The organism is Paenibacillus xinjiangensis (assembly GCF_059686975.1).
Map to the genome: position 1 here is coordinate 56176 of NZ_JCAALS010000019.1, position 57671 is coordinate 113846.

General features: G+C 42.4%; 52 protein-coding genes and 5 pseudogenes (1 of these 57 running past the window's edge). 15 read left to right on the top strand and 42 right to left on the bottom strand.

The annotated features are described in order from the left end of the window. Positions 1 to 145: 145 nt before the first annotated feature. The 11 genes and pseudogenes from AC6ESP_RS18875 to AC6ESP_RS18925 all read right to left on the bottom strand — a co-directional run bounded on the left by AC6ESP_RS18875 (position 146) and on the right by AC6ESP_RS18925 (position 14392). Positions 146 to 1243, bottom strand: coding sequence for a CapA family protein (locus AC6ESP_RS18875; RefSeq protein ID WP_497098285.1), 1098 nt, complete (start codon positions 1241 to 1243; stop codon positions 146 to 148). 185 nt (positions 1244 to 1428) lie between these two features. Further along, positions 1429 to 1641 carry a hypothetical protein gene (locus AC6ESP_RS18880; RefSeq protein WP_497098286.1) on the bottom strand — a complete coding sequence of 71 codons (213 nt, stop codon included), beginning with the start codon at positions 1639 to 1641 and terminating at the stop codon, positions 1429 to 1431. Between the two features lie 341 nt (positions 1642 to 1982). Next, entirely contained in the window at positions 1983 to 2714 is a 732-nt protein-coding gene (locus AC6ESP_RS18885; RefSeq protein ID WP_497098287.1) for a phosphotransferase family protein, read from the bottom strand. A gap of 659 nt (positions 2715 to 3373) precedes the next feature. Beyond that, entirely contained in the window at positions 3374 to 6124 is a 2751-nt protein-coding gene (locus AC6ESP_RS18890; protein ID WP_497098288.1) for a family 78 glycoside hydrolase catalytic domain, read from the bottom strand. Positions 6125 to 6152: 28 nt separating this feature from the next. Then, entirely contained in the window at positions 6153 to 6389 is a 237-nt protein-coding gene (locus tag AC6ESP_RS18895; RefSeq protein WP_497098289.1) for a hypothetical protein, read from the bottom strand. A 188-nt stretch (positions 6390 to 6577) separates the two neighbouring features. Beyond that, a pseudogene (locus tag AC6ESP_RS18900) lies at positions 6578 to 6673 on the bottom strand (DUF4982 domain-containing protein); the annotation flags it as partial. A 175-nt stretch (positions 6674 to 6848) separates the two neighbouring features. Further along, complete coding sequence (locus AC6ESP_RS18905) at positions 6849 to 9125, bottom strand: glycoside hydrolase family 3 C-terminal domain-containing protein (RefSeq protein WP_497098290.1); 2277 nt, start codon at positions 9123 to 9125, stop codon at positions 6849 to 6851. Between the two features lie 31 nt (positions 9126 to 9156). Beyond that, on the bottom strand, positions 9157 to 10515 hold the full coding sequence (locus AC6ESP_RS18910) for an MFS transporter (RefSeq protein WP_497098291.1): 1359 nt from the start codon (positions 10513 to 10515) through the stop codon (positions 9157 to 9159). 240 nt (positions 10516 to 10755) lie between these two features. After that, positions 10756 to 12462, bottom strand: coding sequence for an extracellular solute-binding protein (locus tag AC6ESP_RS18915; protein ID WP_497098292.1), 1707 nt, complete (start codon positions 12460 to 12462; stop codon positions 10756 to 10758). A 113-nt stretch (positions 12463 to 12575) separates the two neighbouring features. After that, positions 12576 to 13451, bottom strand: a complete 876-nt coding sequence (locus AC6ESP_RS18920) for a carbohydrate ABC transporter permease (protein WP_497098293.1) — start codon at positions 13449 to 13451, stop codon at positions 12576 to 12578. Positions 13452 to 13462: 11 nt separating this feature from the next. Continuing rightward, positions 13463 to 14392, bottom strand: a complete 930-nt coding sequence (locus AC6ESP_RS18925; RefSeq protein WP_497098294.1) for an ABC transporter permease — start codon at positions 14390 to 14392, stop codon at positions 13463 to 13465. 336 nt (positions 14393 to 14728) lie between these two features. On the opposite strand from AC6ESP_RS18925, the gene AC6ESP_RS18930 reads away from it, so the two are divergent. Together AC6ESP_RS18930 and AC6ESP_RS18935 are read left to right on the top strand one after the other, a co-directional pair. Then, positions 14729 to 16372 carry a sensor histidine kinase gene (locus AC6ESP_RS18930; protein WP_497098295.1) on the top strand — a complete coding sequence of 548 codons (1644 nt, stop codon included), beginning with the start codon at positions 14729 to 14731 and terminating at the stop codon, positions 16370 to 16372. Next, positions 16350 to 17951, top strand: coding sequence for a response regulator (locus AC6ESP_RS18935; protein WP_497098296.1), 1602 nt, complete (start codon positions 16350 to 16352; stop codon positions 17949 to 17951). Before AC6ESP_RS18930 ends, AC6ESP_RS18935 begins: the two co-directional genes overlap by 23 nt. Before the next feature lie 67 nt (positions 17952 to 18018). On the opposite strand, the gene AC6ESP_RS18940 is transcribed toward AC6ESP_RS18935, so the two are convergent. Then, positions 18019 to 20856, bottom strand: coding sequence for an alpha-L-rhamnosidase (locus AC6ESP_RS18940; RefSeq protein WP_497098297.1), 2838 nt, complete (start codon positions 20854 to 20856; stop codon positions 18019 to 18021). Positions 20857 to 21037: 181 nt separating this feature from the next. Beyond that, entirely contained in the window at positions 21038 to 21796 is a 759-nt protein-coding gene (locus AC6ESP_RS18945; protein WP_497098358.1) for an SDR family NAD(P)-dependent oxidoreductase, read from the bottom strand. A 431-nt stretch (positions 21797 to 22227) separates the two neighbouring features. Here AC6ESP_RS18945 and AC6ESP_RS18950 point away from each other — a divergent pair, with 431 nt between their 5' ends. Beyond that, positions 22228 to 22920 carry a TetR/AcrR family transcriptional regulator gene (locus AC6ESP_RS18950; RefSeq protein ID WP_497098298.1) on the top strand — a complete coding sequence of 231 codons (693 nt, stop codon included), beginning with the start codon at positions 22228 to 22230 and terminating at the stop codon, positions 22918 to 22920. 88 nt (positions 22921 to 23008) lie between these two features. Here the strand turns inward: AC6ESP_RS18950 and AC6ESP_RS18955 are convergent, their stop codons facing one another. After that, a complete protein-coding gene (locus tag AC6ESP_RS18955) occupies positions 23009 to 24223 on the bottom strand; it encodes a cytochrome P450 family protein (RefSeq protein WP_497098299.1) in 1215 nt (404 codons plus the stop codon). Between the two features lie 271 nt (positions 24224 to 24494). Between AC6ESP_RS18955 and AC6ESP_RS18960 the strand changes: the two genes are divergently transcribed. Together AC6ESP_RS18960 and AC6ESP_RS18965 are read left to right on the top strand one after the other, a co-directional pair. Then, positions 24495 to 25415, top strand: coding sequence for a helix-turn-helix domain-containing protein (locus tag AC6ESP_RS18960; RefSeq protein ID WP_497098300.1), 921 nt, complete (start codon positions 24495 to 24497; stop codon positions 25413 to 25415). 71 nt (positions 25416 to 25486) lie between these two features. After that, entirely contained in the window at positions 25487 to 26275 is a 789-nt protein-coding gene (locus AC6ESP_RS18965; RefSeq protein ID WP_497098301.1) for a nucleotidyltransferase domain-containing protein, read from the top strand. 113 nt (positions 26276 to 26388) lie between these two features. On the opposite strand, the gene AC6ESP_RS18970 is transcribed toward AC6ESP_RS18965, so the two are convergent. The 12 genes from AC6ESP_RS18970 to trxB form a co-directional block, all read right to left on the bottom strand. After that, the gene (locus AC6ESP_RS18970) at positions 26389 to 28614 is read right to left on the bottom strand and encodes an MMPL family transporter (protein WP_497098302.1); all 2226 of its coding nucleotides are present in this window, start codon (positions 28612 to 28614) and stop codon (positions 26389 to 26391) included. 185 nt (positions 28615 to 28799) lie between these two features. Further along, a complete protein-coding gene (locus AC6ESP_RS18975) occupies positions 28800 to 29438 on the bottom strand; it encodes a response regulator (RefSeq protein ID WP_497098303.1) in 639 nt (212 codons plus the stop codon). A 2-nt stretch (positions 29439 to 29440) separates the two neighbouring features. After that, positions 29441 to 30619, bottom strand: a complete 1179-nt coding sequence (locus AC6ESP_RS18980; RefSeq protein ID WP_497098304.1) for a sensor histidine kinase — start codon at positions 30617 to 30619, stop codon at positions 29441 to 29443. Positions 30620 to 30718: 99 nt separating this feature from the next. Further along, the gene (locus tag AC6ESP_RS18985; protein ID WP_497098359.1) at positions 30719 to 30934 is read right to left on the bottom strand and encodes an Asp23/Gls24 family envelope stress response protein; all 216 of its coding nucleotides are present in this window, start codon (positions 30932 to 30934) and stop codon (positions 30719 to 30721) included. 1037 nt (positions 30935 to 31971) lie between these two features. Next, a complete protein-coding gene (locus AC6ESP_RS18990) occupies positions 31972 to 32487 on the bottom strand; it encodes an OsmC family protein (RefSeq protein WP_497098305.1) in 516 nt (171 codons plus the stop codon). 45 nt (positions 32488 to 32532) lie between these two features. Next, the gene (locus tag AC6ESP_RS18995; protein ID WP_497098306.1) at positions 32533 to 33261 is read right to left on the bottom strand and encodes a DsbA family oxidoreductase; all 729 of its coding nucleotides are present in this window, start codon (positions 33259 to 33261) and stop codon (positions 32533 to 32535) included. A gap of 23 nt (positions 33262 to 33284) precedes the next feature. Next, complete coding sequence (locus AC6ESP_RS19000; RefSeq protein ID WP_497098307.1) at positions 33285 to 33941, bottom strand: carboxymuconolactone decarboxylase family protein; 657 nt, start codon at positions 33939 to 33941, stop codon at positions 33285 to 33287. 266 nt (positions 33942 to 34207) lie between these two features. Beyond that, positions 34208 to 35269, bottom strand: coding sequence for an NADH:flavin oxidoreductase (locus AC6ESP_RS19005; protein WP_497098308.1), 1062 nt, complete (start codon positions 35267 to 35269; stop codon positions 34208 to 34210). A gap of 123 nt (positions 35270 to 35392) precedes the next feature. Further along, positions 35393 to 36136, bottom strand: coding sequence for an NADPH-dependent oxidoreductase (locus AC6ESP_RS19010; RefSeq protein ID WP_497098309.1), 744 nt, complete (start codon positions 36134 to 36136; stop codon positions 35393 to 35395). 63 nt (positions 36137 to 36199) lie between these two features. Further along, entirely contained in the window at positions 36200 to 36541 is a 342-nt protein-coding gene (locus AC6ESP_RS19015; RefSeq protein ID WP_497098310.1) for a thioredoxin family protein, read from the bottom strand. Between the two features lie 29 nt (positions 36542 to 36570). After that, complete coding sequence (locus AC6ESP_RS19020) at positions 36571 to 37059, bottom strand: OsmC family protein (protein WP_497098311.1); 489 nt, start codon at positions 37057 to 37059, stop codon at positions 36571 to 36573. Between the two features lie 26 nt (positions 37060 to 37085). Then, positions 37086 to 38015 (bottom strand): thioredoxin-disulfide reductase, encoded by a 930-nt coding sequence (trxB, locus tag AC6ESP_RS19025; protein WP_497098312.1) that lies wholly within the window; start codon positions 38013 to 38015, stop codon positions 37086 to 37088. Positions 38016 to 38779: 764 nt separating this feature from the next. Here trxB and AC6ESP_RS19030 point away from each other — a divergent pair. Beyond that, positions 38780 to 39448, top strand: coding sequence for an ArsR/SmtB family transcription factor (locus AC6ESP_RS19030; RefSeq protein ID WP_497098313.1), 669 nt, complete (start codon positions 38780 to 38782; stop codon positions 39446 to 39448). A 134-nt stretch (positions 39449 to 39582) separates the two neighbouring features. Here AC6ESP_RS19030 and AC6ESP_RS19035 read toward each other — a convergent pair whose 3' ends face one another. Then, complete coding sequence (locus AC6ESP_RS19035) at positions 39583 to 39849, bottom strand: transposase (protein WP_497098314.1); 267 nt, start codon at positions 39847 to 39849, stop codon at positions 39583 to 39585. A 344-nt stretch (positions 39850 to 40193) separates the two neighbouring features. On the opposite strand from AC6ESP_RS19035, the pseudogene AC6ESP_RS19040 reads away from it, so the two are divergent. Further along, positions 40194 to 40405, top strand: a pseudogene (locus AC6ESP_RS19040) (LacI family DNA-binding transcriptional regulator); the annotation flags it as partial. On the opposite strand, the gene AC6ESP_RS19045 reads toward AC6ESP_RS19040, so the two are convergent. From AC6ESP_RS19045 to trxA, 6 genes are all read right to left on the bottom strand, one after another. Continuing rightward, positions 40338 to 41264 (bottom strand): zinc-binding dehydrogenase, encoded by a 927-nt coding sequence (locus AC6ESP_RS19045; protein WP_497098315.1) that lies wholly within the window; start codon positions 41262 to 41264, stop codon positions 40338 to 40340. The pseudogene AC6ESP_RS19040 and the gene AC6ESP_RS19045 sit on opposite strands and share 68 nt — an antisense overlap. Positions 41265 to 41423: 159 nt before the next feature. Next, positions 41424 to 42533 carry a flavin monoamine oxidase family protein gene (locus AC6ESP_RS19050; protein ID WP_497098360.1) on the bottom strand — a complete coding sequence of 370 codons (1110 nt, stop codon included), beginning with the start codon at positions 42531 to 42533 and terminating at the stop codon, positions 41424 to 41426. 55 nt (positions 42534 to 42588) lie between these two features. Continuing rightward, positions 42589 to 42891 (bottom strand): thioredoxin family protein, encoded by a 303-nt coding sequence (locus AC6ESP_RS19055; RefSeq protein ID WP_497098316.1) that lies wholly within the window; start codon positions 42889 to 42891, stop codon positions 42589 to 42591. Positions 42892 to 42961: 70 nt separating this feature from the next. Continuing rightward, positions 42962 to 43360 (bottom strand): rhodanese-like domain-containing protein, encoded by a 399-nt coding sequence (locus tag AC6ESP_RS19060; protein WP_497098317.1) that lies wholly within the window; start codon positions 43358 to 43360, stop codon positions 42962 to 42964. Between the two features lie 203 nt (positions 43361 to 43563). Further along, entirely contained in the window at positions 43564 to 44229 is a 666-nt protein-coding gene (locus AC6ESP_RS19065) for an ArsR/SmtB family transcription factor (RefSeq protein ID WP_497098318.1), read from the bottom strand. 232 nt (positions 44230 to 44461) lie between these two features. Further along, a complete protein-coding gene (trxA, locus tag AC6ESP_RS19070; protein WP_497098319.1) occupies positions 44462 to 44779 on the bottom strand; it encodes a thioredoxin in 318 nt (105 codons plus the stop codon). A 263-nt stretch (positions 44780 to 45042) separates the two neighbouring features. On the opposite strand from trxA, the gene AC6ESP_RS19075 reads away from it, so the two are divergent. From AC6ESP_RS19075 to AC6ESP_RS19095, 5 genes are all read left to right on the top strand, one after another. After that, a complete protein-coding gene (locus AC6ESP_RS19075) occupies positions 45043 to 45189 on the top strand; it encodes an SDR family NAD(P)-dependent oxidoreductase (RefSeq protein WP_497098320.1) in 147 nt (48 codons plus the stop codon). 139 nt (positions 45190 to 45328) lie between these two features. Next, positions 45329 to 45490 carry a hypothetical protein gene (locus AC6ESP_RS19080; protein WP_497098321.1) on the top strand — a complete coding sequence of 54 codons (162 nt, stop codon included), beginning with the start codon at positions 45329 to 45331 and terminating at the stop codon, positions 45488 to 45490. A 236-nt stretch (positions 45491 to 45726) separates the two neighbouring features. After that, positions 45727 to 45936: a hypothetical protein gene (locus AC6ESP_RS19085; RefSeq protein ID WP_497098322.1), complete on the top strand. Its 210-nt coding sequence runs from the start codon at positions 45727 to 45729 to the stop codon at positions 45934 to 45936. A gap of 156 nt (positions 45937 to 46092) precedes the next feature. After that, positions 46093 to 46332: a hypothetical protein gene (locus AC6ESP_RS19090; protein ID WP_497098323.1), complete on the top strand. Its 240-nt coding sequence runs from the start codon at positions 46093 to 46095 to the stop codon at positions 46330 to 46332. Further along, positions 46333 to 46899 carry a LysR substrate-binding domain-containing protein gene (locus AC6ESP_RS19095; protein ID WP_497098324.1) on the top strand — a complete coding sequence of 189 codons (567 nt, stop codon included), beginning with the start codon at positions 46333 to 46335 and terminating at the stop codon, positions 46897 to 46899. Positions 46900 to 46947: 48 nt separating this feature from the next. On the opposite strand, the gene AC6ESP_RS19100 is transcribed toward AC6ESP_RS19095, so the two are convergent. From AC6ESP_RS19100 to AC6ESP_RS19115, 4 genes and pseudogenes are all read right to left on the bottom strand, one after another. Further along, positions 46948 to 47877 carry an IS3 family transposase gene (locus AC6ESP_RS19100; RefSeq protein WP_497098325.1) on the bottom strand — a complete coding sequence of 310 codons (930 nt, stop codon included), beginning with the start codon at positions 47875 to 47877 and terminating at the stop codon, positions 46948 to 46950. Beyond that, positions 47877 to 48203 carry a transposase gene (locus AC6ESP_RS19105; RefSeq protein WP_497098326.1) on the bottom strand — a complete coding sequence of 109 codons (327 nt, stop codon included), beginning with the start codon at positions 48201 to 48203 and terminating at the stop codon, positions 47877 to 47879. The genes AC6ESP_RS19100 and AC6ESP_RS19105 overlap by 1 nt, the downstream gene beginning before the upstream one ends. A 477-nt stretch (positions 48204 to 48680) precedes the next feature. Continuing rightward, entirely contained in the window at positions 48681 to 49103 is a 423-nt protein-coding gene (locus AC6ESP_RS19110) for a hypothetical protein (protein WP_497098327.1), read from the bottom strand. A 551-nt stretch (positions 49104 to 49654) separates the two neighbouring features. After that, positions 49655 to 50620, bottom strand: a pseudogene (locus tag AC6ESP_RS19115) (IS110 family RNA-guided transposase); the annotation flags it as partial. Here AC6ESP_RS19115 and AC6ESP_RS19120 point away from each other — a divergent pair. The 3 genes and pseudogenes from AC6ESP_RS19120 to AC6ESP_RS19130 form a co-directional block, all read left to right on the top strand. Further along, a pseudogene (locus tag AC6ESP_RS19120) lies at positions 50619 to 51285 on the top strand (transposase); the annotation flags it as partial. The pseudogenes AC6ESP_RS19115 and AC6ESP_RS19120 overlap by 2 nt on opposite strands. Before the next feature lie 442 nt (positions 51286 to 51727). Further along, positions 51728 to 52069: a transposase gene (locus tag AC6ESP_RS19125; protein WP_497098328.1), complete on the top strand. Its 342-nt coding sequence runs from the start codon at positions 51728 to 51730 to the stop codon at positions 52067 to 52069. After that, positions 52063 to 52905, top strand: a pseudogene (locus tag AC6ESP_RS19130) (IS3 family transposase); the annotation flags it as partial. The gene AC6ESP_RS19125 and the pseudogene AC6ESP_RS19130, both read left to right, overlap by 7 nt. A 242-nt stretch (positions 52906 to 53147) precedes the next feature. On the opposite strand, the gene AC6ESP_RS19135 reads toward AC6ESP_RS19130, so the two are convergent. The 5 genes from AC6ESP_RS19135 to AC6ESP_RS19155 all read right to left on the bottom strand — a co-directional run. Next, positions 53148 to 54227 (bottom strand): alkene reductase, encoded by a 1080-nt coding sequence (locus AC6ESP_RS19135; RefSeq protein ID WP_497098329.1) that lies wholly within the window; start codon positions 54225 to 54227, stop codon positions 53148 to 53150. Positions 54228 to 54326: 99 nt separating this feature from the next. Further along, entirely contained in the window at positions 54327 to 55025 is a 699-nt protein-coding gene (locus AC6ESP_RS19140; RefSeq protein WP_497098330.1) for an SDR family oxidoreductase, read from the bottom strand. A 371-nt stretch (positions 55026 to 55396) separates the two neighbouring features. After that, the gene (locus tag AC6ESP_RS19145; RefSeq protein ID WP_497098331.1) at positions 55397 to 56182 is read right to left on the bottom strand and encodes an SDR family oxidoreductase; all 786 of its coding nucleotides are present in this window, start codon (positions 56180 to 56182) and stop codon (positions 55397 to 55399) included. Then, positions 56179 to 57189: an NADP-dependent oxidoreductase gene (locus AC6ESP_RS19150; RefSeq protein WP_497098332.1), complete on the bottom strand. Its 1011-nt coding sequence runs from the start codon at positions 57187 to 57189 to the stop codon at positions 56179 to 56181. The genes AC6ESP_RS19145 and AC6ESP_RS19150 overlap by 4 nt, the downstream gene beginning before the upstream one ends. A 13-nt stretch (positions 57190 to 57202) precedes the next feature. Next, positions 57203 to 57671, bottom strand: the 3' end of a protein-coding gene (locus AC6ESP_RS19155; protein WP_497098333.1) for an NADP-dependent oxidoreductase. It continues 533 nt past the right edge of the window; only the last 469 of its 1002 coding nucleotides appear in the window; its start codon lies off the right edge, out of view; the stop codon is at positions 57203 to 57205.

The window sequence follows — 57671 nt, forward strand, 5'->3', positions numbered from 1 at the left end:
CCCGTTAGCTTAAGAAAGAAATGGAGCAGCCGCCATAATCGGCTGTCGTCTCTATGTGTTTATTAAGCTATAACCGTTCCTTGCTGGTCGGTGCGAAATTGCCCTCATATAATTGTTAAAAAGGGGCTCCTGCTTAACTATGGTCCTACCAGGCGGAAGACTTGCCCAGCAGTGGGTTGCCCAATTTATACATGCGAAGTGTTCTATGATAGGAGCGTTTCATCCGACTCATCTGCCCGGCGAAATAGCTCTTAGGCATTTGAAGTGCCTCATGAATCGGCAGAACCCGACAGCTTCGCTGCATGCCTTCCTTCGAGATACATACCCAAGTCGGTATGTATTCAATTCCTGCGAGCCGAACGTAGCCGTCGGATGTTTTCCGAATTCGGATTCGAACAATAATACCAGATAAAGCGTCATCCTTGCCGTGTAGCCGCGTGGAAATAAAGTTACCCAGTGAATAGATCGCGAATCGTTTTCTCGTCCGTCCGTCTATGTCTTTCACAGTTCGGTACACTGCTGGCTGAAGAACATGCGGATGCGCGCCAAGAACCACATCAGCTCCCTGACGAAAGAAGAATCGGACCAGCTCCTTTTGGTGGGCAGATGGACTTCGGTGATATTCAAATCCGTTATGCATGCAGACTATAATGAAATCCGATATTCTCCGCAACCGTTTCAAATCCTGTTTCATACTCATGCGAACAAGCTTCTTAACGCCGGCAGGCTGCCCCTTAGGAACGGTAATGCCGTTCGTGTCCCTCGTATACGAGAGTATGCCAATACGAATTCCTTCGGCAACATGAACACAGAGCTTTCGAGACTCATCCCTGTTCCTGTACGTTCCGACATGGGCAATCCCGCTCTTATCAAGTACTTCGAGCGTCCGTTTGAGCCCGAGAACGCCATAATCCATGCAATGGTTATTTGCTGTAGCGAGCACATTGAAACCAATGGTCTTCAAAGCCGAGGCGAAGTTATCCGGACAATTGAAGAGTGGATTTCTATTCCTCGGATTCCGAATCGTCTTCATGTATCTGTCTTCCGATCCACCAGCAAAGGTTGTCTCGAGATTCCCTATCGTTAGATGCGCGTCCTGCAGATAGTGGGCAACTGGTTCAAACACCTGCTCGAAAGCATAACGCCCGTTATCACCAAGTTTATCACTGGTACGCATTGATCGAATAAGCAGTGGCTTCATCAAGAGATCTCCAACAGCAGCAATGATAATATCATCAGACATGCAATCTCCCTTTCTACAGTAGTCTAATTTTTCTAGACATTATATGTGATTCCACTCGACCTCGACACCTATTAGGAGACGAGTCGCTTACTTAAGTAATCGAGCCACGTAACGCTTCCATTTATTATGAATAGTCGGATTAATTGGAGCATTTAGGTATAGCTGGCTATAACTGAATACGTTGCTTATTTAGCATTCGTGCTTCTTGAGCGAAACTTATCAATATTGTTCCAAATGGCGAGTAGTATGTCACCCATGCATTCATCATAAGCATCGGGATGGACATGCTTTCGAACAAAGCTTTTTATGAGTCCTCCATATGTGTCAACCAGTTGGTAGATTGCCTTCTCGTTACGTTTCCGCAATTCTATGACCAACTCCATTGCTTCTATCTTCATTCCCTGCCTCCCACCCAAATCAGTACTACTTTAATATTCGTTCAAAAAGATAGTTTTCTATCACTTTACAATGCAAACTACTCGATTATACAAATTTTCTTTTAAAGTAAATTTTATTTCATCCACTTCAACAAGTACATAACGAAAAGGCAGCCGGAACTGATGGCCGGCTGCCGTCATTCAAATCACCTTGGTTTGGCCCATAGATTTTATGGTTACGGAAACTACATTAACACATATTGGAACTATCCTGCCTTAATGAAAAATGGAGCAGTCGCCGAATCACAAGCTGCTCCTTGGTTTATTGAACTAAAGTTTCCCGGTAGTTCAATCACGTAATATTAGAAAAATGTGTACAGTCCGTTTTCAAAATATTTGTATGCTCGCTTATCTAATATCTTTTTTCCGTATCCTTCAAAGAAAGCATCAATCTCCGATTTAGTTTCAATGGTATTGGGCTTTGGGCGAATCGCTAAAGATAAATCATATCTTGGGTCTCCAAACGCTCCACCGCTCCAATCAATTACACTAGCTACTTTTCCCTCATGAAAAATTACATTATCAATAGTAAAATCACCATGAATTAATGTGTTCTTTACTGGCGCGGGTTTGTTCGTTATTAATTCCTCCAGTAATTCAGGCGTTCCATCGACCGAATAATGTTTAAGATTAAATCCTGCCTTTCGCAACATTTCTTCCAACCAAACAGAATCCCACATTATTTCTTTTGGGCATGAAGTTGAATGAATTTGTGCTAAGACTGCGCCAAATTCGAATATCATTTCATGCTTCTTATTCTTATTTTTCACACCAGGTAATGCTTGTCTTAAGGTTTCTCCCTCGAAATACTGCATCAATGCCCACGATTGGCTCTCGTCTGTTTGCTCTACGAATCGGTAAACGCTGGGGATTGGTAACGATGTGTTATTTAGATATTTGAGGACGTGTATTTCATTTGACAACCAAGAACAATACTGCTCGCCCCTCGTTCGTTTTAAAACAAAGCGCCCCGTTGCGCTTTCAACTATTCCAACATCTGATGTATGACCTTGCCTTTGGGAAATTGATGTCATATACTGAACCTAAGTAGTCAAATATTTCGTGGGGGATTTTATGAACTTTGATTGGAAGCATAAAATAACCACCTCTACGTTCTCCTTTATATTAACAAACACATTATTTGAACTCTACTGCCCTTTCGCTTAATGAAAAATGGGACAATTGCCGGATCGCAATCTGCTCCATGATGTATTGAACTATCGTTCTCCGTTTGTTCAAACGTATGGGAGAACCCACTCTTTTATTTGAGATGCAACTAAGGTAACATCAGTATCCGTTGTATCAAAAGTAGGCATAGGTGGGTTAAAGTTCTTATCGGCAATATCAAGCAATGCCTTAGCAAAGTTTTTGTGGTCCTGAATCATTTCCTCAGACCAATTTCTTTCAAGTAAGCGTTTCTCACGAATTTCTTCATTACATTGTAGGTTTAGGTAATATACATGCTTAAAATAAGGATAATCGACACATTTTTCAATATCCCATGTCCTCCGTGCCGTGACTGCATCGGATTAGAAACGAATCGCTGCGGTTTTAGAGACGTACCGAAAAACGTAGTAACAAGATAAAACCTGCACAAATAAGTGCAGGTTTTTCTGTTTCGCAATCCTATTACTATTGAGAGATTCTGCCAGTTAGCGCAATAACTCGTGTTCTTTTTGGTACACGGTAAACTTTATCGAACCAAATTCAGACTACTAATAATTTTATATTCCCCACTACCTAGGTGTATGGGTTCCGCATCATCTAATAGCAGCGTTGCTTTCGTATTAACCGGAATATGCAGCTTAACTTCTTGCCTTTCTTCATCTTGTCTCCATTCCACGCGGATGATACCATGTATGCTTTCATAGGAACCCTTTGCAAAATCAAGCCCGCATGAAAAATCTGGTTTGATCAGAAGTTGATTAAAAGTGGTGCCCGTCTGCTGAATACCAAGCACTCTGCGATAAATAAAATCCCCGACGCAACCGAAGGCGTAATGATTGAATGAACCATCACCAACCTTTCCATCTTGTCTGATCGCGTCCCATGACTCCCATATTGTTGTCGCCCCATGCTCAATTTCATAGAACCACGATGGATATTGTGTTTGATATAGCAGTTCGTATGCTACATCTTTATGACCATTGTCATACAAGACATCTAAGAGGTACGGAACAGACATAAAGCCCGTATCCAGACAATTTCCATTTAGTCGTATAAGTTCAACAAGTTTATTAGCTAGCAACGGTTTTTTGACATCCGATACCATTCTCATTTGTAGAGCCAATACATAGTTTCCTTGCATAGAATTTTTAATCATGCCGTCCTCTGAAACATATTCCTCCTCATAGGCCTGTCGAATTCTTTCAGCTAAACCTTGATATTCAAAAGATTTATCAGTATGTCCAAGTATTGAACAGATCTGGCTGAAAATATCAGCACTATTGGCGTAAAGTGAAGTGCTCACTAGATCCTTTGTCAAATAAGCTGATTTCGGACCGTCTGCAAAACCCGCTTCATTGACGATGCTAGGAGCCAGCCAATCTCCCAAATGAAATCCCGTATTAATAATGAATTTCTGATTATCCAACTTTCTACCATCCATGGCTGCAGCTTCTGGAGGAAGCTCCGATGCCGTTCTTTCCAAGTGTTCCATCCACTGTTCCATGGCCTCGAAATGATCAGACAATATATGGGTATCACCATAACATTGGTACAAATCCCAAGGAAGCGTCACGATAACGTCACCCCAACCGATAGATCCTGAAAAGTGCATATGCATGTAGCTTCTAAGTTTAGGAACGATATTAAGCACTTGGCCATCCGACAGTTGATCCGCTGTAAGATTCCGAATCCAGGAATCAAAGAAGTTAATGAGATTCTGGTTATAGAGTGCTGTCTTCGCATATATGAGCACATCTCCTGTCCAACCCGCCTTCTCTCGAGTAGGACAATCGGTAGGAATTCCTATCATGTTAGATCGCTGACTCCAATATATATTGGATTGAAGCTGATTAAGCTTTTCATTAGAGCAATGAAAGCTTCCTGTAATCTCATTGTCAGAACTAATTGCGATCGCCTGAAATTGGTCTACACTAAGTTCGCCGATATATCCTTTGACTCGGACGTACCGAAACCCATGGTACGTAAATTTCGGTTCAAACACTTCTGTTTCAGAACTAGAACAAATATAAATATCCGTTTGTTTGCGATGGTCGTTCGAGAAAGGATAATAGAAGTTTCCGTTGTCATCTAAAGTCTCACCATGTTCAAAAGTAACTTCCATTCCTTCAAATCCGGTTATTTTTGCCCTGATATACCCTGCCATATTTTGACCAAAGTCAATGACCGTGTCTCCATTTGGTGTTGTCAGTATGCTTTGGGCATCTATTACGGCAAATGCTCGGATCGGCGGATTGGATTGCGCAAACAGTCGATGCTTTTTGAAGTCTTTTACCTCAACGTTACCCCAAGCTGAATCATCAAAGCCTGCAATCGAATATACGTCCTTTCCCATTCTCGCATCGTATTTAACGCCGGTAAATAAATCCGCGTATCGATAAGGTCCATTATATGAAAATTTAAACGTTTCGTCAGAGTTGATCGTTTCAATAGAGCCATCCTCAAAAGTGATTTCCAGCTGTAACAATAAGCCGAGCGTATCGCCATAATCATTGCCTCGGCCGGTGGCTAACTTGCTTTTGTACCAACCATCCGCTATGGTCACGCCTAAGGCATTATCTCCATGAAGGACATGGTTAGTAACGTCATAGGTTTGATATTTTAGAAGTTTATCATAGGATGTATATTCAGGCGCGAGAAGAACATCAGTAATGGCTCTGCCATTAACTTGAATGTCGTAAACGCCATGTGTGGTCATATAAATTCTAGCTTTATTAACCTTTTTAGAAACCCCAAAATCTTTTCTAATCATCACGGCAGGATGATAAGGCTGTAGAGGGAGACTTGCCATAACCGCATCCAAATCAATGTAATCTGGGTTTTCTCCTTTCATCATTTTGCCGACGAACTCATACCAAATTTCTTCTGCGGTGATATAAGGGTTATGTTCAAGTGACTCTAATGGCTCGGGTTCTATGAACGAGGCTGTCCAATCCCTCTCATCTAAAAATGCCGTTTCAAATGTGTTCTCTTCCGATTCGGCTTGATGATCAGCGTCATCCCAAATGAAGATTTGATATCGGTATTTCGTTCGGGAGACCAAAGAATCTCCCTCGTAGGGAATCGCAAACGTTCGTCCACTTTCTATCCGTCCGCTGTCCCACATCACCCTTTCTCCTTGATGAACGACAATTTTATAAGCTTTTTGATAAGTATTATTCCTGTCCGAAGTAATTTTCCAGCCAAAGATAGGAGTTAGTTTATCAATGCCAATCGGATTTGTTGAATAATCACATTGAACGTTAATAATGCAAAGCATATTGTATCCCCCATGAATGAAAATTCAGTTATTTGATTACATTTATTTGAATGGTCTGCTGTTTGCGTTCTTCCGCAGCGACCTTTTCCGTAGTAATCGTTCCCGCTTCAGTCGGTCTAACAACTGCCAATACCATTCCATCAAAGGTAGTTCTCTCCTTATCGAAGAAATTCTCCTCTGATTCTGGATTAGCGCTGCCGAAGCCTTGAACAACGCCTGGACCTTCAATATCAATCGCAGCTTTCCGGTCAATGGAAGTGAACAAATTCCCTGCTTATTTGTAAGACTAATCATGACCAACGACAGATCAATGTCAGATGCAGCAATTTCCATCCGGTCAGCTTCTACGTTCATCACAACTTCGCCGCTGGCCGAATGAAGTACCATACGACCGATTTCTAAACCTTTAATGTATGCCACCGCTGTAAGGTCTCCCGCTTCGTAAACGGTATTGAATTCAGCTTTATACCGATTTTCTTCACCTGTTGGGGCTTTACCAACAGATCGACCATTACTCAAGAGTTCAACTTCTTCTGCATCAGCATACACTTCTACCTTAATCGGCTTACTCTCAAAGACATTCCGCGTCCAGCTCGAGACGGAATGACTCCAGCCCCAGGCAGACAGGATAGTCTGTAAGGATAATTAATAGAAGGAAAAAAGGAGAGTATCTCTATATCGAGCATACTCCCTTTTTTGTTGTCTATAGTTAGTAGTCGCCTTCTCAGGCTTCCAAATTCACTGCAGTATTGAACTGCTCCAGCAGCATGCTTAAGGTCTCTTCCGTCATCGCCCCTCCCGTAAACGGAAGCAATGCACGTATCGGCATATAACGCATCATCGCCAGCATCATATCTGAAGAAACTGCATCCGAAGGACCAGACTGAGGAGCCATATTCTGCAAAAACTGCAGAATAGGTGCGGTCTTAGGATTGGCCATAAGCTCGCCAAGTGTGGAATTACGATGAAATACCGGCACCGATTCAATCGTTGACACCAGATGTAACGAAGCAGCAAGCTGAATATCTCGCGATGATTTGCCGACAAGAATACGGTATTCACCGGTTTCAGCTTCCCAATCGCCAAGGGACGTGTTATAACTGGCAAAGCTTCGTTTGTCGAGCGTGAAATGGACCGACTGTTCTTCACCCGGTTCAAGCATAACTTTGGCGAAGCCCTTAAGCTCCATTTCCGGCTGGATCATGCTGGATTCTACATCCTTCACATACAACTGGACAACTTCCTGACCTCGGCGTGCCCCCGTATTCTTGATGGTGACAGTCACGTCAACCATTTCCTGATCAGTCATTTGTGCCTTGCTTACATGTAACCCGGTGTAGTCAAAGGTTGTGTAGCTAAGTCCATGTCCGAATGCAAACAATGGTTCAATATCTTTGGCATCGTAATACCGGTAACCAACAAATAGGCCCTCGCGGTATTCCACACGATCACCTTCACCTGGGAAATTGAGGTATGAAGGGTTATGTCTCAGACTAGCCGGGAACGTTTCGGCTAGCTTACCGCTCGGATTGGCTTCTCCAAACAAGAGATCGGCTATTGCTCCACCCGTCGCTTGACCACCCAAATAACCTTCAAGCACCGCTTTAACAAGAGGCAGCCACGGCATGACGACAGGCGCACCATTGCTAAGCACCACGACTATATTCGGCTGAACCTTGGAAATCTCATTAATTAATCTCTGTTGATTGCTCGGCAAGTCCAGATGGCTGCGGTCATAGCCCTCGGATTCATACCGGTCTGGTAAGCCCACGAATAACACCGCAACTTCGGAAGAAGCCGCCTGCCGCTTAGCTTCATCTATCAACGCTTCATTAATATCATCCAATTCAATATCATAGCCTTGAGCGTATACAACAGTGGCCGCGTCTCCCGCAAGTTTAATGATTTCTTGATAGGCATGATCCAACTGGGTTGGATGGATATGCGAGCTTCCTCCGCCTTGGTAGCGCACCTTGTCTGCCATTTCCCCAATTACTGCAATTTTGCAGTTTTTCTCCAAAGGCAGAATGTCATTCTCGTTTTTTAACAATACCATCGTTTCTCTGGCCGTTTCCCGCGCCAACCTATGATGAGCCTCTCGATCGTATACGGCACCAGCCTTTCGACTGTTTGCTGCTTTGAATATGACCGTAAGCAGGCGTTCTACTGATTCGTCCAGCAGTGATTCATCAAGCTTGCCAGAGAGGACTGCTTCAACAATTTTCTTCTGACCAACACCGTGACTGGCGGGCATCTCCAACTCCATCCCAGCGGCAACGCTCGCGTCTGCTTCGTTGACTGCTCCCCAGTCAGATACTACTATGCCGAGATGTCCCCATTCCTGCTTCAATATAGAAGTCAGCAATCTGGTATTTTCCGAGCAATATTCGCCGTTGAGTCGGTTATAGGCAGACATGACGGTCCAAGGCTGCGATTTCTTGACTGCAATCTCAAAGCCAGTCAAATAAACTTCACGAAGCGTCCTTTCATCCACAACAGCATCGGTCGTCATACGGCGATGCTCTTGATTGTTAACGGCGAAGTGCTTCAATGAAGTGCCAACTCCCTGACTTTGTACTCCCGCTATGTGTGCTGCTGCCATTTCACCAGTCAAGTATGGATCTTCAGAGAAATATTCAAAGTTACGGCCACAAAGCGGAGAACGTTTGATATTGGCTCCAGGTCCAAGCAAAATAGCTACCTCTTCCGCCTGGCTTTCTTTACCGAGAGCTTCTCCAACGCGTTGAACAAGCTCTCGGTTCCATGAGCTTGCAAGCCCAGCAGCTGACGGGAAACAGGTGGCGGGAACGCTTTCATTCAAGCCAAGATGGTCGGACGGACCTTTTTGTTTGCGTACGCCATGCGGACCGTCTGTCAATGTAATGGAAGGAATTCCTAGCCTGTCTATTGCTTTCGTTGTCCAGAAGGAATCTCCCGAGCATAGTCCTGCCTTCTCTTCGAGCGTTAATTGTTGTACCAGCTGATTAATATCCTGTTTCATTATTGAATCTCTCCTTATTTTGTAATAAATTTTACGCCTTGTGACTTCTTCTTTTCTCCAGGTCATTTAGTATCTGGACATACTGCTTCTCCAGTGAGAATTTGAACAGAAGAATCGCTATGAGAATATAGACGATTATAGGAACATAAATATTAAAGCCAATAATCATCTGTCTGGCTGCTTCCCCTTGTTCGGCAGCACCTTCCTTGTAATTCCCCCATGCCAGCATCCAGCCGATCAACGCGGTGCCAATAGCCGTACCGATCTTCTGACCAAAGCTGCTGACGCTGTTGGTAAGCCCTACGATTCGCTGTCCATGCTTCCATTCTCCATATTCAATGGTATCTGTCAGGAGTGGCATAATGACGATCATAAGCGGAATCATACCGAAGGATTGTAAGATGGATCCAACCAATCCTAGAGATATGCTTTCTACATTAATCAAACGAAGCAGTGCTCCTGCAATGCCAATAATTAGCCCGATTATAGCCGTATTTCGTTTACCGATTCGTTTCATGACTGGTCCAGAACCTAAGAAAATCACAACAACTGGAATGAATCCGATAGCGCCCATTATACTTACAAGGTTCACGTTGCCCCAAATGTATTTGGCATAATACATGCCGGACGTTGTAGACGAGGCGAATAAGACATTAGCGAGCAAGCCTACCGTTACAACGATTACCCAATACTTGTTCGTGACAAGAAGCTTCAGCCCCGTCAAGAGGGAATACGATTTCTTGATTTCACCCAGCTCTTTCAACTGGCTTGTATTATATTTTTCTTTTGTTGAACGGAAGGCAATGTATAAGCATACGGCCGCAATCAGTCCATATATAGAGGCCAGAAGCGTCCATTGCAGCCTTCCTCCCCCCATGGCATTTACAATTGGAACGAAACCAATCGCTACAACCATACCGGCCAGATAACCAAAGCCGGCCCGGTAAACTCCCATCAATGATCGGTCTTCCTGGCTGCGCGTGGTTAAGGCCATAAGACTGTTGTACGGTATAGATGCTGGGGTATACACGCAAATAAAGAAAATTAGGTTTGTGACGACGGCATAAGCTATTTTGGCCCCTGAGCTCATATCAGGCATGCTGAAGAGTAGAAATATAGAAGCCAACATCGGCAAAGTCATCCACAGCAGCCAAGGCTTCGCCTGTCCATACTTCGACTTCGTACGATCAACTAATATGCCCATTCCAACATCGGCCAGTGCATCCAGAATCTTGGTCAGCATCAGGATTGTTCCGACAACTGCAGCTGAAACACCTACAATATCGGTATAGTAATACATCATCATACCTACAAGCCCCGTGCTAAGGTTCAAGGCAACCTGCCCCATAGCATCTCCCGCCAAACTACGATTTGTCCGTTCTCTTGACACTTCTCTTCCTCCTATTATTCTGTCTAGATGTTATAAGATAAGTGTAAGGCTCTAACAAGCATGCAGATATAACGTAATTTGAACTTTGCATATCGCGTTATTAAGATTTTTATGAAAATAATGAACTTGCGGATCTAATGGGAGATTACAATCTCATTGATTCTTGCAGCTGTGGACGGTGTTTAAGTTTAAAAAAAAGAAGGCTATGGTTGAACCCCATTGCCTTCTCATTCACAGCTATTATTTAACTGTTGCGTACCATTCATTAACTTCCTTAGTTATGTCATCTCCACCAGATGATTTCCACTTCTGGACAAACTCATCAAATTCCTCAACTGGCTTTTTGCCATATATGATTTCGATATACGTATCCATTTGCATTTTTGTCAGCAGTTCTTTTCTCGAAAGCATTGTTTTTGTTGATGGTCCCTGGAAGTATTCCGGCACATCCGCATCGGTCTGCTCCTCGATGACCAGACGTGCCTTGGATGTAAACTGCTCTAACGGATTGTTGTCGTCTATTCCCAGAATGCCTGTAGATGCTATCGCTGAAAGGTCCTCTTTCGATAATGCCTCTCCCCTTGCCATTTTGAGATTGACCTCTTGCCTTTTGGAAGGATAAACGACATCTGACCCGGAGAGAGTATACTTCATCGTAGGCGTTTTACCACCTGGAATCTGACTCTCGTCCATATTGGCTTTGCCATCCTGAATGATATAATCGTAGCCATCCTGGAATCCTTTGAAAATAAATGGATCATCTGAGTTGTATGCATCGTACAGTGCATTCTGATAATGGAAAAAGGCTTGCAGGGCTTCTTCGGTTATGTCTTTGTTAATCATAATTGCACTCGTATAAGGATTCGCTACCGTGCGCATATTAGTTCCGTCCACCCCGGTAGGAAGCGGATAAGGGTTATAGTAAGCTGTTGGATTGGATGCCATCAGCATGGAGCCAGGATAGACCATCATCCAGTCCTCACCGGCCAGCATGCCCACCTTGCCTGCTGTTACGTTCTCCGACACTTTGTTGAAATCATGAAGTGCAATATCACTCGCAATATAGTTTTTATCCTTCCATTCTTTCAATTTTGCGAGTGCAGTCTTAACTCCAGGCTGAATAGAGCCATACTGCAGATTACCATCAGCATCTGGATACCATCTCTCAGGAATCGCTCCAAACAGTCCGAAAATCCACGAGGAATCCCCCATCGGTGATCCCAGCATTTGATCCTTCATTGCAATCTCTAATCCCACTGTATCTTTCTTACCATTACCATCCGGGTCCTGATTAACGAAGGCGTCCATTAACGCCTCCAGCTCTTCCAGCGTTGTCGGTGCCTTCATATTAAGCTTATCCAGCCAATCCTGACGGATCCAAAGCGAGGATTGCGTCCCCATAGTCGGTCTAAGTACGGGAATGGCATATTTTTTGCCATCCTTCATGAATGGAAACCAGGCTGTTGGCTCGTCGTTCATAGCGGCCTTCCATGTATCGGAGGCATATTTGTTGAACGCTTCTGTAACATCCAGTAATTTGCCCGAGTCAATATAAGTATTAATCGTATTGGCCTGACTAGCTACGAATAAGTCTGGCATCGTATCCCCTGAGGATAACATCAGCTTTAACTTGGTATCATAGGAACCATCACCTGAAGGAGAGGACCATAATGTTTTCAGCTCTACGCCTAACGTCTCCTTGGCCCAACGGGTATGCACGTTATCCATGTAGCTTTCATTATTTTTGAATTTGACGGTTGGGTCCTCGCCTCTTACCATCGTAATTGTAACCGCAGGTTCGATTTTACCATTAACGATCTTTAATTCCTCTGCAGGTTCACTTCCTTCCGTATTATCTGGTTTGTTATTGCTGCTGCATGCGATGACGGAACTGAAGCAGAGCGCCAGCACAAGGCTGGTGAGAACGATTTTTTTCTTTTTGCCCATTTTTTAACCCCCAATATATATATTGTTGCTTGCGTCTTTATTGTAATAGCGCTTACATAGCAATCATATAACGATAATCGAATATACCATAGCGTTATCTTAACCTGCTTCTGCTACTCCTTGACTGCTCCGATAACAATGCCCGCTGTGAAGAACTTCTGGAGAACTGGATAAATAAGCAGGATCGGCAGTGCCCCAATTAATACCTGTGCAGCCCGGATTGAACGGTTATTAATCTTAGCGATTTCATTGACATTGCTGGCATCGACGATCGGAACGGCAATAAGTGATTTCAACAGCGTGCTGAGTGGCACATTGTCCCCTCTCATATAAATCGATCCCGCGAACCATTCGTTCCAATCGTTAACGACCATGAACAAACCGACGGTAGCCAGAACCGGAAGTGACAGGGGTAAGAACATTCTGAAGAATACCTGCCAATGATTGGCGCCGTCCATGAAGGCGGACTCTTCAATTTCCTTAGGTAATGCCTTGAAGAAATTCATAATAAGAATCAAATAAAAAACATTAACGACACCAGGAAGTACAAGTGCCCAGATCGAATTATACAATCCGAGTTTGGTTACGAGCAAATACGTAGGAATTAATCCGCCGTTAAAAAGCATGGCAACAATGAAGAGGCCAACAAAGCCATTGTAGCCAGCGATGCCGTCCCTTCCTCCACCCTTAGACAATACATAAGCTGCCATGCAATTCACGATCAGACTAAGACCCAGACTTAGCACCGTTCTCTTTATGGACAGCCATATGGCAGGAAGAAATACAGGGTTTTCTAGAGCTTTTGAATAGGAGCTGAAATTCAGATCAATGGGGAAAAAAGTAACCTCATTCGCCATGACCGCCGCACTTGAGCTTAGTGAAATCGCGATGACATGAAGCAATGGAACAATACAGATAAGTCCCAACAGAATCATTAGAACGTTATTGAAGGTCTGGAACCAGCGTTGCGGTGTAGAAATGACTTGCATGTGAATCCCCCTTAGAAAATTTTATAATCTGCGACCTTATATGCCACTCTGTAAGCTCCAACAATAAGGATTAAGCTGACAATGGATTTGAACAAGCCAACAGCTGTCGAGAAGCTGTAATTGCCATCAATCAAACCGATACGGTAGACGAATGTGTCGATAATATCCCCTTTCTCATAGACGAGAGGGTTGTACAAATTGAAGATTTGGTCAAAGCCGGCATTGAGTACTTGGCTTAACGAAAGGGTGAGCACAACTGCCATAGTGGGAATCATCGAAGGCAATGTAATATGAAGCATTTGCTTCCACTTTCCCGCTCCATCTAGCTGTGCAGCCTCGTACAGGGCTGGATTGATACCGGCGATAGCTGCAAGAAAGATGATCGACCCATATCCGAATTCCTTCCATACTTCACTCGAGACGACTGTAAAGAGGAACCAGTTATTGTCACCTAAAAAGAAGATAGGTCCTAATCCCATCGCCTGCAGTGCTTGATTAACCAATCCTGTATCCGGGTTAAGCAGCTCTATGAAGATGCCGCCTAATACAACCCAAGATAGAAAGTGCGGCAGGAACACGAATGTTTGAACGGTGCTTCTCAGCGCTTTGCGACGGACCTCATTAATAAGAAGGGCAAAACCAAGTGTTGTTATAAAACCAAAAAACATCTTTAGTACTGCAATTCTAAGTGTGTTCCAAATCACTTGCACGCTATCTGGGTACTCAAATAAAAACCTGAACTGCTCCAAGCCCACCCATTCAGAATTCAATATGCCATGGTACGGTTTATAGTCTTGAAAAGCCATGACCAATCCGCCCATCGGCATATAAACAAATATCAAGATAAGCAGAACAGCTGGAATCAGCATCAAGTATAGCTGCCAGCTGTCCTTCCTTCGTACCATTTTCTCTTTACGCTTCCTCATAGCTGCCACTTCCATACAAAATCCTCCTATATGATAATGTTTTTTCAATGGCTTTAGTGTAAGGGCAATATCATTCATGGGATATAATGCGATGCAAAGAAATGATAGCGTTTTCTTAACCAGGCTTACTAGATATCGTTTTACAAACATTCGTTATTCAATCTTAATATTGCGGTATGAATAGCCAGCAGTACATTGTAAACAGATCATCTAATGCCTACAATAGGGGTAAGTAATCACCAATCAAAATAAGGGATCGATGCTATGTTCAGATACTACTCATCATACTTAAGGCAATATCCAACATTCATCAAAATAATGCTGCTCATTTTTTCTACTACAATTATTGTCATGATCATGTATAGTTACAGCCTTCAATCCAGTCTAAATACAGTTCGTGAGGATATACAGGCTAATAATTTGAATCGCATTCGATTCGCTGTGAACAATCTGAATCATAATGTTGAGCAGCTGAATATGCTGGCCGCCGCGCTGGAGACAGACTCTAAGGTCGCTCTTCTCCCTTCCGTGGACTTACTCGACAGCTATGAACAGATCGTACTAATCCGCGACTTGACCGACAAAATGAATCTTCAAAGCTTCTCGGAGGGATGGAATAATACTGTATCGATCTATTCCACTGTAATGAACACATGGATAGGCTCTTCATCTAGCCGGGAGGTTCCTGAGCCGGGTGAGAATAACAATGATTGGGTAATGGATTTGTCATTAAAAAAATTTGCCTTTAACCGCTATCATGAAGGTTACACCATTCAAGTGGCATTCCCGCATACTAATATTACTGACATGCTGAATCAAGCTGTTATTGATAGCAATGATCCATTTTTCTTCAAAGAAGGCAGCCCGATTCTTCTGAATGACCGATCGGATGAGGTCAAGGTACAAGAGCTTCTACAGCTCCTTTTACCTCGAATGAACCAGTCTGAAGGCACTGAAACCTTGTCGATCGACGGTGTCTCCTATATGGTCAATTATCTGCGCTCCGAGAAGCTTGGATGGTATATGATTGATTACTTGCCGCTTGATGAAGCACTTCAGCCTATTATTAAAACGAAGCATACGTTTTACATCGCATGCATCATTCTCTTGCTTACCAGTATGGTAACTATTTTGTTCCTTTACCGTAAGGTTCAGTTACCCATCGTCACCTTATTAAAGGGAGTGCGTCTGCTTAAGCACGGCGACTTCGCCTATCGAATTAAGCGTTCTAGTCGGAACGAATTCGATATTCTGTACGAAAGCTTCAATGATATGGCTAGTCAGATCGAGGAGCTGATTGAGAAGGTATACAAAGAAAAAATCGTATCTAGAGAGGCTATGGTAAAACAGCTGCAAGCGCAGATTAATCCCCATTTTCTATATAACTGCCTGTTCTTTATTAACAATATGACTCGGCTCGGCAATGATGAAGCGGTTACTGCGATGACTCAGAATCTTGCTGAGTATTTCCGGTATACAACTCGACTGAACGAGCCGATTACCACGTTAGAGAAGGAAATAGCCGTTGTTGAGAATTACATGCGGATTCAATGTCTTCGCATAGAGCGTCTACAATATACGATTTCTATACCGGAATCTATGAGAGAGCTGCGTATCCCTAAGCTCCTTGTCCAACCACTTGTGGAGAACAGCGTCATACATGGTATCGAGAACAAGCGGAGCGCAAGCTTAGTTCGTGTAACAGGCTGTGAGACCGAATCACAATACAGCATCAGTGTCGAAGACGATGGGAAGGGTCTGAGTAGTGAAGAGATCGTCGCCCTCGAAGCACGCCTCAGGCTTCCGCTTGAGGATTCCATGGGCTGCGCACTTTGGAATATTCAGCAGCGAATGATTATTCACTTCGTGTCACCTTCAGGAATCGAAATTATTAACAACGAATTAGGCGGACTGACTGTCACACTGTTCTGGCCTAAGCCGATTATGGATCTTGATAAAAAGGAGATTCACCATGTACCAGCTATTAATCGTTGATGATGAGCACTCTGTCGTCGATAGTCTCACCTATACTATTCCGTGGAGTGATTACGGGATTGATACAGTCTTCCCTGCCTATTCGGCAGAGGAGGCGCTGCAGATTGCAGCTAGTCATACGATAGATATCATGATTACTGATATTCGTATGCCGGAGATGGACGGACTTGAGCTAATCGACCAGCTTCGCCGCCTGTCCAAAAAAATCCGCTGCATTATACTTTCCGGGCATGACGAGTTTGAATACGCTCAGAAGGCCATCAGCTATGGCACAGACAGCTATTTGCTCAAACCGGTAGACATTGAACAGCTAATCCAATCGGTCCAAACCATTGTTACCTCTATTGAACAGGAGTGGATGGAACTCAGCTCTCATCAGCGTTTAAAACACGCCATGCATACTAACCTTCCACTGCTCAAAGACCGATTGCTTAACGAGCTGATTCAGCAAAAGACAATTAGTAAGGATATGCTTCAGGAGAGGCTGTCATCGCTTAACCTCTCCTTCCGTACAGGAGATCCATTTGTAATGATGCTCGTCAGGCTGGATGAACAGTTCGCAGAATACGATTTCGATTCTCTTTCTCTACTTGAATATGCCGTTACGAATATCGCACAGGAAGTATTTGAGGATTTGTTCGAGCTCTGGCATTGCACAACGGATGCAGGCTACCTTGTCTTCCTAATTCGATGCAGAGAACAAGAGGCTCTAGCCTTAATCGATTCATCAGCAGTTAAGCTGCAAAAGCATGTCCAACGATTTCTGAAAGGCTCGCTTACAATCTGCATCAGTGGAGCAAGGTCTTTCCCCGATTCCATTCAAGACACCTATCACAAAAGTGTAAGCTCTATACAACGTAACGTTGGCAGCCACAAAAGCTACTTCCTGAAAACGGATGAAGCTGCAGTAATACATGAGGAGCATAAGCTTCCTCCTCTATATGATCTCCCTCTTCTGCCTAATTTGCTCGAATCAGGTAAGTGGGACCAAGCTCTGAGCATTCTAAACCGGGCACTTGGCATGAATACGACGCATGAGCCTACACATGATCAGTTATTGGCTATCCTGTTACTGGTTTCATCTTCGCTAGCCATGACATTGTCTATGCAAAATGGTCCGTTAGAGGAGCAGCTGGGAGAAGAGTTCAATCTACTGCTTCGCAAGAAAAGTCATTTGTCAAGGCAGCGAGTCTGGGAATGGGCAGTGAAAATCATTACCGGACTTAGGGATCAATCTGCTATACAGCTAGAAGATTCACAGCAGCTAATTTCTTCGAAGGTACGCAGCTTTATTGAGGAGCATTTAGCTGAGGGTATCTCTTTGCAGACTGTGGCAGACTATATTGGCCTGCATCCTGTCTACCTCTCCAAGGTGTATAAAACGGCAACTGGCGAAACGATCGGTGATTATCTCTATGCCGTACGAATGGAACGCGCCGCCTACCTGTTGAAAAATTCAGATTTGAAAATTGGTGATGTCAGCAGTCAAATTGGTTTTCTGGCTGCTCCTCATTTTATTAAAATATTCAAAAAGCATTATGGCTCCACTCCACAAGAATATCGTAATAAAACAACATGAAAACAGAGCCTGTTATCCATTAGTGGTATGGATAACAGGCTCTTTCACTTGTATGACCAATGTCTCATTAGATAAGGACAATCGCTCCCAGCGCCCTGTCCATCTCGTCTAATTGCTCTTCAGTTGCACTAAAGCCAGGGTAGGTTGCCAGTTCTCTAATTGATGCTGCTCCCATCGGTCCTGCCATGCCGGGTGTCATCGAAGCGGCAACAGGTACGAGCTGCACAAGAATATCTTTGGCTTCTTGTACGCCTAGAAGCTCGTCAATACTAGTCTTAGTACTGAAGATTTTCTTATATGGCTTGCTTGGTACGTAAGAGATTTCATAGCTGCCGCTGTCAAGCAGCAAGCTAACCGTTTCCCCTGTCTGTTTGGCTTCGATACCGCTGTCCTTTAACTGTACACCGTTTAGAATCACATTAGAGACAATGGCATCTGGCAATACAACTGTAGCAGTCGCATCAAATGGAATGATGAATTTAAATGCAAGCTGTCCTGTTTCCTCAATTGCCCATTCGCTTCGGTACATTCCTACAGCAGTATGAACACTTGCTTTGGCCCACTGAAGACGCATTTCAGGCTGCGGAGCTATAATGGCGTGTCGGAATCCCGGCTGATCTTCCACAGGATTTAGTCCTGCAACGTTGCGATACATCCACTCTACGATCGCCCCGTAAGCGTAATGGTTGAGCGAATTCATGCCGGTGCTGCTGATCGAACCATCCGGAAGAATGGAGTTCCATCGCTCCCATATCGTGGTAGCTCCTAGCTCAACTGCGTAGAGCCAGCTTGGATAATCGTTATTGAGCAGCAGCGTATACGCCAAATCATTGCTTCCCACAGCAGACAGCACTCGGTTCAAATAAGGAGTGCCTACAAATCCGGTCCGCAAGTGATTGTTGTCTGTACGCATTCGCATGCGCAAATCTTTTGCCATTCGATCCTGGAATTCATCAGGGACTAAGTTCATAAACAATGCGACGGCATACCCGGTTTGAGTATCGACTGCGAATCGTCCGGTAGTGGTGAAAAATTCATCTTTAACAGCAATGCGGATTTCACCAGCCAACTGTTCATACTGCTCAGCAAGCTCAATCTTCCCCAGTACCCTTGCAGCCTTTGCGACCAATTCAGTCGAATAGCAGTAATACGCACTAGCAATGAGATGAGTGTCTGTGCCGCCCATAGGCAAGTCTGGATTTGACCCGTCAAGCGCAAGCCAGTCTCCGAAGTGAAACCCTGATGTCCACAGTCGCTTCCCACCAGTTAACTCATCCGAATTTCTTATATATTCTACCCAGCTGCGCATGCTCTCGAATTGCTGCTCGAGAATGGCCTTGTCACCCGAATGCAAATAGACATTCCAAGGTATAATCGTCGCAGCATCTCCCCAAGCGCTGGAGCCGCCGCCAGGCACTACGCCGGCTGGTACAACCATCGGCACCATGCCATCCCGGTCCATCTGCTCCTGGTACAAATCATAGCCGAACTTGCTGAAGAATGCATAGGAATCCATATTAAAGCAAGCTGTACCTGAGAATACCTGGGCGTCACCAGTCCAGCCCATCCGTTCATCACGCTGAGGACAATCTGTCGGCGTATCAAGGAAATTGCCTTTTTGCCCCCAGAGCGCATTCAGGAACAATCGGTTGACTTGCGGGTTACTCGTCTCGAAATGACCTGTCTGCTCCATATCCGAATAGACAACACAGCCTATGAAATCCTTCGGATTGAGGTCACCATGCCATCCTTCTACCTTCACATATCGGAAGCCATAGAAGGTGAAGTATGGGCGAACCGTCGTTTCTTCGCCATTGGCTGTATACTCATATTCCGCTTTGGCAGTACGAAGATTATCCCTGTAGAAATTGCCATTTTGCAAGACCTCTCCATGCTGCAGTCTTATGACGGTTCCTGCTGGGGCATTTGTATGAAACTGCAGCCACCCGACCATATTCTGACCCATATCAATAACCGTTTCTCCCGCGGGGGTGGTCAGAATCTCCAACGGCTCAAGCCGTTCCTTCACAACGACTGGCAAGCTGAGTCTGGCCATTAACCGATCATAGCCCAAATCAACAGACTTCACGGCATACACATTTGGATCTGCAAAAGTAGCATCATATTTCTCGCCATCATAAATATTGCTTTCCAGAACCTTGCTCTTTCGTGCAGCCCAGTTTTCATCTGTTCTAATAATTTCAGTAGAACCGTCTTTATAAGTCACTACAATCTCGGCGATTAACGCAAACTCGTCGCCGTAAATATTCTCCACATGCCCCTCGAATCCGAAGCGTCCCTTATACCAGCCGTTCCCGAGGCTTACTTCAATTTTATTCTGTCCGGCTTGCAGCAGTGGTGTTACGTCATAAGTCTGATATTGCAGCCATTTATGATAAGCATTGTATAATGGAGTCAGGTATTCATCCCCACCCTTGACACCGTTAAGCTCAAACTCATACAACCCTAGTCCACAGACGTATGCCCGAGCGAATGCGATCTCACCTGTCAAGTTGAATGTGTGGAAAAGAACGGGATGGATCTGCTTGTCCAAATCTGGAGAGATCCACTGGGCTGACCAAGCTTCATCTAATTTGGCTGTTTCAAACCAGGCTGGCTCGCTCGTTGCCATCTCTCCGTTGTCTGCCCATACCGTAACACGCCAATAGTAACGGGTGCGAGGCTGCAGCTTCTCATTCCATTCATAGCATAAGCTGTCAATGTTCTCCGATTGGCCGCTGTCGAAGATGATTGTTGAGAATGCTTCATCCAAGGCAACTTGAATTTGTGCAGCTGTCTGCTTTTTGGCAGTTGTTTCAGTTACGACATAGGAAAAACGTGGTTTATCAAAAGTGAATCCTAATGGGTTGACGATACGGTTTGTTTTTAAATTTACGATTTTCATAACTCAAATCCTCTCCGCTTGTAGACTTCTATCTACTTCCATTGTACAGAAATAAGGTAGTTACCTGAATAACGCGATATTAAGGCAGCATAACGCTTTCTTACTTTGTAGCCTGCTGAATGAATGCAAAAATCCCGACACAGCTAACTGTTATCGGGATTGCTTCTTATTAATGTGAAGACTAGAGTGTCAAGCCACCATCGACCAGAATAATAGAACCTGTCATATAGCTCGAAGCATCCGAAGCGAGAAATGCCACGACTTCCGCTAACTCTTCAGGCTCGGCGTATCGTCCCATCCGCATGTTCGGGAACTCTTCCGGCACATAACCGCTTTCTTGAAGCTGCTGTGGCACACTTGCTGTAATACCGGTAGCCACGCCGCCCGGACAAATGGCATTCACTCTGATGCCTTTCTTCACATATTCGATCGCAGCTCCCTTTGTCAGTCCAACGACGCCATGCTTGCTTGCCGTATATGCTGAAATACTATGCTCCGCCCGTACGCCAGTTGTGGATGCCGTATTAATGATATTGCCGTAACCCTGCTTGTCCATTACTTTCAACGCATATTTCATGCCGAGAAAAACACCTTTGAGATTCACATTGATAATACGGTCGAAATGATCCTCGTCAATATCCTGAAGCAGCGAGAACTTCTGGATAATGCCAGCATTATTGAACAAGCAATCGAGCTTACCATATGCTTCAAGTGTCTTGTCAATATAACGCTGTACGTCAGCACTATTGGACACATCCGCCTGTACGAAGATCCCCTCTCCACCCTGTTCCTCGATCAAGCGAAGCGTTTCTTGACCGGCTTCTTCATTGAAGTCAACAACCGTAACCTTGGCACCGCCTGCAGCTAACTTAAGCGCACTAGCTCTCCCAATTCCTCCTGCAGCTCCGGTAACGATGATAACTTTTCCTTGATGCGTCAAAGCACCAGCGGCTGGAGCCTTTGGAGCGACTGACACCGGTTTGGCGGGAGTTTGTATGATTTCCAGAGATGCCAGCTCATCCTTCAAAGCGCCTAGTCTCTCCTTAGGCAAATTCACTTGCGGGATCGCAGCCAGTTGATCTAGTGTGTGCATAGATGCCATTTTAAACGTTGGTTCGCTTACAAACTCCGGAAGATGCTTGGCCAGAATCGCAGCTGCTTGTTCATTTGCGAGAAGCTCGCCGATTGTCCATTTTTCATTAAAAGCCATGTAAATTACCTCCTGGATGATAAATATGATAGCGGTGATAGTATTACTATCACTACGATATTGAATATATCATTATATTCATTTCAATACAACTCCATTAGATTTACATCATTGCCTGCTCAATTGACAGATGGCATTATGTTTGTTAGCATGTCTACACAATGAATCAAGCAGGATGGGGAATTAAAGTGTTGAACGCGAAGAGCAGATACGAGCAGGAACGCCTCAGCGTCAAATTAAGGCGTGAGGAAAGCATTATGGAAGCAGCAAAAAAGCTGTTTGTCAGAAAAGGTTTCGATAAGACAACGATGCAGGAGATTGCGGATGAAGTACCTCTTGGCATTGCTACCGTCTTTCGCTATTTTCCGAAAAAAGAGAAGTTAATCGTTGCGATAGCAAGCTCCATTATATCCTCACAGTCAGAAGCCTTCAGCTCTGTGATTGAAATGAACGGTTCTTGTATGGAGAAACTCGGATATCTATTTGACCTGTTTATTTCCTTTCATCAAGAGGAGCATCGTGAGAACATACAACTGATTGAAGCGTTTGAAAGCTGGGCTTCATTATCACATGAGCAGGTCGATATTCTTGATGAATATCATGCTATTTTTGAGAGTAACAAGCTTCTTTTTAGAGCACTTATCGAACAAGGAAATGAGGACGGGTCCATTCGCAAAGATATTTCTGTCGATGATACGTTAATAACGTTGATTAACGTATTCGGCAGTTTTACCAAAAAAATATCTATGTCCTATAATTTGGTCATATTCAATGAACATACTGGAACGGTTGGGCAGCTCCATGTTTTGAAGAATGTGTTCCTTGAGTATTTGAAGCCTGCTTCCAATGCTTGATGTGAATAGAATGGAAGAAGCTAATACGAATTCAAAGAAAGTGGCGATCTGGAGGGCATAATCCTTCCTATCGCCACTTTCTCTATTATTAGAATATAATAGGGATCTCTACTGCACCCCTGATGATAATTCCTGGACGCCACTCCAACTGTTCTGCATTCGTTCTCAGACGAAGTTCAGGCATCCGTGAGAACAATGTGCTGATGGCAATTTCCCCTTCCAGCCTCGCTAATGGAGCTCCTAGACAGTAATGGATACCTTTGCCGAATGCAAGATGTTGATTTGCTTGTCTTGTAATGTCTAATGTATCGGAATCTTGAAATTGCTCTGTATCTCGGTTAGCTGAAGCAAACGAGATAAGAACCATATCTCCTTCCAGAATAGACTTTCCTTGGAACTCAACATCCTCTGTCACCCATCGAATATTGCTAACTTCTGCAGGTCCGTTATAACGTAAAATCTCCTCAATCGCTGAATGAATGAGCTCGGGCTGCTTCAGCAGCTTTTCCTTTTGCTCAGGAAATTCTAGTAAAGCAAGCACCCCATTCCCGATTAAATTAACGGTTGTTTCATGTCCTGCAATAATCAATACAAATATGAGAGCATACATTTCTTGCTCAGAGAGTTTGTCACCTTGCTCTTCTGCTTTGATCAAATCACTAATCAAATCATTCTGAGGATTATGCCGTCTCTCCATAATTAATCCATGCAAATAGTTAATAAAAGCTTCAACAACCTTCGCACCATCCTTGGTATAAGAAGGATTATAAGCACCTTCCATTATCGTATTCGACCACTCTCGAAACTTATCCTGATCTTGGATCGGTACGCCGAGCATTTCACAAATGACGATAATGGGCAATGGAAATGCAAAATCATCTATTAGGTTCATTTCTTTTTTATCCTGCACCCTGTCTAGTAAAAGATTACTAATCTCTTCGATACGCCCTCGCAACCCTTCGATCATCCGCGGTGTGAATGCCTTCTGGACAAGATTGCGAAGACGTCGATGATCAGCATGGCCTACACTAAGCAGATTTTTTGAAAGGATGTTATTGTTTTCATTACCATCTGGATCTTCTTTTTGCATCCAAGGAGGTTTTGTAACAAACCGAGGGTCTTTCAGGATGGAAAGTGCATCTTCATATCGAGTAATAATCCACGCATACTCGCCATTTGGCATCATAAAACGATATACTGGCTCTTCTCTGCGAATCTCACTATAGACAGGAAATGGGTTTCGAACAAACTTCTGATCGAAAAAATCAACCATTGGCTTCTGGTCATTTTTCTCCTGATTCATCGTTTGTATTCCTTCTCTCTTGAATAGTTTTTTTGTTACATGCATATCAGAGAACTATAAGCTATTAAGTTAATTCCCTCCTCCTGATTGTGATTAATAGATTAAGTTTAACGAACAAATTAACCTCCTTATATAGCGAAATATAAAGCTGATATAACTCTTTTTTATCTATGCTTGCTTGCAGATGAATGTTCGTGTCATGATGTTTTTAACAGGGACTTAAGGACTCCTCCAGTTAAATTGTATTTTTGTTGGGAGTGGAGAAATAGCGATGAGATCAATCCCATTACTCGAAGGTCACCATATTTTTACGTCTTATGCTGCCATTGCTATGACGTTAAGCAGAGAAACGCCATTTTTAATTCAGCATCAGCACGACTTTATTGAGATCGCTTATGTAGCAGAGGGTGAAGGAATTCACTTCATTCATGGTGAAAAATTCCTTGTCACTCAAGGCGACTTATTCATCATACCTCCCGGCGTTCCACACGTGTTTCAACCCTTAGATTTATCAGGTCAACATCCGCTTAAAGTGTGGAATTGCATGTATCAGCACGAAATTGTGCAATATCTTCCCGAATTTCAAGAAAGAAAGCTTATAAAGGACTTTTTATTAGGACAAAATTGGGTTCGAAACATGGGGAGCTGGTATTCATTTCGCAAGATGACAGCCCAAGTGAAACCGGTCCTGCAATCCATGTTCTGTGAATTACAACGGAATGGACACAAAGCTACACCAAACCTTGGAACTGCGTTACATAGCCTACTATCACATTTATCTTCACTTACCCACAAAACGAATGACATGCAAGTACTTACCGAATATCAATACCCGATCCATACAGCCTTGCAATTCATGGCATCCAATTTCAGTACGCCCCTTTCCTTAAGCATGCTCAGCCACCAAGTAGCTTTAAGTGTTCGACATTTTCAACGTCTCTTTAAGTCATTGACGGGTGTGTCCTTTATTAAGATGCTTCAGGATATCCGAATACTGAACAGTTTATGGTTACTTCAGAACACGGGTAAAAGCATACAGTCAATTGCACAGGAGGTCGGCATCATTGACATGAAACACTTTTATGGTCTATTCGAAGAACGGTTCAACATAACACCTGCTGAATTAAGGAAACAATCCTTTGAATGGATTTCTACTCCAATTTTCAATCAATTATCTGTTTGGCAGAAATGACTATAGATGCATTGCTATCATTCGTTTACGGTTACTATGAGAGTGCCAACAAATGAAAGCGAGGCGATATTATGTTTACACATCATAAACAATCGTTAGACAAGCTAATTGAAGTGCTGCAATCCGAACCATACCTCTATGCTGTAATTACAAGCGGTTCTATTGCTCATGGCACTGCCAGAGCAGCATCGGACATCGACGTTTATTTACTTGTTACTGATGATGAATTTGACAAGAGAAAGCAAACCAATTCGTTGTCTTACAGCAACCATGATGTTTGCAATTATGAGGGTGGCTACATAGACGGTAAAATTATCAATATGCGGTTTCTTGAGCTTGCGGCCGAGAGAGGAAGCGAACCGACACGAGCATCCTTCCTCGGTTCCGAAGCTATCTACTTCACAATCCCCAATTTAAAAGAATTACTCGCCAGAATTCCGATATATCCCGAGCAGAATCGAATCAATAATATTAGAGATTTTCAAGCACAGGTCATGCTTTACGGTTATTATTTTGCCGGAGAGGGTGTCAAAAAGAATAATCCTTACTTGCTATCGCATGCCGTCAACAATCTGGTCTTGTTCGGAAGTCGAATCATCTTAGCTCACAATCGTCTATTGTTTCCTTGTCATAAGGACATGATGGCTGCTGTGGAAAAATCACCAGAGAAGCCTGATAGCTTCATTGAACTTGCAAACAAACTTTTGAGCAATCCAAATTATGAGCAAAGCATGGAATTAGCCCAAGTCATATTAGGATTCAGAGAATTGGAATTATCGTTCGAGCAGGCAGTGAGCCTGTTTGTTCAAAATAATGAATGGAACTGGTTGAATCAGTCTCCTCCAGTTCCAGACAGATAATTGCAAACTCCGATTAAAATTTAGTAAGCAGAAAAAGAAGGCCAGGAATATTCTCCTGACCTTCTTGGAATTTCGTAATGAATCGGTCTTTCAAATTAGTATTTGCAATTAGGTTAAATCGCTTTTTCCTTGTATGGTGGTATTTCAGAAGTAGAGCTATTTTTCTTAGGCGCAGTCAATTGACTCATAACTGCTTCACCTTCCACATCGATATTAGGCAAAATGCGATCCATCCACTTAGGCAAATACCAAGCAGATTTACCAAGAAGCATCATAATCGCTGGAACGATGGCCATTCTGACCACAAACGCGTCAAACAGAACACCGAAGGCCAGTGCAAGTCCCATTGATTTAATAATCGGATCCTCTGCAAAAATAAATCCGGCAAATACAGCAATCATGATTAGTCCTGCGGCTGTTACGACTGCCCCACTGTTGCGTATGCCGGACATAACCGCTTTACGTGAATCACCAGTGTGTGTATACTCCTCTCGCATACGACTAACCAAGAACACTTCGTAATCCATAGCCAGTCCGAACAAAATGCCAACCACGATAACCGGAAGGAAATTAAGGATTGGTCCTGCTTCCGGTATTCCGAATAAGCCCATCATATTCCCATCCTGTAGTACAAAAACTACGAAGCCAAGTGTAGCTGCTAGCGATAATAAGAATCCAAGAACCGCTTTTATAGGAACTAGAATCGATCTGAATACCATGGTCAATAGTACTAAAGCTAGAAGAACAATAACCAGTGCAAATTTTGGAAGCGCCTGACTTAGCTTGTCTGATATGTCAATATTGACTGCTGCTCCTCCTGTAACCAGTAGCTTAACCTGATCTTGTTTCTCCGTACTAAGTGATAGCTCCCGTATATGCTGTACCAGATCCCCAGTTTCGGAATCATGCGGCCCACTCTGAGGTGTAACAGTCAGCATCACTGCGTTCCCCGAGGGACTAGGATAAGCCGGTGTAACACTAGCGACATTCTCCAATGAACTTAATCCTTCCGTTGCCTTGGCAATTGCTGCTTGTGAATCACTTGCTCCTTCAGCCAGTGCAACGATAATCAATGGAGAATGATAACCAGGACCATAAGCCTCCGAGAGCAGATCAAAAGCGCGGCGCTCTGTCGTTTCCTCGGATTTCATACCATTATCAGGAAGTCCAAGCTGCATATGAAAATACGGAATGCTGATAATGGCCAGAATGACGATACCTGCGATAGCAACAAAAGCTGGACGACTCGCAATCAGCTTGCTCCAAGCTTCCAATACAGAGGTCTTCGAATTCTTTCTTTTGAGTTTTTTCAAGAGAGCATTTTGACGTGCTGGGCCGATACGGTGACCTGCAATTGAAAGTACTGCTGGTACGAATATAATCGCAATAAGAATGGATACGAACACACACACAGAAGCTGCTAATCCCATCATAGCCAGGAAAGGTATTTGTACAATCGATAAACCCAATAGGGCAATGACGACGGTTAAGCCAGCGAATACGACAGAACTACCGGCTGTTGCATTCGCAATTGCGACTGAATCCTCAACATCATATCCCTCTGCGAGCTGCTGTCGGAATCGCGCTAATATAAACAATGCATAATCGATTCCAACTGCAAGCCCAAGCATCACTGCCAAAGTAATGGAGACCGATGACATATCCACGATATTTGATCCGATCAATATACACATGATTCCAATACCGAGTCCAATTATGGCTGTAAGAATCGGTATTCCTGCCGCTAGGAAGGATGTTAATGTCAATGCTAGCACAACAAAAGCTACGATGACACCAACAGCCTCCATTGCACTCATGATCTCTAATTCAGAAAATGCGACATCTCCACCTAGTTCTGTCTGGATGCCTTCTTGCCGAGTATCTTCAATAATATTCAGTACATGCTCCTTGGAAACCTCGCTCACTTCACTCGCGGGTACCTTATAAACGATAGAAGCGTAGCCTATTTGACTTGTTTCGTTCAGCGATCCATTGTCAAATGGACTTATAACCTCAGCAACGGCAGAATCTTCAGCCGCTTTATTCAGTACATTGCCAATCTGATTAGCTACAATATCTGATTGTAGTGTTTCACCTTCAGGTGCTTTGAAGATTAGCATGACCTGTCCACCGCTTTGTTCTGCTACGGCGAACTCTTTGGTTAATACTTGCCCCGCTTCCTCCGATTTCGTACCAGGAATGGACAAATCACCTGTGAAAGATATTCCCATACTCAATGCAGCTGCAGCTGTAAGTAACAAAACGAGTATTCCACCAATAATCACTTTTATTCGGGAACGATAAGCCCAACGCCCCAATAAATACAAATACTTAGCCATATTTCTCCAACCTCCGTAAATAAGAATAAACACAAATCGTGTTGCTTATTTCATTGTAGCTAAGATTTCCTTTGAATAAATCGTCCATATGGACATGTGTTTGATGTACTTTAGGGCATCATGGCCTTACTGACTTTCAACACAAAAAAAGCGCACAGAGCCTCCTGTGCACTTTCATTATTTGATTATAGCTGTAGTATTCCTTTCTCAATAGCTATCGCAACGGCTTGGGATCTTGAGTCAACACCTAACTTATTGAAAATGTTGGTGATATGAGCTTTTACCGTCCGTTCTGACATTCCAAGTTTATAGGCAATTTCCTTGTTGCGAAAGCCTTTAGAAATAGATTCAAGAATCTGTACTTCCTTATCTGTGATTTGGGTTGCTGCTTTAATTTCAGATGACGCATTACGCGCTCTAAAGATTCTCGTTACTACATCAGGTTGAAGCAAGGTTTCACCTCTAATGGCCGAATCAATGGTTCGAATTAGGTTATCCCTAGTTGTATCCTTAAGCAGGTAACCCTTAGCCCCCTTCTCCAAGCCATTAAGCATAAGCTTGTCTTCATTGTACGTTGTCAGAATAATTACAGGTATATCTATACCCTGTATCTTCATACGGTCCAGTGTTTCTAGGCCACTCATGACGGGCATATTCAGATCCATTAAGACAACATCTGGACTTAGCTCTTCCATCATACGTATCGCAATCGATCCATCTTCAGCCTCACCTATAACTTGAAATCTGTCGTCTGTTTCAAGAATCAGCTTGAGACCTTCCCTAACCAGCCAATGATCATCAACGATCAGCACTTTATATTTCATCATTACTCCCCTTTGGATATCTGCTTCTGTATGCGAATCAAAGTGCCTTCTTCTGCTCGGCTCACTATCTCTACGTTGCCGCCAATCAAACGAACGCGTTCACGGATGCCAATTAGCCCATAGTGTCCAGGTATTTTGCCTATTTCATCTGTGTCAAAACCTTTTCCATCATCTTTTATTTCTAAGACTAGGGCGTGATGCTTATCAGCAATGGTAACCCAAACATGCTGAGCTCGTGCATGCTTGGCAATATTCGTCAAGCACTCACTTATAATATGATGACTATGCTCTATCACAATTTTGGACCACATTAATCGAATTTGCATAGTCAGTGCAACACTAATCCCTGTAGCATGTATGAAGTGTTCTACTTCCTCTTGAATAATCTCTTCAAATTTTATTTCTGACGATGCTTCTGAACGTAGATCATCTATCGCTTCACGTGCATCAGCAAGTGTCTTACGCGCTTGCCGCATGGATTGCTCAACAATTTCATAGGCTCTGCTTGTATTTCCATTCAACAGATGAGAACCAACCGCTTCAAGCTGCATAATTAATCCAGCGACCCCTTGTGCAAGGGTATCATGCAGATCTCGTGCCAGACGTTGTCTTTCATTAGCAAGTGTCAGTTCCTCGACTTTCATATGAGCGATTTCTAGATCACGCAGAAATGTTTGTGTACGAACACGTTCACGAACTTGTTGATAGAATAATACGGCATAAGCAACAACAACAATCATTATCAAAAGGAGCAGTGGAATAAATAAAGCAAGTCGCTCCACTTCTCTTACACTTACGATTGCTAAGCAAAATAAAGCATAAAATAATAAAAAGAGATATAATATTTTAACTTTGCGATAATAAATACTAACACTCTGTGCAATTAAAACCGGAAACAATCCGAGTAAAGCTGCTGGAAAACCTGCTGGCATTAGTAGAGCTGAAACAAAAATTAACAGACCTTGTATAACAAAGTATACCCATGGCCGGTTCTCAACGAGAGTATGCGTCTTCCAATGTAGAAGTGCATGAAGTGAGATTACAGCTGTAAATAGTAAACTTTGTAACAAACGAGGATCTACCGTATTCTGCAAAATAATTGTAGCTGCATAAACAAGCACCACCCATAATAGAATGGGAACCCTTGAAATGCTTAACTCATTCCCCCTGTTTCTCTCCATATTCCCACCCCTTTATCTAGCATTATATACGTAAATCAACAAATTAAAGTCTTCGTTACTACATGCCCTTTCGTCCTTAGAACGATAGTGTACCCATTTTTATTCTTTCAGAAAAAACACTTCTTCCACTGTCACATGAATTTCTGTGACCAATAGCCCAGTCAAATGCTCTATCTCCTTCGCCACATTTTGTTGCAATGCACTACAAACCTCATGAATTTTACATCCATAGCTAACGTTAATGCGTAAGTCAATCACTACCTCTTGTTGATTCGTATTTACCATAATGCCGTTTTGTGGATGATTACCACGGATCCTCTTTAAACAATTGAACCTGTATTCTGTACAACTTTATGTGCGATTTTAGCAATAACCTGATCTGAAATATTAATTATTCCTTCATGTACTCCTTCCAAAACACATGCTCCTCTCACACTCAAGATGATCTCCTAGCTTATATGCTTATCATAAAGGAAGTCACATAAAAAAAAATGTACAAAAGGCCATAAGCATATGTACTATCGGGCATTTTATCTATTTTGATAGAGTTTCATATATAAAATGCAATTCGCACCAAGTTACGACGCGTTGGTTTTGAGTAATAACCGACTCATTCTGCATAAAAAATCCCTTCCGGGCGATACGTTGCTTATATAAAGATAAGCTGCGAAAAGTGATATAAATCATTTTTCCACACCGGCCAGTCGTGACCACCATGTCAAAATAAAAAGTTGTCGGACGACAAAGTAGTTTTGTATAGAAGTTCTTTTCTTGCGCAAACGATAAGAGCCTCTATACAATAAATAAAAAGCCGTATAAAGAAAATCACAGATGGAGAAATCAAACTAGACCTCAGTGTCGACAAGGATGCCATCGCTTTTCTGGCGATTCGGGATGTTTGTTGAGATGTTATTTAGGGGTATAGAAAGGGCCAAAAAAAGAATGATGCGGCTTGGTTGATCTTTTGGCGAGGTGTCTGTTAGATGTCCAACTTGAGTCCACAGATGGAATAGAGTTGAGCACTTTCATGATTCGTACAATTTGATAAAAAAAGAGGAGCTTTTAGCTCCTCAGGCTGTAGAGAACCCCCCTGTAGTACCGGCATGCTGGGTATTTACTAAAAGGCTTGCCAGTGGATCTCGCCTTGTCGGGAAAGTTACAACGTTCTTGTCACTCATCGGGAATGTTATCAAGTTCTTGTCACCCGACAGTTGATCATTTGATCAACCGTTTTGTTTGTAAACAGGCCCAGAACATGATCCTATCCTATTATTCTAAAAAAAGTAGACATTATGCTATGTGTTCCTCGCATAATGTCTAGCTTCTGGCAAAACAATCAAGTATTCATGGTTTTAACTGTTAAGTGTATACGCCGAAGTCACTTTAACGTTTCTTTCAATGGTGTTTCTCACAGGTGATATTTCTATGGCTTTTGCAATCAACTTTTCAACCTGTGCTTCATCTGCTTCACTGTCCACATTGAAACGAACGTTTATTTCATCAAAGCCAGGATTCCCTTCTTTTAAGCCAAAGAAAACGTTCAGATCTATTTCGCCAGTAACATCAACGTCCAACGAATGTATTTTAATCCCCATACCACTAGCTGTGGCAATGAATCCAACACCTACACATGCGCCAAGTGCACTTAACAAAAGCTCAACGGGATTAGGCCCTTTTCCAGTTCCGGAAAGCCATTCTGGTTCATCAATGGGTACCGGCTTATAGTCCCCAACCTCGGCCTCCGAGTAAAACCCATCTTTCCATTTTACTGTAGAAGCAAAACCTGAAATCGCCTCCTCAGGGTGTTTCTTAAAATTTTCTGCCAAGCTTCCGAGCATATTCACATCTACACCATTCATTTTACTCATGTTTAGGCTCCTCTATTTTATATTAATTGAATCCTCACTTGTCCTTTATGACTTTTTAGGCGGGATCGCACACCCTTCATCAGTACATAATCCTTCACTAGAGGTTTCATCAGAAAGAATTTCAAACTTAGTTACCGGATGCTCCTCTTCCCAAACTTTCTCCAACACTTGAGAAAAAGATTCTGACGGCTGTGCCCCTGAAACTGCATATTTTTGATTGAATATAAAGAACGGTACCCCGCTAATTCCAACTCGACGAGCATCATCTTGATCTTTTCGGACTTGATCTGCATAGAGATCCTTCGTTCTCAATACTCCAAGGGCATCTTCTCTATTTAATCCAACCGCTTCTGCAATATCGGCCAGAGTATCATAATCTCCTACATCTCTTGATTCAGTGAAATGTGCGACAAGTAATTTTTCATTTAGCGTTGTTTCTTTACCTTTCGTTTTCGCCCATTTCAATAAACGATGGGCATCCAGTGTATTGGTAGGTTTAAGACTATCTAATTGAAAGGATAATCCCACATTTTTGGCTTGTTGAGTTAAGTGACTCAGGAATTCTTTCGCTTGTTTTCTTCCACCAAACTTGTGGGTTAATTTTTCTACAAAACTTGTCCCATCATATGAAGAAGCTCCCGGATCAAGCTCAAAGCTCTTGTATTCAATATTTATTTTATCTTTATACGGTATTCCTTCTAAAGCTTTCTCCAGATTTTGTTTACCTATATAGCAGAATGGACATGCAATGTCAGACCAGATTTCAATGTTCATGTTTCTACCCCTTTTCAGTTTAGTTATTCGTCAAATGCAACCAGTGCATTTACACCATGAGCAAGAGCGGAACCAGCTTTTAAAGCAGTAGCTACCATAATTGATTCAGCAAGCTCTTCTTTAGTCGCCGCGGCTTTTTTGGCTGCTTTTGTATGAATATCAATGCAATACGGACACCCCGTGGTATGGGCAACCGCAACCGCAATCAATTCTTTTTCCTTGGCACTAAGTATTCCAGCTTTCAATGCTTGCTGATCAAAAGAAGCAAAGGATTTAAACGAATCACTTAATTGGGTAAACTCCCGCAGTCGATTAATATAAGATGCGCGGTATAACTCGTCGTCATCGGTACCATCATACGCATTTAAAGCATTAACGCCATGAGCCATCGCCGAACCGGCTTTGAGCGCAGTGGCAACCATTATAGCTTCTGCCATTTCTTCTTTTGAAACACCATGTTTCTTAGCTTGTTTTACATGAACCTCAATGCAATAAGGGCATCCCGTGGTGTGGGCTATAGCAATTGCAATGAGTTCCTTGTATTTTGCCGTCAGTTTACCTTCAGCCAATGCTAGATTTTCAAAGGCTATAAATGCCTTGAATATCTCTGGAGAAACCAAGTTAAATTCTCCAATACGCTTAAAATTTGATTTTTTAAATAAACTGTCTTGATGACTCATAGAAAGCCCCTCTATTCATTAGAAATTTTTTGTATACTCTGAGTTTATATTAAAAATAGTTATTTTCAATTGATTTATTGAATAATAGAATGCGCTTGTGTTCAAGTCAAGTACTTTATGCGAAGTGGGAATATATTCAGCCTTCCAACATATGCATGCGAACTGACTATTTTCCGAATTTTTGAATATTTTAGCTTTCCCCTTCACAATAAAAAAGCATCCTTAGAATACAGTTTGTTAAACCTTAGTTATTTTTAAAGTTCCATTTAATATAAAGTGTTCAATGTCTCACGTGTAAACGGAAGTAATTCTTCTGATCGTCCATCTCGGATCTTAATTACCCATTCAGGGTCAGCCAATAATGCGCGACCCACCGCTATCAAATCGAATTCTTCACGTTCTAATCTCTCGATTAAATCGCCCATCTTGTTGGCTTTGCCATTAGCTTCTTCCCCGGTAGCAAAGAAATCCACGAAATCAGCGCCCTCAAGGCCGACAGATCCAACTGTAATTGTTGGTTTTCCTGTCAATTTTTTTATCCATCCTGAGAGATTCAATTCAGATCCTTCAAATGCAGGTTCCCAATAGCGACGAATAGAGGCATGAAAGATGTCAACGCCTGCATCAACTAATGGCGTTAAGAAACGTTTTAATTGTTCTGGAGTTTCTACTAATTTTGCTGTATATGCATCATATTTCCACTGTGAGATTCGTAGCACAATTGGAAAATCTGGTCCAACAACACGTCGGCAAGCTGCGATTACCTCACTAGCAAAGCGAGTACGATTGACCATGTCGCCACCGTATTCATCGGTACGCGAGTTTGTTTTTTCCCAGAAGAATTGATCCATTAAAAATCCATGTGCCGCCATAATCTCAATACCATCAAAACCAACTTTTTTAGCATTGGCTGCTGCCTGCTCGAAGGCTTCAACCAATTCCAAAATTTCTTTTTTAGAGTAATCATTGACGTTACCGCGTGCACCCATGTGCCATATTTGCGAGAAGATTTTACCACCGATTTCGTGGACACCATCAACTACTTTTGACCATCCGTTTAGCGCATCTTCTCCGTATAAGTGTGGTACGTCCTCCTGCCATGCCGGCACCTCGGATGCAACATCAGGATGGTTGATAAATGTACCCTCTGTCAGAATAAGTCCAACACCATTTTCAGCTCTACGGCGATAATACGCAGCGACATCCTCCCCTGGCACTCCATTTGGAGAAAAGTTTCGAGTCATTGGTGCCATCACAATACGATTAGATAGTTTGAGATTTCCCATTTCGAATGGTTGAAAAAGAACTGCAACAGATTGATTATCCATAAAAACCTCCAAGTTTTATCACTGAATATGTTTTTTGTAATGTTGACGTTCGTATTTTACCGACAATTAAAAACAAATCGGTCTTTACATATAATTTTGTAAAAAATTCTTCCATCAATAACATTACTTGAACTCGAATCCCTGATGCTCCAACATTCTTCTCACTTCAGGATAATAAATGTGGTTATAAAAGGAGGATATTTCTTGACTCCAACCTCTGGTTTCTTTTCCATTTGTACGTTTATCCATGTAGTTAGAGATCGTTTGATCATATTCTTTAATAAGGCCTTCTAAGTTGGTATCGTACCGTTCTTTATGCCAAATTGCCTTTTGAGGTAAACGAGGCTTCTTCGCAGAGAAATCAGCTGGATGTCCAACAACAAGTCCGCTTACAGGAAATACATATTCAGGAAGCCCGAGTAACTCAATTAATTCAAGCGGCTGGTTTCTCACTCCTCCAATCGGCACAATACCTAGTTCTAATGATTCTGCTACTGCAATCGCATTGCCCATCGCCAGTCCAACATCAGTTGATCCTACTAAGATGGACTCCATACTTTCGGTAATAACCAAGCGTTCTTCATTCTGTTCGGCAGTAAGTTTCGCTCTAAAAAAATCAGCACAAAACAATAGGAACACAGGAGCTTGTGCTACCCACGGCTGGTTTCCAGTCAGCTCAGTAATTTTTTCTTTGGTTTGTCGATCCTCGATACTTATGACAGTCACTTGCTGCCCATTGATAGAGGATGGAGCTGCTTGCACAGAATTCATGATTAGTGTCAGTTCTTGCTCGCTGACTGGCTGTTCCGTATAACTACGGATAGATCGGTGATTCATTAAGATTTCGTATAGCTCATTCTTATTCATTGTCCCTTACCTTTCTTTGGTTATAATTAGTATCTATATTGATACGAAATAGCGAAAAATCCCTTATGAACGTTTGTTATATACCTCAACAGCACTTTGCAGAAAATGTTCAATCTCTTCGCGTGATTTACGAAGCTTGTTTACATATCGAGTAAGCTCTTTACCGTCGACATAGGCTACAAAGCTTGGAATACCCATAATATTTTGTTCTTCACTTACAGTACCTACTTGATCTACATCCACTTCGATGAGATCCAGATCATTCGCAAATTTTTCTTCAACTTCAGGCATGAATGGATCAATGAATTTGCAGTCGGGGCACCAGTCTGCTTTGAAAACAGCAACTGTAATTTTGGGGGAACGGATAGCTGTATCAAATTCGGCTTTAGAGGTAACTTTTTTCATTTTAATATCTCCTTTTTTTTAATGGATGGTTACCATTCCATTTGATTTTGTTCAATATAGTTACTTGTCAGATCATCTCCAGCATCAATCGATACCTTGCCTTCGGTACCTACCGGCACGCCTGCTTTGACAAGCAGCTGACCAATGTGGCATTTTTCTTCTGCTTGTAGGAATAATGCTTCGACGACAGCGATATCTTCCTTGGATGCATTTGAGGATAAAACAACATGCGGACGATGTATAATGCTCAGTTGTACCCCTCTAGCTGTGTTCCCTTCTGTGTCCATAAAGAACCCAGCAACGGGTACTTTCTTGCGATCTAACATGTAAGCTAGGGTCAGAGCATAACAAGCAATGGCAGAGGACATCAGAAGTTGTTGTGGGTTAGCACCTTCGCCACTTCCCCCTTTAGGAACAGGGATAGCAACTTGGGTGAGTAAATTGTCGCTTTTAATGCGACCAAATCCTTTCGCGTCTTTGAACCAAACCGTATTCATAACCATTTTTTGATCCGGCATTCTAATATGCTCCTTTCCCCACGTTATTAAATATTTTCTAAAGAATCGATAAACTTTTCGCTATCCATGGCCGCCATAGCTCCAGATCCTGCTGCAGTAATAGCTTGACGATACCGACTATCCTGCACATCTCCACAAGCAAACACACCTGAAATATTTGTCATTGATGTGCCGGGTACTGTGACGATATAGCCGTTCTCATCCGTCTCAATTTGACCATTTAAAAAGTCCGTATTCGGATGATGGCCGATGGCTACAAATACACCATGTGCGTTTAGGATTTCCTCTTCGCCGGAGACATTGTTCCGGACTTTCAATCCTGTCACTCCACGCTCTTCCGCAACAACTTCAAGCGGAGTTTTGCTTAAAGCCCACTCAATTTTAGGGTTTGAACGAGCGCGATCTTGCATAATTTTTGAGGCTCTCAGTTCTTCTCGACGATGCACCAGAGTAACTTTAGAAGCGAATCGTGTTAGAAAGTTGGCCTCTTCCAATGCAGTGTCGCCTCCGCCCACTACAATAAGTTCCTTATTTCGAAAGAAGAATCCATCACAAGTGGCACAAGTACTCACGCCCCGGCCTACATTTTCTGTTTCACCTGGTATTCCTAAATATTTCGCACTGGCACCAGTTGAAATGATCAGAGTTTCAGTAATGATTAAACCTTTGCCCTCAACTTCCAATGTAAACGGTCGTTTTTCCAAATCTACTGTCTTTACCCAACCGTTAAGAAATGTAGCCCCGAATCGTTCCGCTTGTTTACGCATATTATCCATTAATTCGGGGCCCATGATGCCTTCTGGAAATCCAGGATAATTCTCGATTTCAGTTGTTGTTGTAAGCTGTCCTCCTGGTTCAAGTCCTTCAATGACGAGCGGATTCATATTAGCACGAGCCAGGTAGATCGCTGCGGTCAGTCCAGCTGGACCAGTTCCGACTATAACAGATTTATACATATTCTATCCCTCCCAATTTGAGTGTTTATACAGTTGCGTATAACAAAATTTAATATTCAATTGAATAATTGAATTATAGCATTGGAATATCTGTTCGTCAACACCTCCATAGAACTACAAATGAGACACGGATTGTTAAGTCCATAATTCAAAATAATCTTTTCAATATTCAAGCATTACAAGTAGAGATGAGATTCTGCCACGATTGGAACGTCTCAAGTAATAGCTTGCCAGTCACCCACGACGATACCGCGGGCATTGGTCATAAATAAATCGCCTTGCTTTTAATCGTATCGAACTAGTTGAGCAAGTTCCCATGAAGAACTGCTTTCGCAGTACCTGCAGCCTGCGCCCCTAGAGTGGAGACGAAATCCCCTGAAATGCACAAGATTTGTCCCCTTAAATCACATAATCCATTCAGATGGGGCTTAACTAGTCCTTGCTATCTTGCGTTTATGAGGATAGATGAAATAAAACGGATTTCTCTTTAACTTTTTAAATAATGTATTCCTATAAATTTTATCAAATTATCCTTTTGACTTGACTGCACTTGGGATGCTCATGTTAAAATTTTAATATTCAATTGAATGACCAAGAGTTCGATTTCGTGAGTAAAATCAATATTTGAGTAAGTATCTAATTTCCTCATTACGATTCTTCAGATATGGATTATAGTTTAAAGCGTGTTCTAAGGCTTCTGCTATTCATGAATTGAAATTGGGGATTCCCGTTTTATAATACGACAAGAATAGAGGTTGACAATAATGGAAGAAATGCTGAACTCAGCGAAAACTTTTAAGGAAGATCTTTATAAACAATTGGCTAGAATCGGAAAATGTTTATCCAGTGATAAACGTCTTGAGATTTTAAACCTGCTATCCAATGGTTCTAGAACGGTAGAAAAAATAGCTACCTGTACAGACATGAATATTGCGAATGTATCCCGGCACCTTCAAGTTCTGCTTGATGCAAAACTGGTTAAATTCACGAAAAAAGGAACATATGTGATCTATTCTTTGGCTGATCCAGAAATCATCGAATTCCTTTCCTCTTTATGGCGAATTAGTGAAAAACAGATTCCTGACATTAGTAGAATGAAAGATGATTTCCTAAACAATCTTAATGACGTTCAAACGCTTACGATGGATGAGATTAGGGAGAAAATTAATAATGATTCAATAATTTTGGTGGATTTACGTCCTAGAGAAGAGTATGACATGGATCATATTGCGGGAGCAATTTCGATGCCGATGGAGGAGTTAGATGTATTGATAAGAGAAATTCCGAAAAACACAGAAATCATCGCATATTGTAGAGGTCCACTGTGTGTCTACTCCGCACTGGCAACACAGAAATTACAATCTGAAGGCTTTACGGCTTATCGCATGGAAGAGGGCTTGAATGAGTGGCAAGAACATTTTCAATTACACTAAGCTGACTTCAAAGAACAGATAAGAACAAATATATTTCTCCAATCCTTAACTAAAAAGACTTCAAGGCCAATATAACTAGGCTCTGAAGTCCTTTTTAGTTAAAATAAACTTAAAGCAAAAAAAATAATTCATCTTCATTCTTTTCGAGCAATGGGTATCGCCTCACGCGATACAAAGTGGACACCTCGTTCGCAGAATTCGTCGTACTTGCCATAATCGAGATAGCCGCGGTCCATTAAGTATGTCGCATCCGTTTCGTCAATCTGGACGTCCATCTGTTCATGATCTGCTTGCTGAGCGGTTGTGATCACGGCTTTGTCCGGATAGACAATGCTCGGCTCTGCGAAGGTGACGCTTCGGAAGCGCCATTCCTCAACGAGCTTCGAAGAGACCTTCCCCATCTCCAAGAACAAATCCAATGGACTCGCCTACCCATTTTCCCAGATCAATTGATGTACCGTATGCCTAACCTTTTTCTGTAGCTCTTTGTCTATTCACACAAACTACGTCCCTTCATTCTCAAAAAACATAATTACGCCACTGATTGGGGAAAACGTTCCTTCACTTCCTATCATGCTCGCCTTAAGTTTCAATGTGAAGTTTTATGCAACGCTACTGATTTGCACTGTAATTTATGTAATGCATTTAATGTCAAGCATAAAAAAAGCATGCTCCGAATGTCTTCCTTTTCTTCTTTGTGGCTGCTTAGGAAACATGATATGCTTTCTCTTAAGAGGTGGTTAGAATGGCGAATATTCAAGAAATTGCTCGCTTAGCGGGAGTATCCACAGCAACTGTATCACGAGTAATTATAAACGCGGCTACGTAAGTGATTTAACGAGACAAAGAGTTTTAGGAATTGTTGAGGAGCTTGATTATGTCCCCAATGCTAATGCGATCTCTCTAAAAAAAGGTGAAACCCGTCAGATTGGAATAATAATGACTCAATCATGGGACGAGTATCCGTCAGGACACTGAAATTAATCGTCGCTTGTATTTCTTTCGGTCCGCCTGTAAACGTACCTTTGACTGTGTTAGGTCCTTTCAAAAAGTCCATCGCTGACAATTCTAATTGATCACTGGAACCTGCCACAATGATTAGCTCGCTGTCTTGACCCAACCCGTTTATCAGAGAGGAAATCGCCTTCGCGTTAGGTGCAGTTGCCAAGATGACTTTCGCACCGCCTAATGCTTGTAATGCCTCAGCCGGATCTTCTTTGGCCGAATCAATATAGTGATGGGCTCCAAGTTCACGTGCGAGAGCTTCTTTATCATTTCCTCGAGAAATAGCCACGGTGCGAAATCCGGCTTTGCTTGCAAATTGAACGGCAAGATGCCCCAGTCCACCAACCCCTTGAATCGCCAACAAATCACCAGGACGAGCTTTACTATTTTTGATGGCACTAAAGGTTGTTTCTCCAGCACACATTAGTGGGGCAGCTTCCATCACCGAAATTTCATTTGGAATTCTGGACAAGCTATCTTCATAAGCAACCATGTACTCCGCATATCCACCGTCTATTGTTAATCCGGTTACATGGCTATGTCCCCCATTCCATCCAATGCCAACACGTTCTCCGATTTTCCATTTTGATGCGCCGGCTCCAAGCTCATCAACGATTCCTATCACTTCATGTCCAGGAATGCGGGGATATGCTGACGCACCACCGCCCATGGCCATTGAATCTCCGTTACAAACGCCACAAGCTTCAACGCGGAGCAATACTTGCCCTTCTAACGGCTGCGGAACCGGCACCTCAACTAACTTCATTTTTTCTCCTGTAGCTGGAATTTGCATGGCTTTCATTTTCTTCATGAATAAACCTCCATATTTTTAAAATGAAGGAACTTCATTAGTATAGTTTAAATTAATTCAAGCATTCAATTAATTAATTGAATGATTGAATTAATTATTTTCATTACGGATAGATTCGTTGAAACTTCTTGTTAGTTTGTTGTTGTACAAATATATTATTCATTGTATTTTTGTTATCTGATTGATGATTTTTGAGACTGCAATTTCAGCTGACTGAAGTGCACCTTCAAGATGTCCCCCAAATTCTGTATTTGTTTCTGTTCCAGCAAAAGCAATTTTATTTTTCCATTCCCCAGATACAAGTATAGGTCCGTAATGTGGAAAATTTTGAAGTGGAATACGATCTGCGGATATAGTCGTATCGACATCCGCAGACCAATCTTTATAAATAATAGTCCTTACTTTTATTGCTGACGGGCCGAAAAGCCTAATCAACTGTTCCTTCACTTGCTCTAAAACCTCCTTTTCCCCTAACTGTTTGCGGACCTCCGGAGGCATGCCAAAGAAACCAAATAATGCACCCGAGCCTGTTTTGGGAGATGCATCATGAATTTCCCGCAGAGGCCCTACCCAACTCGATGCGAAACCTGAAAGTCCATCTTTTCTCCAAAAAGGCTCATCATAAACAGCTACAGCCTTGGCTTGTCCAGCCATCCAGGTTGGTTTGTTGATAAGGTTTAAGTTCGTTTCAGGAGGGAATGAAGGAATAAAAGTAATCTGTTGTGCAATAATTCGAGGCGGTAATGCTAGAATAACAGCACGAGCGATAAACTCTTTTGTTTGTCCATCTGCAAGTTCTGTGGTTATCGTGATGGAGTTTTGATCGTTTAATTTTATTGTCTTCACACGTGTTTCTAAATCAAAGATTTCAAGTGGCAACTTACTAGCTAATGCATCTATTAAAGATTGTACGCCACCTGAAAATCGCAATGATCTCTCCATGGAGTGATCCGGGAGGATATGGCGTTCAGGCGCTTGGTTCTCATACCGCTCAAATAACATTGCCCCTTCGGTGTGCTGAACGAAAGTTTCGAGGTGTAGCTCTTGAACGAGTTTGGTGATCGTACGCTCATATTGCGGCCAGAACCAAGTGGGTCCAAGATCAAATTGACCCAGTTCAGGTTTGTCGGGACTGGTGGTACTTAAAATCCTACCACCAATCCTTTTGCGAGCCTCCAAAATCTTACATCCAATACCTTGTGCTGTGAGTAAGTTAGCAGCTCGCAGGCCACTTAAACCAGCACCAATAATAATCACGGAATTCTTCATTCTTTTCTCCATCGGATTAAATAGTTTTATTTTCATGTTGATATTACCATAGAATTCATACCGCACTGTACAACTGTTCTAATCGTGCTTCTAATTGTTCAAACTGAACAAACCGTCCTTCACGAAGATATTCCTTTTGCTCAAAATATAAGATGATCACGGGAACTGTAAAAATCAATAATTTTCCTGCAACCGCCTCTACCTGACTAGCATCTATATGCGCAAGTTTTATTTCTGGATAGTTGGTAAGTAATTCTTTTAATTTGGGATAAATTGCATGACATACATTACAATCATCTTGAGATATATATAGCATACTTAATCGGTTATTTTGGATAAACATATCAATTTCATTCACCGAAGTTATTTCTTGGACATTTATCATTAATCTCCCGCCTTACTGTATGTTATTCGGAACTGAGATCCTATCATATGCAATATTGTCCTAATTTACTTTGCTGACTCCATTCAATAGATTGAGAAACTGGACCTACTAATAAATATAAATCATGAAATCCCTGTTTTCGTAGAATACGTACCGCTTTTTTTCCTTTAAAAAATTGATCCGTCAATATAATTACGCTATCTTTTGGAGACAAATCTTTTCCCCAAACAAAAGGCAATCGTCCTAGGGAAATATTGATGGATTCCGGAACATGCTCTTTTTCAAAATCGTAACTATCTCTAATGTCAAGCCATTTAATAGTATCGGGCACCTGGATTGGGTTTGATTTTAAAGATAACATGGTTACACTGCGAAGGAAGCGGAAATGTTGAATTAGCCAGTAAATTAGCAAAAAAACTAATATCAAAGCATACATAATCATTTGTTATCCCAGTCTGAAACTAGACTAAAGAACTTCCGTTTTTGTCTGGTCGTGATTGCTGTTAATTTCAAAGGTTTATCCCCTTTGGATTTTTTGGATTTTCCATTTATATCTACTCCATTCTGTAATGTATTATTAAGTGAAATCCTTAAAATCAATTGAAGTTGAATTTAATGATTAATTTTCGGTATGATCGATTCTCTTCATTCTCCATCGTAAACATTCCACTCTCGGGCTCCTTCTTCTATTCGATATGCTGTGAAGCCCAGTTTTTGAATGTAATCAACAGCTTGAGCTGCAAGAGAACAATAGGTACCACGACAGTATGCAGCAACTTCTACATCCGCTTTATTTATTGTTTTTAGGTATTCTTCCAGCTGCTCTAAGGGTACAGAAATAGCACCTGGGATATGAGATGTTTCATACTCCTCAACTGGTCGAAGATCAATGAGAACTATGTTATCCTGCTTCATTTTAACCATTAGGTCATTTTTTGTGATAGTTTGAACACCTTCGTACTGCCTTTTCAATTCATCCTTAATCAGTTTTATGTCAGCGAGTCTGTCCTCGCACAAATTCCATAAAGAGGACAAAAAATGAGTTACAGATGAGTCACTAATATTATATATAACAAAAGTACCTTTCTTGTGAAATTTAACTAACTTCGCTTCTAGCAAAATCTGTAAGTGACGGGATACATTCGCAACACTCATACCAGTTTGAGAAGCCAAACTTTCAACAGATTTTGGTCCGTTTGATAAGAGATCCATAATCTCAAGTCTTTTGTCACTGGATAAACATTTCCCAATTCGAGCGAATTGCTGATACAGACGTTCTTTAATATCTGATTTGGAAGATGTAATTTCCATTAGAACCCTCCTCTCTTTGTAGCGCTACCTTATAATTCCGGTTATACCTTCTGCATTCGAATTACTTACAAGTATGTCCAAGTATAAATTAGCGATTCAATATTTAATTTCCGAACTAGCTCAAGAATGCTTAAATAATTATGTTGAAAAGAACGACGGTTCAGATGAATCCCAATCCGTCGTTCTCTTTACATATTTTCAATAATTAAAAATGAATTTGTTGATCACTCTGTTAATTGAGTAATCCTAGAATCTTTACTTTAAGAGCTTGTTTTTGATTGACCCCTACCATTGTCTCAGCCAATTTACCATCTTTAAATAAGAGTAGCGTAGGAATACTTCTAACTCCAAATTGTTGAGCCAATTCGATTTCTTCATCAACGTTGACTTTGGCTATTGTTGCTTGTCCAGCTAAATCATCAGCTAGCTCATTTATGATTGGAAGTTGCACTTGACAAGGTGGACACCACGGTGCCCAAAAATCGACTAATGTCACTCCGGTGTTAATATTCGACTCAAAATTCTGTTTTGTTAAAGATACTGCTCCCATAAATAGAATCCCCCTCAATTAATTTATCAAATATTCAATGGATTAATTGAATTATACTTTTGAAATCAGATTAAGTCAACCTCCTCAATCAGGTCTGGTCAAATTTCTTGAAGTATTACTTAGATGTGGAACGTCATAATCTGCAGAATTCATACATCGCTCACCAATTACCAACGTTTTAGCATCTATACTTCTGAAGGACTCGTAAGTTTCACGTATTAAGCATTGTTTTCAGTAGAACAACCGTATGCCCTTCTCCAAGAATGGTTTGCCAGTGCGAACAAGATTTTGACCGCACGATTGCAGTGGATCTGAAAGGCGTCTTCCTGATGATGAAATATGAAATAGAAACGATGCTGAAGCTCGGCGGCGGCACCATAGTAAATACCGAATCCGTTGCAGAGGATTGAACTGAGATCCATGGCACCTTACGTGGAAGCCAAGAAATGGAGTCGTGGAGTTGACCAAAGCGGCGGCGATCGAAAGGGGGACGTGTGAACGGGATTGAACCCGGACTGACAGAGACTCTGATGATTAAAGATTGGCTGGATGACCCGGAATACTGCCAAACCGTCATTGGCAATATTCCCCCAGGGCGAGTACCCAACCGGAAGAAATTGCGGAGATGGTGATCTTCTTATCCTCTCTCCGGCGGCAGGCTTCGCTGCAGGTCAAAACTTCGCGGTGGATGACGGACAGAGCGCACATTAATTGAAACATATTAAAAAAACAAAGAGTTCTCCTTTCTAACGAAGCTTCCCGATAAGCTGTATAACCAGACCCTTCGTCAGACTGCACGGATTAGCCTTGGCGGCAGCAAATCAGAGTTGAGTTGTCCAACGAATTTGGTGAACAGCCGTTATCTATCGGCGGAGCCACACTCGGTTTGACCGAAAGCGGTGCGAAGGTTGTTGAAGGATCAGTAAGGGGGTAACTTTCAGCAGGAATTGCTCCACAGTGATTCCTGTGGAGCAACTATTCTAAGCGATCTGGTTGACCTGGAGGTCGACCAGCTCAGTATGGTCAGCATCAGTTTGTTTCTGTCCGAAGAGACCGTACCGACAACTTACCATTGGGACACCCGCCAGACGGCCTATATCACTGCCGGGAACCATGTAGCGGACACCGATTTACTGCGGATGCCATTACGGATGTAAGTATGTATATCAAACGGATATTAGTGGCTACGCAGATGAATGCAGGAACCATTGTGGCATAAGGGACTCCATTACCGATGGGCTGCAAGAGAACAGTTTTGGCAGAACCCAACACAGGAAAAAAGAGAAAGCTACAGAAGTGCATTTGCCTCTATAATGATTAAGAACCAAGATGTTGACGGCACGAAAGATAACTTGGTTTCTCCGAAAACAAGTAGGAAACTGATGGAACCAAGCCGCACCCAAACTTCACTCCAATTCGTTCAAACCCATCTTCTCCAGGTTCTTCAAATAGGGGATGTGATAGTCCCGTTACTTGCCCCATCAAGTGCTGCAGCAATGGGGATTGCACTTGGCGTGTTTCTTAAACGAGGGACAAAGAACTGTAAGCTTTAAGTGGCTCAAGTTCTAGTAACATATGCCGAGAAGATTTTAAATACGCTCAACGGAGCTAGAGCCGCAGTAGGAAGCAGTTCCATTCCTTCTGGTCCTCTGGCTATCGGTTCCATGGAAATAACGGCAGCTGTCCGGCTCCCTTCAGTTTTCACACAATATCATTTAAAATATCCGAATGTAGATTTTTCTTTAATTACAGGTCCCACAGAAAAGCTACTTCATGGAGTCCTTCATTATAAATTGCATGGAGCTTTTGTTTCCGGCCCTATTGAACACCCTGATCTAACGCAAGACAAAGTTATAGAAGAGAAGGTTGTTCTTGTAACATCACCAAAACATCCTTTAATTCAGTCAATCCATGATATACAAAATCATATGATGCTAGTTTTCCCTAAAGGATGTTCATACCGCACGAAGCTTAACACTTTGTTTCAAGAAGAAGAATTGTTACCTGTGAAATTAATGGAATTTGGAAATCTTGTAACGATCATTGCTTGTGTCAGTGCAGGAGGCTCATATCGGTTAAACACCCTTATTGTGGACACTGCACCTCTTATTCGACATTGATCAAAGAATTGCTTTAAATTGCTTCCATTTTCTTCAAATTGAACCGCGCTAGACTTTAACTTGCTTGGGTTTCACAGTCCCATCCTTAAGCGCCTTCATATATTCGTATGGAGAGAAGTCGTAGATGCTGCCATGCAGACGAATGCGGTTGTAATCTTGAATAAACTGACTAACGATCTCATAGGCCTGTGGATAGGACTCAAATTCATGGCGACGATAGCACTCAAGTTCTATGATGGCATGATAGGATTCAATATGAGCGTTTTTATTTGGTGTTTTAGGCGGAATACGTTCGTGGATCATGACAAACTCCGTACATGCCTCTTCAAATCGATGGCTGATAAACTGTGGGCCGTTATCGGAACGTATGACAGGCTTATCTGTTTGATTAAAGAGCTGGCGCTTCATGAGCGCATCCTGCGTGATCTGAACGAGATGTTTGGCTTCACAGGTCAGTCCAATATGATAGGCGACTATGGCACGATCAAACACGTCAATAATGCTCATAAGGAAGAAGAATCGCTGCTCACCATGGATCCATCCATATTTAATATCAACCTCCCACAACTGATTTGAGCCGGTTATTAGGCGATTATTTGCCAGTCGCTTGGGATACTTTATGTTGATTTTGCGCTGTGGACGAAGCACTTCCATGAGCTTGCACAGTCGGTATACTTTCTTCTTGTTGATCTTCAGCGTATAACGTCTTCTAAGAAGCACCGCAAGCTTACGATAACCGTACGCTGCGCCTTCTCCTGCCAGGAATTCAGTGATCCATTCACAAATCTGTTCATCGCTAACGGGCTCGCCGTCTTGTCTATAAGAATAACCAGGTGCGGGGCGACCGACCCTATGGATGGTTTTTGCTTCTTGCTGATCTCTGCTTATATGTGCATAATACGAGGATCGTTCGACCTCCAATACGCGCAGCACCAAGCTGATGTTATGACCTTGTCCGATATATTTCTGGGCAATCACTATTTTAACCGCAAGTGCGGGTTCGTTTTTTTTAGTAGGTCTTTGAGAATGTCCCTCTCTAAGGCTTGCTCCGCAAAGAGCTTCTTCAGTTTTTCATTCTCTTTCTCTAATTGTGCATAGTCTTCTGCGGTAGGAATAAACTTGGATTGCTTGACACTGTTCCCGTCTAACTGATCCAGATCCTTACGGTTAAAATCTCTGGCCCACCTGAGAACCATCTTAGGGTCGAGTTCATGTTGACGCGCTACCGCCGTCATATTGCCAATCTCTTTCCCCTTGGCTACAACCATTTTCTTGAAGTTTAAGTCGTACTGTTTCTTCTTCATATCTCGTTCCCCTCCGCTTGATTTCATTGTATCTAAGTAAGGGGTGTACTGTCCAAGTCTAAATAGGGGCTAAATAGATATTCTTGTCATCCAACAGTGTCAGACACTTTATATCTCTCTTTAAGATGCCCAAATAATAAGTTCAACCTTTGTTGGTGGAAAATGGAAGGTATCTTCCTTTAGCAAACATATTCTCACTCGAAGTCTGTTTGTTAAAGTTAGAATCAACAGCAACGGTGTTTCACATCGATTTATCTCTCTTTATAGCAATCTAGTACTTTTCGATATTCTATTTCACTATGTGTTGGAATAGCTCGAAGATCGAGTATAAAGTTATCGTTAATTGAAGTATTCTCGGAGTGAATTAAACTAATCTCCCGTTGAGAAGACGGCAGCCGATCGTCTGGCCGGCTGCCGTCTTGTCGTGATCGAGCTATAGGTACCCATTAGCGAAATGAATGGATCGGTTTCACCGCTTTACTGCTTCTGCTTTTCCTTCACCCATTCCTTGTACTCCGGAAGTGTGTATTCATCCGTCTTCACAACCGTCCATTGATTATCCTGATAGGTCAAATAGACTTCCATTAGGAACTCCCAACCAGCTTCCTCGAAATCCGTTGCCACATATGTCATTTTCCCGTGAACAAGCACCATCACTTCATGCTCACTGATGGTCTCTACTTTAATCCAATCGTTGCTTTCGATATCGAAATTAGCATCGAGGTAGTCAGTCCCCGCCAAGGATTCCAGCTCAAACTGCTCCACATTGATCCCCTTAATGCGGTCAATCTTCGTCTGCAGCAGGGGTACCGCTCCCACAGTCGGTTCATATCTTGATGCAGGGCGGCTTGCGTGCGGTAGTACATATATTCTCGTATCGGTTTCGTGTACTTCACCCAATCTGACGGCTCTAAATCTATGGGCTGAGACTCTTTGGCACGGATAGGCGCGAAGACTGTTCTGAAGATCCTGCCCGTTGTAGTGCCTGCCTCTACCTTATCCAAATATTGGTTGTTTGTCATATCGACGGATACTTCGCTAAACTTCCTCTATGAAGAATCACTTTCCTCTTAAATACTCACGTTTTCTTAGATTTTGACCAAGTAGTTCTTCTTAGTAGATAACTATCAAATGGATGGAAGTTATAGACGAAGAAATTTATGGGACTGGTTTTGGCGCAAAACTCACCTACCCAAACCACTATCTGTTAAAATGGAAACTTAGGTAAAGTATGGTTGCGCCTTTGGATCTCCACATAAGCTCATGGTGCTTAACCCTCCCACATCTCACAGAGTCTACGCTCCCACATTCCTTCATTCAACCTATCCATGAGGTGGAGGTCAGATATGCTGCCGGACAGGATCTTCGTCCGTATGTTAGTTCTGTTCCGACTCATCCGTGCTTCTTGTTATCTAACTTTGGTTTAGGTCATCAACTCGAATAACGTACAGTTAAGCTGCTTGAGGTAATTCTCCGTATCGAGGAATGTCCTGGATCATCTTCTTTTCACTAAACTCATGTCCCTTCTTCAGTATGCCGAACAGGATCCGTATGAGTTTATTACATAACGCGATGAGGGATTGCATCTTTTTCAATGGATTTACTGGCCGTTTGGTGTAATACTCGTGCAAGGTCCGAAAGGCTGCATTCTTAGCCACTAACGGCATCATTACTCTAAAAAGTAAGGCACGAAGGCGTTTTCTGCCTCTCTTCGTTATCTTGGTCTGTCCTGTATGTGTACCAGATGAATTTGTTTTCAAATTCAATCCAGCGAGCTTCGTAATCTGTTTGGGATGACGGTACTGGCTAATGTCACCTACTTCAGCAAGGAACCCTGCGATCGTGTCTCTCCCAATCCCTTTAATCGCCAGCAATTGCTGCACATGAGGAATTTGTATGAGTAACTCATCCAATCTTGCTGCTAACTCTTCGAGTTTGTTATGAAGCCATTCGTACTGGGTAAGCAAGAGCTTAAGCTCCATTTTCGCTAACTCTGAGCCTTCTCTTATACCCACTGAACGGCTTGCTTCTTCCTTAAGATTCTTGATCCTACCAAGACCAAGTCCTCGCTTTGCAACTGTCCTCAGGTGCTGCAGCAAGGTTTCATCCGACACATGGACAAGCTCATGCGGCAGTAAATAGAGGCTAAGCATTTGGATGGCAGACTTGCATTCCCAATCCTTAAATACCTTTAGAAACTCTGGAAAGTACCGATCTAGCCAGTTATGGACTCGTGCTTGGACCACACAAAGGTCAGTCGTCAGGTGCTCGCGAATTTTCGTCGCTTCCCTCAGTTCTGCATAAATGCCTTGAGGAATGCTTGGTACGGCGTATCTCCCGTCTTTGACCAGTTGTGCAATGACTTTCGCATCCTTGATGTCATTTTTCGTAGGCGAATTGTCATCCAGCTCTTTTGCTATGACGGAAGAAGAAATCATCACAGCTGTCGAAGTAACACCGGGAACCAGCGATGATGGCAAACAGTTACCTGCTCTGCTGGTACAAACGAAGGCAAACGGGATTGAAGTCGAAGAAATCATTGCAGACACGGCATACTCTGGCAAAGACAATCTGGAAGTCATGAAAAAAGAAACGATCCAGCCTGTGGTTCCACTAAATCCCGTTGTTCACTCAGGAGGCCAGCGTCAAGAGGGATTTGACTACAACAAGGACGCTCATTTTGTGGTCTGCCCCGCAGGCGAGCACAGCACTCGCAAAGCGATTCAAGGCAGTAAAAAGCCGCTCGCTTGTATTCTATTTTGACGTAGAGAAATGCAAAGCATGTCCATTGCGGGATGGCTGCTACAAACCGGAATCTAAGAGCAAAACCTATTCCATTCGAATCATTGCAGAGCACTTCAAAGAGCAAATCGAGTTCGAACTAAGCGATACGTTCAAAGAACGGATTAAGCGCAGGCCGATCATTGAGCATAAGAACGCAGAGATGAAGAGATTCCACGGAATGGCTACAGCCAAATACCGAGGTCTATTTCGTATGCGAATACAGGCCTATCTCACCGCATTTGTTGTAAATGTGAAACGAATGGTTAGGCTAATCGAGCAAGAGCAGCCCATCCTCTAACGAGGAACGAGCTGCTCTTTTTGTTTTTCAATTACTTTTACCAACTCAGAGTACTTATTTCCTTGAAATCGAGGATTTTGCAGGGCTCTCTATTATGCGACTTCAGTTGTATATATGTGCTTGTCTTCCGACACGAACCGGGAGACAATCGTCCATCGTGTCTCTATCTCTGAAGATTAACAAACACTTGTTATTCTAACTGATTTACAAAATTAGTCCCCTAAGCGCTAGTATGCTCCCATCCATATTCGTACCCCATGAATTTACATGTAAATCGTCTGGCTTTGAATAATTCGCACCCTTGAACAAAGCTGAGATCAGGATCTATCGGATGACAAGAATATGAGCCGATTAATTACTGGTATTATCCCCTACAAGTAGACACTCAAAAAAAACCTTATGCTATCATGAGGAAAAAGAGTGAACTTGGAGGGGATTTTTTATGGCTAAAAAAGGGCAGGTATTTCAACAATACACGGAAGATTTCAAGATGGCAGCGGTGAAGGATTATCTTGAGGGATCAGGCAGCTACAAAGTGGTGGCAGATAGGCTAGGGATTCGGAACTGCACCCAACTCAAAATGTGGGTGAGGAAGAACAAGGAAAGAGTGGCTTTCGATACACGCAAGGGCACATCTAGCCCAATAAAAGGGCGTCCCCGTACGACTTTTGTCTCTATTGAAGAAGAACGAGACTATCTAAAAGCACAGGTGGATTACTTAAAAAAGCGTTATCCAAATCTGGTAAAGGAGAACATCTCAGTCAGCAAGACAACTACGAAGTAATTGAAGACCTACGCGACTTACATGGCGTCACCCTTCTGTTAGCTATTGCAGGGATACCTAGAGCCAGTTACTACAAGTGGCGAACCACTAGGTCTGTGAGGACCGAATTGCATGCGCGAGATCAGGAGATAAAGGAACATATGATGGCCATTCATTTGGCACATCCCTATTTTGACTATCCTCGAATGATCATTGCCTTGCGAGAGGCAGGGTACCGTGTCAATCACAAAAAGGTATGGCGTATCATGAAAGAGTTATCCATCCAGTCGGTCATTCGAAAGAAAAGAAAACGTTCCAGTTATACAGCATCTATCCTATATCCTAACCGTTTGAAACGTGAATTTCATGCCGTAGGGCCACAGCAAAAGCTGGTTACAGATATTACCTATATCTCAGATGGCACACGATTTCATTACCTGTCAGTCATACAGGATCTGTTCAATAATGAGATTGTGGCTTGGAAATTATCTGCGCGAAACGATGTCAATCTAGTACTGGATACGATTGAGCAGTGGACACGCAAAAGAGACGTCTCGGAAGCCGTGCTCCATTCAGATCAGGGCTTCCAGTACACGTCTCAAGCGTACAACACACGATTAGAAGCATTTAACGTCAAGGGCAGCCACTCTCGCAAAGCAACCTGCCTAGATAACGCGTGCATCGAATCCTTCTTTTCGCATCTCAAAACGGAGAAGTTGTATCTTCAACAGTGTAATTCAGAAGCGGAGATACATCAAGCGGTTGAGGAATATATCTACTTTTACAATTACCAGAGATTTCAAGCAAAACTCAAACAGCGCGCCCCGATTGAGTTTCGGCACGCGCTGGCAGCATAGCTTTTTTATACTGTCTACTTGACAGGGGTATGACCATACCGCGTTAATCGCGGTTTTTTTATTTTATCGGTACATATTCTTGTCAAAACTAATTGTCAAGAATATATACCGATTCCCAACTGAGGCCAAGAATGTGTGCCGATTGCCGATAGCATTTTTAGTTGTACCCCATTTTTAAGCATTACTGTTCAATAGATAATATTAATGTCTGTATAACATTGATTTTTTATTTCAGCCTATCCCTAGCCCTTCTGCGATTCCAATTCTTTCAACGTAGGATAATCAGTATACCCCTTGCTTCCGATGCCGAAGAATGTTGAAGGATCTGCTTCATTCAATGGAGCTCCTAATTTAAGTCGTTCAACTAAATCCGGATTAGCTAATGACCATACACCGACGGGAACCATCTCAGCCAGTCCATTATCAAGATCGATACTTAAATCTTCTAGAGCTCGTCCAGCACGATTAACTAACAAAGGATTCTTCCAGATTGAACGAATGTCTTGGAGCAGTTCTTCGTTTCCAAGATGCATGATATGGAGGTAAGCTAAATCCAACTGAACTAATTCTTTTGCAAGATAACGATAAAGTTCAGGACCTTGTTCACCATCTTGTATCCCACCAAGAGGTGTCCCTGGTGAGATCCGGAACCCTGTTCTTTCTGCTCCAATTTCTTCTACGATGGCTTTCGTTACTTCAATTGCGAAGCGAGTTCGATTTTCTATAGATCCCCCATATTCATCCGTACGTGTATTCGAATTTTCTCCGATAAATTGATTAATCAAATAACCATTGGCCCCATGAATTTCAACGCCATCCGCGCCTGCTTTTATAGCCGCAGCAGCTGCTTTTCGGAAATCGGCAATGGTCGTTTGAATATCCTCGATACTTAACTCACGCGGAACGGGGATATCCTGCATACCTTTAGCAGTAAATATTTGTACACCTGGTGCTATTGCAGATGGCGCAACAGGTTGACGATGATGTGGGGTATTGTCTGGGTGCGACATACGACCGGCATGCATTAATTGGATATACACATATCCACCTGCTTCATGCACCGCATTGGTAACCTTTTTCCATCCTTCAATATGCTTATCCGTATATATTCCAGGTGACCATAAGTACCCTTGACCATCATCAGAAGGCTGTGTACCTTCTGTAATAAGGAGTCCCATTGACGCTCGTTGAGCATAGTAAAGGGCTGTTAATTCTCCAGGTGTACCATCCTCATTCGATCTACTACGTGTCATTGGTGCCATTGCCAAACGATGAGGTAATTCCAAATTCCCAATTTTTGTTTTACTCCATAATTTTTCCATTTCTTAACACTCCTCTTTAAAATTCGTTACCAGTTGTGTGGTGTTTGTTGTTGCCGATTGGTAGATATTTTGGACGAATTACTTTATTATCCGTTTATATTAGGATAGATGTGAATATATCGCAGGTACTCCACCGGCAAGAATACTTTGGATATAACGGCTCGCATCGTCCGCAACAATTTCAAAGCTGTCGGATTCTATACCATCGATAGCAATTTTTGCGATGTCCGTAGGGTTGGACTTGGGAACTTCTAATCCCGATGTCATATCTGTCTCCATATAACCCACATGCAATCCAGCTACTCGCACATTTTGAGGATATAGATTTAAACGTAGATCGTTCGTCAATGCCCACTCTGCTGCCTTTGCAGCCGAATAAGCGCCAACAGTTCCCGAGCTAAACCATGATAATACAGACAGAATATTAAGAATCGAGCCTCCGCCATTGTTTGCTAGGATCGGTGCAAAAGTGCGAACCATGGAAAGTGTGCCAAAGAAATGCGTGTTAAACTCCAATTGGATTTGGTCAAGTTCACCGTCAAGTAAGGAAGCACCTGTAGAGGATCCTGCATTGTTGATTAAAAGTGTAGTATCCTTAGCAATCGTAGCGGCTAAAGCTACATCTTGAGAGTTCGTAATATCAAGCTTGACAGGTATTACACCGGGAATATCAATGCTCTCTGGATTTCTTGCTCCAGCATAAACCTTAGCCCCTCTGGATAGAAGTTCAAGCGTGAGCTCTCGGCCAAGGCCTCTGTTCGCACCGGTGACAAAAGCGATTTGTTCAGAAATTTTCATTTTAGGTTGCTCCTTCTATTATGTGGTTGGGTACAACAATGAATGTTTTTCCTCTTAAAAATACGAAATTATGAATTCCTAAAAATATTAGGCGGAGGGAAATCCACAAATACTGAAACGATCGTTCTATAGCGAGTATAAGAATGTTTAATTCATGAAGAGATCTTTGTTAACTCACCATACTAGAACGAACATTCTAAAAATATATAAAGAATGATGTTCACTTATGACCTCCCATACTCAATATAACATATTGAGAACGATCAGTAAAGAATGAAAAACTATAATGCTAATCCAGTTATTATCATAAGCAATGAAACGATCTAAAGTTCAAGTAATTCTTGGCAATCCGTAAGAGATATAAGCTTAGCTTACTTCGTATTAACTTGCTTAAGAATCATCTGACCCCAAGTATGCGTGATAAAATCCGGGGCAAACTTCATTGAAAAGCGCATAGCTTTGGTAAAACCTGCGTTCACGCGCAGTTTATTTCCCAACATCCCTTTAATACCAATATTAACAAGCTTTGTTAGAGGTAAAGAGATTAATTTATTCGGAAATCCTTCATCATAAGTGTCCGTGAGATTGGTTTCAGAAATAACTGGTGGACAAAGCTCCATCACATGAATATTTTTTCCTTTGTAACGGATTTGCTCACGTAATGCATCACTGAACATGTGTATGCCAGCCTTCGTTGCAGAATAAGTCGGTGCGTTGGCAACTGTAATATTAGCAAGTAGTGAGGTAACGTTAACAATCATTGCCTCTCTTTGTTTGGCTAGCAGTGGCAACAAAGCCTTGGTCACATATATTGTACCAATCAAGTTTGTGTTGATTTCTGCAGTAAGATACTCGTAGGTAATACTTTCATCAAATAAGTCAAACTCGTGTATAATACCAGCATTATTAAAAACAATATCCAGTTTTGGATAGTGTTTAGCTAGTTCTTTGGCAAGATGCTCAACGCTTATAGGATCACTAACATCAGCTACCATCCCAACGAGCCCGGGATTGTTCTTTACTGCTTGATCAATGCGTTTTTGTGAGCGCCCCGTGATGATCACTGTATTTCCCATCTCAAGAAAACGTTTGGCAAAAGCAAAGCCAATTCCAGACGTGCCGCCTGTCACCAATATCGTTCTATTTTTCAATTTCATTCTTCATCATCTACTTTCAATATGACTTTCCCTTGACTATGGCCCGTTGCAATCTTAGTAATTGCGTCATTCACTTGATCAAAGGGGTACTCAGAATCAATCACCGGCTTACATTTTTCTTTTTCAAGATACTGTGTGAAAGCTGCTAATTGCTGGCCACTTGGTTGAACGTATATGAAGTCATAACTTTTCTTATGCCATTTTGCAAGCCCATCAAAAGGCGATCCCAGTAAACTGAAAAGAATCTTCTTCGCCGTTGACAAGTCCGCGCTTCGATTAGCGAAACGGGCATTGGGACCAGCTTTTAACGACAATAATTTGCCACCGGGCTTCAGTATCTTAATTTGTTTACTAATTTCACTGGCGCCCCGGGTATCAATAACATAATCATAGCCTCTCAGTATGTCAGTATAGTCCTGCGTTTCATAGTCGATAAACTCGTCTGCCCCGAGTCGATTGGCCAAAGCTCGCGCTGGTCCACTACCACTAACGGTCACAAACAGTCCTTGTGACTTCGCGTAAGGAATTGCAATCTGACCAAAGCCCCCCGTACCTCCAGAAATAAATAATTTATTGCCTTGCTGAGCACCTGAAATATCTAGTGCCTGGATGATCGTCAAAGCAGACAATGGCACGGCCGCTGCTTCTTTAAAGGAAAGATTAGCTGGCATCTTAGCCACAAACGAAGAATTTACTGCGACATATTCAGCAAACGCTCCCATTGTATCTAGCGGTGGCATGGTGTACACGAGATCACCTATCTTAAAATTTTGGACACCGCTGCCGACTTCAACCACAACTCCAGCCAACTCGTTGCCTAGAGTCAATGGAAAGTTGTAATGATCAAACAACTTAACTTTTCCTGTAATCGCCAAGACAAGGTGTGGATCAACACCGGCTGCCTTAGTCTTGATCAGAACCTGAGTTGATGTGATTGATGGAACATCGACTGAGTTGATTTTCACTTCCAGTATTTTGGAATATCTAGAAATTTGTGCAGCCTTCATTTGGGGGCTCTCCTTAAAATCGGATAATGACTTTTCCTTTAGGATGACCTGTAGCAACAAGCTTCAGTGCTTCATTAATATCTTCAATGTGGAATTCTGTCGGGTCCACCGTTGGTACAATCCCGTTATCTTCAATAATTTTGGTGATTTTCTTTAATTGTTCACCATCACTGCGAACAAAAATGAAATGATATTGAATATTCTTTTTCTTCGCTTTGTAATCATACTTAGCCCCAGCAATGGTGAAGAGCTTTTGTTTCCAACCTGACAAGCCTAGATTTTGGGCAAACCGTTTGTTAGGACCGGTTCGCAGAGAAAGAAGGCGACCTCCTGCTTTAATAATTGAAAGTTCATGATTAAATTCGCTTGGTCCCAAGGTATCAATCACATAATCAACATCACTAAGTTGTTCCCAATAGTTCTCAGTCGTGTAATCAATGTATCGGTCTGCTCCAGCCGCCATAGTCCGTTCACGCGCTTGC

Excerpts from the sequence above, each read along its gene's own strand:
- AC6ESP_RS18875 (WP_497098285.1), bottom strand. The coding sequence starts at position 1,243 with ATGTCTGATGATATTATCATTGCTGCTGTTGGAGATCTCTTGATGAAG.
- AC6ESP_RS18880 (WP_497098286.1), bottom strand. The coding sequence starts at position 1,641 with ATGAAGATAGAAGCAATGGAGTTGGTCATAGAATTGCGGAAACGTAAC.
- AC6ESP_RS18885 (WP_497098287.1), bottom strand. The coding sequence starts at position 2,714 with ATGACATCAATTTCCCAAAGGCAAGGTCATACATCAGATGTTGGAATA.
- AC6ESP_RS18890 (WP_497098288.1), bottom strand. The coding sequence starts at position 6,124 with ATGCTTTGCATTATTAACGTTCAATGTGATTATTCAACAAATCCGATT.
- AC6ESP_RS18905 (WP_497098290.1), bottom strand. The coding sequence starts at position 9,125 with ATGAAACAGGATATTAATCAGCTGGTACAACAATTAACGCTCGAAGAG.
- AC6ESP_RS18915 (WP_497098292.1), bottom strand. The coding sequence starts at position 12,462 with ATGGGCAAAAAGAAAAAAATCGTTCTCACCAGCCTTGTGCTGGCGCTC.
- AC6ESP_RS18920 (WP_497098293.1), bottom strand. The coding sequence starts at position 13,451 with ATGCAAGTCATTTCTACACCGCAACGCTGGTTCCAGACCTTCAATAAC.
- AC6ESP_RS18925 (WP_497098294.1), bottom strand. The coding sequence starts at position 14,392 with ATGGAAGTGGCAGCTATGAGGAAGCGTAAAGAGAAAATGGTACGAAGG.
- AC6ESP_RS18930 (WP_497098295.1), top strand. The coding sequence starts at position 14,729 with ATGATCATGTATAGTTACAGCCTTCAATCCAGTCTAAATACAGTTCGT.
- AC6ESP_RS18935 (WP_497098296.1), top strand. The coding sequence starts at position 16,350 with ATGTACCAGCTATTAATCGTTGATGATGAGCACTCTGTCGTCGATAGT.
- AC6ESP_RS18940 (WP_497098297.1), bottom strand. The coding sequence starts at position 20,856 with ATGAAAATCGTAAATTTAAAAACAAACCGTATCGTCAACCCATTAGGA.
- AC6ESP_RS18950 (WP_497098298.1), top strand. The coding sequence starts at position 22,228 with ATGAATCAAGCAGGATGGGGAATTAAAGTGTTGAACGCGAAGAGCAGA.
- AC6ESP_RS18955 (WP_497098299.1), bottom strand. The coding sequence starts at position 24,223 with ATGAATCAGGAGAAAAATGACCAGAAGCCAATGGTTGATTTTTTCGAT.
- AC6ESP_RS18960 (WP_497098300.1), top strand. The coding sequence starts at position 24,495 with ATGAGATCAATCCCATTACTCGAAGGTCACCATATTTTTACGTCTTAT.
- AC6ESP_RS18965 (WP_497098301.1), top strand. The coding sequence starts at position 25,487 with ATGTTTACACATCATAAACAATCGTTAGACAAGCTAATTGAAGTGCTG.
- AC6ESP_RS18970 (WP_497098302.1), bottom strand. The coding sequence starts at position 28,614 with ATGGCTAAGTATTTGTATTTATTGGGGCGTTGGGCTTATCGTTCCCGA.
- AC6ESP_RS18975 (WP_497098303.1), bottom strand. The coding sequence starts at position 29,438 with ATGAAATATAAAGTGCTGATCGTTGATGATCATTGGCTGGTTAGGGAA.
- AC6ESP_RS18980 (WP_497098304.1), bottom strand. The coding sequence starts at position 30,619 with ATGGAGAGAAACAGGGGGAATGAGTTAAGCATTTCAAGGGTTCCCATT.
- AC6ESP_RS18990 (WP_497098305.1), bottom strand. The coding sequence starts at position 32,487 with ATGAGTAAAATGAATGGTGTAGATGTGAATATGCTCGGAAGCTTGGCA.
- AC6ESP_RS18995 (WP_497098306.1), bottom strand. The coding sequence starts at position 33,261 with ATGAACATTGAAATCTGGTCTGACATTGCATGTCCATTCTGCTATATA.
- AC6ESP_RS19000 (WP_497098307.1), bottom strand. The coding sequence starts at position 33,941 with ATGAGTCATCAAGACAGTTTATTTAAAAAATCAAATTTTAAGCGTATT.
- AC6ESP_RS19005 (WP_497098308.1), bottom strand. The coding sequence starts at position 35,269 with ATGGATAATCAATCTGTTGCAGTTCTTTTTCAACCATTCGAAATGGGA.
- AC6ESP_RS19010 (WP_497098309.1), bottom strand. The coding sequence starts at position 36,136 with ATGAATAAGAATGAGCTATACGAAATCTTAATGAATCACCGATCTATC.
- AC6ESP_RS19015 (WP_497098310.1), bottom strand. The coding sequence starts at position 36,541 with ATGAAAAAAGTTACCTCTAAAGCCGAATTTGATACAGCTATCCGTTCC.
- AC6ESP_RS19020 (WP_497098311.1), bottom strand. The coding sequence starts at position 37,059 with ATGCCGGATCAAAAAATGGTTATGAATACGGTTTGGTTCAAAGACGCG.
- trxB (WP_497098312.1), bottom strand. The coding sequence starts at position 38,015 with ATGTATAAATCTGTTATAGTCGGAACTGGTCCAGCTGGACTGACCGCA.
- AC6ESP_RS19030 (WP_497098313.1), top strand. The coding sequence starts at position 38,780 with ATGGAAGAAATGCTGAACTCAGCGAAAACTTTTAAGGAAGATCTTTAT.
- AC6ESP_RS19035 (WP_497098314.1), bottom strand. The coding sequence starts at position 39,849 with ATGGGGAAGGTCTCTTCGAAGCTCGTTGAGGAATGGCGCTTCCGAAGC.
- AC6ESP_RS19045 (WP_497098315.1), bottom strand. The coding sequence starts at position 41,264 with ATGAAGAAAATGAAAGCCATGCAAATTCCAGCTACAGGAGAAAAAATG.
- AC6ESP_RS19050 (WP_497098360.1), bottom strand. The coding sequence starts at position 42,533 with ATGAAGAATTCCGTGATTATTATTGGTGCTGGTTTAAGTGGCCTGCGA.
- AC6ESP_RS19060 (WP_497098317.1), bottom strand. The coding sequence starts at position 43,360 with ATGATTATGTATGCTTTGATATTAGTTTTTTTGCTAATTTACTGGCTA.
- AC6ESP_RS19065 (WP_497098318.1), bottom strand. The coding sequence starts at position 44,229 with ATGGAAATTACATCTTCCAAATCAGATATTAAAGAACGTCTGTATCAG.
- trxA (WP_497098319.1), bottom strand. The coding sequence starts at position 44,779 with ATGGGAGCAGTATCTTTAACAAAACAGAATTTTGAGTCGAATATTAAC.
- AC6ESP_RS19075 (WP_497098320.1), top strand. The coding sequence starts at position 45,043 with ATGGTTTGCCAGTGCGAACAAGATTTTGACCGCACGATTGCAGTGGAT.
- AC6ESP_RS19080 (WP_497098321.1), top strand. The coding sequence starts at position 45,329 with ATGACCCGGAATACTGCCAAACCGTCATTGGCAATATTCCCCCAGGGC.
- AC6ESP_RS19090 (WP_497098323.1), top strand. The coding sequence starts at position 46,093 with ATGATTAAGAACCAAGATGTTGACGGCACGAAAGATAACTTGGTTTCT.
- AC6ESP_RS19105 (WP_497098326.1), bottom strand. The coding sequence starts at position 48,203 with ATGAAGAAGAAACAGTACGACTTAAACTTCAAGAAAATGGTTGTAGCC.
- AC6ESP_RS19125 (WP_497098328.1), top strand. The coding sequence starts at position 51,728 with ATGGCTAAAAAAGGGCAGGTATTTCAACAATACACGGAAGATTTCAAG.
- AC6ESP_RS19135 (WP_497098329.1), bottom strand. The coding sequence starts at position 54,227 with ATGGAAAAATTATGGAGTAAAACAAAAATTGGGAATTTGGAATTACCT.
- AC6ESP_RS19140 (WP_497098330.1), bottom strand. The coding sequence starts at position 55,025 with ATGAAAATTTCTGAACAAATCGCTTTTGTCACCGGTGCGAACAGAGGC.
- AC6ESP_RS19145 (WP_497098331.1), bottom strand. The coding sequence starts at position 56,182 with ATGAAATTGAAAAATAGAACGATATTGGTGACAGGCGGCACGTCTGGA.
- AC6ESP_RS19150 (WP_497098332.1), bottom strand. The coding sequence starts at position 57,189 with ATGAAGGCTGCACAAATTTCTAGATATTCCAAAATACTGGAAGTGAAA.